Origin of the sequence: Streptomyces odontomachicola (assembly GCF_039605595.1) — a bacterium.
Classification (GTDB): domain Bacteria; phylum Actinomycetota; class Actinomycetes; order Streptomycetales; family Streptomycetaceae; genus Streptomyces.
The window spans coordinates 393,159-449,106 of sequence record NZ_JBCFOK010000006.1 but is presented as its reverse complement, the minus strand read 5'-3'; the positions used below and the strand labels follow the sequence as shown (position 1 = coordinate 449,106).

General features: G+C 73.4%; 52 protein-coding genes (1 of these 52 running past the window's edge). 22 read left to right on the top strand and 30 right to left on the bottom strand.

Features of this window, described 5'->3' with window-relative positions; genetic code table 11:
- Positions 1 to 124 precede the first annotated feature (124 nt).
- Complete coding sequence (locus tag ABEE00_RS14450; RefSeq protein WP_345745835.1) at positions 125 to 1,240, bottom strand: pyridoxal-phosphate-dependent aminotransferase family protein; 1,116 nt, start codon at positions 1,238 to 1,240, stop codon at positions 125 to 127.
- A gap of 220 nt (positions 1,241 to 1,460) precedes the next feature.
- Between ABEE00_RS14450 and ABEE00_RS14445 the strand changes: the two genes are divergently transcribed.
- Entirely contained in the window at positions 1,461 to 3,104 is a 1,644-nt protein-coding gene (locus tag ABEE00_RS14445; protein WP_345745834.1) for an adenosine deaminase family protein, read from the top strand.
- A gap of 92 nt (positions 3,105 to 3,196) precedes the next feature.
- Here ABEE00_RS14445 and ABEE00_RS14440 read toward each other — a convergent pair whose 3' ends face one another.
- Positions 3,197 to 3,571 carry a hypothetical protein gene (locus ABEE00_RS14440; protein ID WP_345745833.1) on the bottom strand — a complete coding sequence of 125 codons (375 nt, stop codon included), beginning with the start codon at positions 3,569 to 3,571 and terminating at the stop codon, positions 3,197 to 3,199.
- A 325-nt stretch (positions 3,572 to 3,896) separates the two neighbouring features.
- Between ABEE00_RS14440 and ABEE00_RS14435 the strand changes: the two genes are divergently transcribed.
- Entirely contained in the window at positions 3,897 to 4,847 is a 951-nt protein-coding gene (locus ABEE00_RS14435; protein ID WP_345745832.1) for a LysR family transcriptional regulator, read from the top strand.
- A 118-nt stretch (positions 4,848 to 4,965) separates the two neighbouring features.
- On the opposite strand, the gene ABEE00_RS14430 is transcribed toward ABEE00_RS14435, so the two are convergent.
- Positions 4,966 to 5,169 (bottom strand): cold-shock protein, encoded by a 204-nt coding sequence (locus tag ABEE00_RS14430; RefSeq protein ID WP_345745831.1) that lies wholly within the window; start codon positions 5,167 to 5,169, stop codon positions 4,966 to 4,968.
- A gap of 314 nt (positions 5,170 to 5,483) precedes the next feature.
- Between ABEE00_RS14430 and ABEE00_RS14425 the strand changes: the two genes are divergently transcribed.
- From ABEE00_RS14425 to ABEE00_RS14415, 3 genes are all read left to right on the top strand, one after another.
- A complete protein-coding gene (locus ABEE00_RS14425) occupies positions 5,484 to 7,001 on the top strand; it encodes a carboxylesterase/lipase family protein (RefSeq protein ID WP_345745830.1) in 1,518 nt (505 codons plus the stop codon).
- 357 nt (positions 7,002 to 7,358) lie between these two features.
- Positions 7,359 to 8,492, top strand: coding sequence for a dimethylsulfone monooxygenase SfnG (sfnG, locus tag ABEE00_RS14420; RefSeq protein ID WP_345745829.1), 1,134 nt, complete (start codon positions 7,359 to 7,361; stop codon positions 8,490 to 8,492).
- 43 nt (positions 8,493 to 8,535) lie between these two features.
- Positions 8,536 to 9,762, top strand: a complete 1,227-nt coding sequence (locus tag ABEE00_RS14415; protein WP_345745828.1) for an acyl-CoA dehydrogenase family protein — start codon at positions 8,536 to 8,538, stop codon at positions 9,760 to 9,762.
- Between the two features lie 9 nt (positions 9,763 to 9,771).
- On the opposite strand, the gene ABEE00_RS14410 is transcribed toward ABEE00_RS14415, so the two are convergent.
- From ABEE00_RS14410 to ABEE00_RS14395, 4 genes are all read right to left on the bottom strand, one after another.
- Positions 9,772 to 12,444: an FUSC family protein gene (locus tag ABEE00_RS14410; protein ID WP_345745827.1), complete on the bottom strand. Its 2,673-nt coding sequence runs from the start codon at positions 12,442 to 12,444 to the stop codon at positions 9,772 to 9,774.
- A 131-nt stretch (positions 12,445 to 12,575) separates the two neighbouring features.
- Positions 12,576 to 13,097 (bottom strand): MarR family winged helix-turn-helix transcriptional regulator, encoded by a 522-nt coding sequence (locus ABEE00_RS14405; protein ID WP_345745826.1) that lies wholly within the window; start codon positions 13,095 to 13,097, stop codon positions 12,576 to 12,578.
- Positions 13,098 to 13,179: 82 nt separating this feature from the next.
- Positions 13,180 to 14,409, bottom strand: coding sequence for a cytochrome P450 (locus tag ABEE00_RS14400; RefSeq protein WP_451918571.1), 1,230 nt, complete (start codon positions 14,407 to 14,409; stop codon positions 13,180 to 13,182).
- Positions 14,410 to 14,481: 72 nt separating this feature from the next.
- Complete coding sequence (locus ABEE00_RS14395; RefSeq protein ID WP_345745825.1) at positions 14,482 to 15,204, bottom strand: Pr6Pr family membrane protein; 723 nt, start codon at positions 15,202 to 15,204, stop codon at positions 14,482 to 14,484.
- A gap of 148 nt (positions 15,205 to 15,352) precedes the next feature.
- Between ABEE00_RS14395 and ABEE00_RS14390 the strand changes: the two genes are divergently transcribed.
- The 5 genes from ABEE00_RS14390 to ABEE00_RS14370 all read left to right on the top strand — a co-directional run bounded on the left by ABEE00_RS14390 (position 15,353) and on the right by ABEE00_RS14370 (position 19,527).
- Entirely contained in the window at positions 15,353 to 15,940 is a 588-nt protein-coding gene (locus ABEE00_RS14390; protein WP_345745824.1) for a TIGR03086 family metal-binding protein, read from the top strand.
- 165 nt (positions 15,941 to 16,105) lie between these two features.
- Complete coding sequence (locus ABEE00_RS14385; RefSeq protein WP_345745823.1) at positions 16,106 to 17,116, top strand: hypothetical protein; 1,011 nt, start codon at positions 16,106 to 16,108, stop codon at positions 17,114 to 17,116.
- Entirely contained in the window at positions 17,113 to 17,511 is a 399-nt protein-coding gene (locus ABEE00_RS14380) for a hypothetical protein (protein ID WP_345745822.1), read from the top strand. The genes ABEE00_RS14385 and ABEE00_RS14380 overlap by 4 nt, the downstream gene beginning before the upstream one ends.
- 292 nt (positions 17,512 to 17,803) lie before the next feature.
- Positions 17,804 to 19,087, top strand: a complete 1,284-nt coding sequence (locus tag ABEE00_RS14375) for a sialidase family protein (protein WP_345745821.1) — start codon at positions 17,804 to 17,806, stop codon at positions 19,085 to 19,087.
- Between the two features lie 89 nt (positions 19,088 to 19,176).
- Entirely contained in the window at positions 19,177 to 19,527 is a 351-nt protein-coding gene (locus tag ABEE00_RS14370) for a hypothetical protein (RefSeq protein ID WP_345745820.1), read from the top strand.
- Between the two features lie 11 nt (positions 19,528 to 19,538).
- Here the strand turns inward: ABEE00_RS14370 and ABEE00_RS14365 are convergent, their stop codons facing one another.
- Together ABEE00_RS14365 and ABEE00_RS14360 are read right to left on the bottom strand one after the other, a co-directional pair.
- Complete coding sequence (locus tag ABEE00_RS14365; RefSeq protein WP_345745819.1) at positions 19,539 to 20,303, bottom strand: Mut7-C RNAse domain-containing protein; 765 nt, start codon at positions 20,301 to 20,303, stop codon at positions 19,539 to 19,541.
- Entirely contained in the window at positions 20,300 to 20,599 is a 300-nt protein-coding gene (locus ABEE00_RS14360) for an acylphosphatase (protein WP_345745818.1), read from the bottom strand. The genes ABEE00_RS14365 and ABEE00_RS14360 overlap by 4 nt, the downstream gene beginning before the upstream one ends.
- A gap of 109 nt (positions 20,600 to 20,708) precedes the next feature.
- Between ABEE00_RS14360 and ABEE00_RS14355 the strand changes: the two genes are divergently transcribed.
- Positions 20,709 to 21,989: a GDSL-type esterase/lipase family protein gene (locus ABEE00_RS14355; RefSeq protein ID WP_345745817.1), complete on the top strand. Its 1,281-nt coding sequence runs from the start codon at positions 20,709 to 20,711 to the stop codon at positions 21,987 to 21,989.
- A gap of 149 nt (positions 21,990 to 22,138) precedes the next feature.
- Positions 22,139 to 22,882 (top strand): L,D-transpeptidase family protein, encoded by a 744-nt coding sequence (locus ABEE00_RS14350; RefSeq protein WP_345745816.1) that lies wholly within the window; start codon positions 22,139 to 22,141, stop codon positions 22,880 to 22,882.
- 136 nt (positions 22,883 to 23,018) lie between these two features.
- Here the strand turns inward: ABEE00_RS14350 and ABEE00_RS14345 are convergent, their stop codons facing one another.
- Entirely contained in the window at positions 23,019 to 23,540 is a 522-nt protein-coding gene (locus ABEE00_RS14345) for a hypothetical protein (protein WP_345745815.1), read from the bottom strand.
- A 128-nt stretch (positions 23,541 to 23,668) separates the two neighbouring features.
- Between ABEE00_RS14345 and ABEE00_RS14340 the strand changes: the two genes are divergently transcribed.
- On the top strand, positions 23,669 to 23,902 hold the full coding sequence (locus ABEE00_RS14340; protein ID WP_345745814.1) for a hypothetical protein: 234 nt from the start codon (positions 23,669 to 23,671) through the stop codon (positions 23,900 to 23,902).
- Between the two features lie 138 nt (positions 23,903 to 24,040).
- Positions 24,041 to 24,388 (top strand): hypothetical protein, encoded by a 348-nt coding sequence (locus ABEE00_RS14335; protein WP_345745813.1) that lies wholly within the window; start codon positions 24,041 to 24,043, stop codon positions 24,386 to 24,388.
- Positions 24,389 to 24,498: 110 nt separating this feature from the next.
- Here ABEE00_RS14335 and ABEE00_RS14330 read toward each other — a convergent pair whose 3' ends face one another.
- Complete coding sequence (locus ABEE00_RS14330) at positions 24,499 to 25,152, bottom strand: TetR/AcrR family transcriptional regulator (RefSeq protein WP_345745812.1); 654 nt, start codon at positions 25,150 to 25,152, stop codon at positions 24,499 to 24,501.
- 138 nt (positions 25,153 to 25,290) lie between these two features.
- On the opposite strand from ABEE00_RS14330, the gene ABEE00_RS14325 reads away from it, so the two are divergent.
- Complete coding sequence (locus ABEE00_RS14325) at positions 25,291 to 26,232, top strand: ABC transporter permease (protein WP_345745811.1); 942 nt, start codon at positions 25,291 to 25,293, stop codon at positions 26,230 to 26,232.
- Positions 26,219 to 27,040 (top strand): ABC transporter ATP-binding protein, encoded by an 822-nt coding sequence (locus ABEE00_RS14320; RefSeq protein ID WP_345745810.1) that lies wholly within the window; start codon positions 26,219 to 26,221, stop codon positions 27,038 to 27,040. Before ABEE00_RS14325 ends, ABEE00_RS14320 begins: the two co-directional genes overlap by 14 nt.
- A gap of 99 nt (positions 27,041 to 27,139) precedes the next feature.
- Here the strand turns inward: ABEE00_RS14320 and ABEE00_RS14315 are convergent, their stop codons facing one another.
- The 5 genes from ABEE00_RS14315 to ABEE00_RS14295 form a co-directional block, all read right to left on the bottom strand.
- Entirely contained in the window at positions 27,140 to 28,117 is a 978-nt protein-coding gene (locus ABEE00_RS14315) for a M28 family metallopeptidase (RefSeq protein ID WP_345745809.1), read from the bottom strand.
- Positions 28,118 to 28,136: 19 nt separating this feature from the next.
- On the bottom strand, positions 28,137 to 29,744 hold the full coding sequence (locus ABEE00_RS14310) for a M4 family metallopeptidase (protein ID WP_451918577.1): 1,608 nt from the start codon (positions 29,742 to 29,744) through the stop codon (positions 28,137 to 28,139).
- 415 nt (positions 29,745 to 30,159) lie between these two features.
- Positions 30,160 to 30,645 carry a GNAT family N-acetyltransferase gene (locus ABEE00_RS14305; RefSeq protein ID WP_345745808.1) on the bottom strand — a complete coding sequence of 162 codons (486 nt, stop codon included), beginning with the start codon at positions 30,643 to 30,645 and terminating at the stop codon, positions 30,160 to 30,162.
- A 28-nt stretch (positions 30,646 to 30,673) separates the two neighbouring features.
- The gene (locus tag ABEE00_RS14300; RefSeq protein WP_345745807.1) at positions 30,674 to 31,360 is read right to left on the bottom strand and encodes a response regulator transcription factor; all 687 of its coding nucleotides are present in this window, start codon (positions 31,358 to 31,360) and stop codon (positions 30,674 to 30,676) included.
- Positions 31,357 to 33,159, bottom strand: coding sequence for a sensor histidine kinase (locus ABEE00_RS14295; protein ID WP_345745806.1), 1,803 nt, complete (start codon positions 33,157 to 33,159; stop codon positions 31,357 to 31,359). The genes ABEE00_RS14300 and ABEE00_RS14295 overlap by 4 nt, the downstream gene beginning before the upstream one ends.
- 331 nt (positions 33,160 to 33,490) lie before the next feature.
- Between ABEE00_RS14295 and ABEE00_RS14290 the strand changes: the two genes are divergently transcribed.
- Positions 33,491 to 34,936, top strand: a complete 1,446-nt coding sequence (locus ABEE00_RS14290; RefSeq protein ID WP_345745805.1) for a GntP family permease — start codon at positions 33,491 to 33,493, stop codon at positions 34,934 to 34,936.
- Between the two features lie 154 nt (positions 34,937 to 35,090).
- Complete coding sequence (locus ABEE00_RS14285) at positions 35,091 to 36,704, top strand: helix-turn-helix domain-containing protein (RefSeq protein WP_345745804.1); 1,614 nt, start codon at positions 35,091 to 35,093, stop codon at positions 36,702 to 36,704.
- Positions 36,705 to 36,948: 244 nt separating this feature from the next.
- Here ABEE00_RS14285 and ABEE00_RS14280 read toward each other — a convergent pair whose 3' ends face one another.
- The 9 genes from ABEE00_RS14280 to ABEE00_RS14245 form a co-directional block, all read right to left on the bottom strand.
- Positions 36,949 to 37,617 (bottom strand): SAM-dependent methyltransferase, encoded by a 669-nt coding sequence (locus ABEE00_RS14280; protein ID WP_345745803.1) that lies wholly within the window; start codon positions 37,615 to 37,617, stop codon positions 36,949 to 36,951.
- Between the two features lie 136 nt (positions 37,618 to 37,753).
- A complete protein-coding gene (locus tag ABEE00_RS14275; protein WP_345745802.1) occupies positions 37,754 to 38,575 on the bottom strand; it encodes an SDR family oxidoreductase in 822 nt (273 codons plus the stop codon).
- Positions 38,572 to 40,242 (bottom strand): FAD-binding dehydrogenase, encoded by a 1,671-nt coding sequence (locus ABEE00_RS14270; protein WP_345745801.1) that lies wholly within the window; start codon positions 40,240 to 40,242, stop codon positions 38,572 to 38,574. Before ABEE00_RS14270 ends, ABEE00_RS14275 begins: the two co-directional genes overlap by 4 nt.
- Positions 40,239 to 40,976, bottom strand: a complete 738-nt coding sequence (locus tag ABEE00_RS14265; RefSeq protein ID WP_345745800.1) for a TetR/AcrR family transcriptional regulator — start codon at positions 40,974 to 40,976, stop codon at positions 40,239 to 40,241. The genes ABEE00_RS14270 and ABEE00_RS14265 overlap by 4 nt, the downstream gene beginning before the upstream one ends.
- A 114-nt stretch (positions 40,977 to 41,090) precedes the next feature.
- Complete coding sequence (locus ABEE00_RS14260; protein WP_345745799.1) at positions 41,091 to 42,059, bottom strand: PrsW family intramembrane metalloprotease; 969 nt, start codon at positions 42,057 to 42,059, stop codon at positions 41,091 to 41,093.
- Between the two features lie 137 nt (positions 42,060 to 42,196).
- Positions 42,197 to 43,624 (bottom strand): MFS transporter, encoded by a 1,428-nt coding sequence (locus tag ABEE00_RS14255; protein WP_345745798.1) that lies wholly within the window; start codon positions 43,622 to 43,624, stop codon positions 42,197 to 42,199.
- Positions 43,621 to 44,793 (bottom strand): LLM class flavin-dependent oxidoreductase, encoded by a 1,173-nt coding sequence (locus ABEE00_RS14250; RefSeq protein WP_345745797.1) that lies wholly within the window; start codon positions 44,791 to 44,793, stop codon positions 43,621 to 43,623. The genes ABEE00_RS14255 and ABEE00_RS14250 overlap by 4 nt, the downstream gene beginning before the upstream one ends.
- Before the next feature lie 280 nt (positions 44,794 to 45,073).
- The gene (locus tag ABEE00_RS35815; protein ID WP_451918576.1) at positions 45,074 to 45,154 is read right to left on the bottom strand and encodes a putative leader peptide; all 81 of its coding nucleotides are present in this window, start codon (positions 45,152 to 45,154) and stop codon (positions 45,074 to 45,076) included.
- 78 nt (positions 45,155 to 45,232) lie between these two features.
- Positions 45,233 to 45,883: a GNAT family N-acetyltransferase gene (locus ABEE00_RS14245; RefSeq protein ID WP_345745796.1), complete on the bottom strand. Its 651-nt coding sequence runs from the start codon at positions 45,881 to 45,883 to the stop codon at positions 45,233 to 45,235.
- Between the two features lie 298 nt (positions 45,884 to 46,181).
- Between ABEE00_RS14245 and ABEE00_RS14240 the strand changes: the two genes are divergently transcribed.
- Positions 46,182 to 46,958: an AfsR/SARP family transcriptional regulator gene (locus ABEE00_RS14240; protein WP_345745795.1), complete on the top strand. Its 777-nt coding sequence runs from the start codon at positions 46,182 to 46,184 to the stop codon at positions 46,956 to 46,958.
- Positions 46,959 to 47,029: 71 nt separating this feature from the next.
- The gene (locus tag ABEE00_RS14235; protein WP_345745794.1) at positions 47,030 to 47,626 is read left to right on the top strand and encodes a flavodoxin family protein; all 597 of its coding nucleotides are present in this window, start codon (positions 47,030 to 47,032) and stop codon (positions 47,624 to 47,626) included.
- A gap of 17 nt (positions 47,627 to 47,643) precedes the next feature.
- On the opposite strand, the gene ABEE00_RS14230 is transcribed toward ABEE00_RS14235, so the two are convergent.
- The 4 genes from ABEE00_RS14230 to ABEE00_RS14215 all read right to left on the bottom strand — a co-directional run bounded on the left by ABEE00_RS14230 (position 47,644) and on the right by ABEE00_RS14215 (position 51,780).
- Positions 47,644 to 48,309, bottom strand: a complete 666-nt coding sequence (locus tag ABEE00_RS14230; protein ID WP_345745793.1) for a GntR family transcriptional regulator — start codon at positions 48,307 to 48,309, stop codon at positions 47,644 to 47,646.
- 231 nt (positions 48,310 to 48,540) lie between these two features.
- Positions 48,541 to 49,413: a maleate cis-trans isomerase family protein gene (locus ABEE00_RS14225; protein WP_345745792.1), complete on the bottom strand. Its 873-nt coding sequence runs from the start codon at positions 49,411 to 49,413 to the stop codon at positions 48,541 to 48,543.
- Between the two features lie 323 nt (positions 49,414 to 49,736).
- Positions 49,737 to 50,255, bottom strand: coding sequence for a DUF3830 family protein (locus ABEE00_RS14220; RefSeq protein ID WP_345745791.1), 519 nt, complete (start codon positions 50,253 to 50,255; stop codon positions 49,737 to 49,739).
- 52 nt (positions 50,256 to 50,307) lie between these two features.
- The gene (locus ABEE00_RS14215) at positions 50,308 to 51,780 is read right to left on the bottom strand and encodes an NAD-dependent succinate-semialdehyde dehydrogenase (protein WP_345745790.1); all 1,473 of its coding nucleotides are present in this window, start codon (positions 51,778 to 51,780) and stop codon (positions 50,308 to 50,310) included.
- A 163-nt stretch (positions 51,781 to 51,943) separates the two neighbouring features.
- On the opposite strand from ABEE00_RS14215, the gene ABEE00_RS14210 reads away from it, so the two are divergent.
- Complete coding sequence (locus ABEE00_RS14210) at positions 51,944 to 53,197, top strand: aspartate aminotransferase family protein (protein WP_345745789.1); 1,254 nt, start codon at positions 51,944 to 51,946, stop codon at positions 53,195 to 53,197.
- 96 nt (positions 53,198 to 53,293) lie between these two features.
- Here the strand turns inward: ABEE00_RS14210 and ABEE00_RS14205 are convergent, their stop codons facing one another.
- Positions 53,294 to 54,148, bottom strand: coding sequence for an amidohydrolase family protein (locus ABEE00_RS14205; protein ID WP_345745788.1), 855 nt, complete (start codon positions 54,146 to 54,148; stop codon positions 53,294 to 53,296).
- 341 nt (positions 54,149 to 54,489) lie between these two features.
- Here ABEE00_RS14205 and ABEE00_RS14200 point away from each other — a divergent pair, with 341 nt between their 5' ends.
- Positions 54,490 to 55,948, top strand: the 5' portion of a protein-coding gene (locus tag ABEE00_RS14200) for a CocE/NonD family hydrolase (RefSeq protein ID WP_345745787.1). The gene runs 362 nt beyond the window's last position; the window shows 1,459 of its 1,821 coding nt (coding positions 1-1,459); the start codon lies at positions 54,490 to 54,492; the stop codon falls past the right edge of the window.

The window sequence follows — 55,948 nt, the reverse complement described above, 5'->3', positions numbered from 1 at the left end:
GCGTCAACCACCGCGCCCCGGCGAGTGCGCACGCCGCCCACGCCAACGGGCCGCGCACACCAGGCAGTTCACCCGGTGTGCGCGGCCCGTTTCGAGTCCCGCCGCGGCCTCGGCGCCGCGTCGTTCAGCCCTTGAGCGCCACGTCCCACGCCGTTTCCGCGGCCGCGCGCACCGCGTCGGCGTCCGCCGCGTACCCCAGCGAACCGAGGCTCAGCGCAAGGGCGTCGAGGGAGGCCAGCACCGTTTCGCGGGAGGCGGCGCGGCCGTAGTGGTTCACTCGGATCATCTCGGCTGCGAGGTCGCCGCCCCCGGCCTGCACCGGCACGTCACCGGCGGCGGCAGCCCCGGCCACCACCTCGCGCGCGTCCAGGTGCGCCGGGCTGCGCAGGGTGGTCGCGGCCGGCGCCGCGTCCTCGTCCCGTACGACGTACGGCTCCAGTTCGGGCAGCGCGCGTGCGCCGGCACGCAGGGCAGCGGCCGCCGCGCGGTGCCGGGCGATCGTGGCGTCCAGGCCGTCCGCCTCGACGCGGTCGAGCGCCTGCTCCAGCGCGAGCATCTCGTACTGGGCCGGGGCATGCGGGAGCGCGGTGCGGCCCGCGTCGGTCCAGCGCTTCTTCCAGTCCAGCAGCGAGAGGTACGAGCCGCGCGGCGCCTGCTCGTTGGCCTCGATGCGCTCCCACGCGCGCGGGCTCACCGCGGCCGCCGAGACCCCGGCGGGACCCGCGAGCGCCTTCTGCCCGCCGATCACGCACAGGTCCACGCCCCACTCGTCGGTGAGCAGCGGTTCGGCGCCGACCGAGGCCACGGCGTCCAGCATCAGCAGCGCGCCGTGCTCGCGGACCACGGAGGCGATCTCCGGCACCGGGTTGGTGTTGCCGGTGGCTGCCTCCGCGTGCACGAGGCTGACCAGCTCCGTCTCCGGGTGCTCGCGCAGCGCCCCGGCGACCTGCTCCGCGCTGACGGCGCCGGTGAAGGGGGCGGTCACCGTGATCACTTCGGCGCCGCTGCCGCGCAGCCAGTTGCCGAAGGTCTCGCCGTACGGGCCCGTGACGATGTTGAGCGCGGTGCTGCCGGGGCGCGCGGCCGAGCGGATGCACGCCTCCAGGGGCAGCAGCGCCTCGCCCTGCATCACGATCACGTCGTTGCCCGTCCGCAGCACGGAGGCGGCCTTGTCCTCGATGCGGGCGAAGTGCTCCGCGCTCAGCGGGGGCAGGTCCAGGGCGTCGAATTGCACGGTCACGGTGGCCTTCCAGCGGTGGCGGGCCGCGCTCTCACGGCTCCTACGGCACCTCCGACTCTACGGGTGGGACGGGGCGCGAGGGGGTACGGGGTGGCGCGCGGCACCTGGGGTGCGGGCCTCGCGGGAGGGGCGGGGTGCGTACGGAGGCCAAGTGGCCGGTATGCGGGGGCGCGAGGGTCCGGTGCTTGGCATGAGCACCGCTGTTCGGTCATGATGCGGCATGATCTACACGCGTAACCCTTCCGCCGGTACGCGCCGCGCCCTCGCGCGGGCCGGGCTCGGCGCCCTCCTCGTCCTGACCCTGCTGCCCGCCCAGTCGGCCACGGCGCAGCAGGACTCCGCCGCCGGGAAGCCGGCCTCCACCGGGGCTCCCGGAAAGGACGGAGCCCGGCCCCCGCGCACCCCGGGAGAGCTGCGCGCCGCCACGTACCTGGACTCCGTACGGCAGGACCCGGCCAAGCTGCGGAGGTTCTTCACCGCGCTGCCCAAGGGCGCCGACCTGCACAATCACCTGCCGGGAGCGGCGACGACCGAGTTGCTGATCAAGCTGGCGGGCGAGAAGGGCCTGTGCATCGACCGCACCACCACCGCGGTGGCCGGGCCGTGCGACAAGGCGAAGGGCGAGCGGCCCGCCGCCGACGCGCAGCGCGACAAGGGCTTCCGCGAGAAGGTGCTGCGCGCCTGGTCCATGCAGGACTACACGGGCGACAAGGGGCACGACCACTTCTTCGACACCTTCGGGAAGTTCGACAAGGCCACGCGGGGCGAGACCGGGACCATGCTCTCCGAGGTCGCCGACTCCCTGGCGCGGCAGAACCAGTCCTACCTGGAGACCATGGTCAGCCCCGCAGTCGACCAGGCCAACAAGCTCGCCGACTCGGTCGGTTACGACAAGGACCTGGGCTCCATGCGCCGCAAGCTGGAGGCGCACGGGCGGATGGACCGCCTGGTGCGGCAGGCGCGCACGGAGGCGGACCAGGCGGAGGAGCAGTTCCGCCGCGCCGGGAAGTGCGGCACGGGGCACCCGCACGCCGGCTGCCGCCTGCCGGTGCGGTTCATCTCGCAGGTGCTGCGCGCCAGTTCGCGCGAGCAGGTCTTCACGCAGATGGTGCTCGGGATGCGGCTGGCGCAGGAGGACCCGAGGTTCGCCGCGGTCAACCTCGTACAGCCCGAGGACGCGCCGGTCTCGCTGCGGGACTACCGGCTGCACATGCGCATGCTCGGCTACCTGCACCGCACCTACCCGCGCGCGCACATCTCGCTGCACGCGGGCGAGTTGGCGCCCGGCATGGTCAAGCCGGAGGAGCTGACGTACCACATCCGCGAGGCCGTCCGGACGGGCAAGGCCGAACGCATCGGGCACGGCGTCGACCTGCGCCACGAGGACGGCTGGCCCCGGCTCGCGCGCGCGATGGCGGCCCGCGACGTGCCGGTCGAGGTGCCCTTCACCAGCAATGAGCAGATCCTCGGCGTGAAGGGGAAGGAGCACCCCTTCGAGTCGTACCGGAAGTACGGGGTGCCGGTGGTGCTCGCCACCGACGACCCCGGGGTGTCCAGGACCGACATCAGCCACCAGTACCAGCACGCCGCGCAGACCTACGGGCTCGGCTACCCGGAGCTCAAGGACCTGGCGCGGGCCTCGCTCCAGTACGCCTTCCAGCCCGGGCGCAGCCTGTGGGAGGGCAGGCCCGCGAAGGACGGCTACCGCACGGTGCCCGCCTGCCGCTCCGAGCGGCCGGGCAAGGGCGCGCCGGGCCGCGCCTGCGCCGAGTACCTGGCGGGCAACCCCAAGGCGTCGCTCCAGTGGAAGCTGGAGGAGTCCTTCGCGGCCTTCGAGCGGGATCCGGGGCACGCGGGGCGGTAGCGACACCCCACACGGCATGAGAGTGCCCGGTCGCCTGGGTGGCGGCCGGGCACTGTGCTGCTCACGCAGCGGGACGTGTCAGCGCTGTCGGCTCAGCACTGGTTGGGCACGTTCGCGTGCGCGTCGCCCTGGAGCGCCGCGGCCGGTACGTAGCCGTTGTCCCGCGGCCACGTGCGGTCGATCTTGATCCAGATGTGGTTGGTGACGTTGCCGACGGTCACCTTCTGGCCGGGCGTCCAGCACATGGCGTCGTAGGTGCCGCCCGGGGTGACGTAGCTCAGCTTCTCGCTCCCGTTGTTGGGGTTCCTGTAGACGCCGTAGTCGGCCCACGCGGTGACCTGGGTGTTCTGCACGGCCACCGCGCCCTTGGCGGGGCCGGCTGCCGCAGGGGCCGCCGCGGCGGCGGTCATTCCGGCCGCACAGGCCAGCGCGGCCAGGACGCCGGCGAGCGCACGGTTCTTGCGCATGGTGTTCCCCCGAATCCGGCGGCGCGGGAATCGGAATTCCGGGCGGCGCCGTGTCGATGAGCAGGTACATCACAAACCTTGGGGGAATGGCACCGTGCACGGCAACGCTTTGCCGTTCGGCCTTTCCGCCGCATTGATTCGCTCCGTGGATAAGCGCCGAACGCTGCGCGGAACCCGGCATTCCCCGTCGACTCCCCGCCGATTCCCCGCCACGGTGCGCCGGAGTGCTCCGCCCACGCTCCCGTACGCCCCCGTGCGGGGCGCCGCGATGATGGATTCTGGTAGCCGACCGTTCGGCCGGAACACGGATACATCGGGGGAACGAATGCCGACGGATTACGGGCGCCACAGCGCCCCGAGCACCCATCAGCTCCATCTCTTCCTCACCCTCGCGACCGAGCTGCATTTCCGCCGCTCGGCGCGGCGCGTCTTCCTCTCGCAGGGCGCCTTCTCGCAGCAGATCAGCGCCCTGGAGCGGCGCCTCGGCCTGTCCCTCGTGGACCGCACCACCCGCCGCGTCGCGCTCACCGGCGCCGGCAGCGCCCTCGTGCCGTACGCGCGCGCCGTGCTGTCCGCCGTCGACGACCTCCAGCGGGCCGTGCGCGAGGTGCGGCGCGGCTCACCAGGCCCCATGACGCTCGGCTCCTTCGAGGCCACGGCCTCGCTGCCGCCGGTGCCCGCGATCCTCGACGCGCTGCGCTCCCGCACGCCGGGGCTGGGCATCCAGCTCACCTGCCAGGGCTTCGCGGAGTGCCCGTACGCGCTGGTCAACGGGCTGGTCGACGCCGCCTTCACCTTCCTGCCCGTGCCCGAGGGCGTGCAGACCCGCACCGTGGCGACGGGCCCGCGCTGCGCGGCGATATCCAGCGCCGACCCGCTCGCGGGGCGCGGCACCCTGACCCTGGCCGACCTCGCGGCGCGCCCCGTCATCGGCTGGGCGCCCGGGGTGCCCGGCGCCTGGCGCGAGCAGTGGTCGGCCGATCCGCGCCCGGACGGCAGCAGGGCGCGCTGCTCGGGCCACGAGGTCGCGGGGTACGAGTCGGCGCTGCCGCTCATCGCGCTCGGCGAGGGCATCCAGTTCGTGCCCTCGGTCGCGCGCGAGCTGTATCCGCGCCCCGGCGTCAGCTATGTGGAGGTCACCGACCTGCCGCCGTGCACGGCGGTGCTGGCCTGGCTCCCGGAGCGCCGCGACGATCCGCGCGTGGCGGCGCTGCGGCATGCGGCGGACGCGGTGCTGGCGCGGGCGGACATGGCGCTGCTCGCCGAGCATTCCTGATCCGTGCGCGAAGCCCGGACACGGAAGAGGCCCCGGACACAGAGGCCCCGGACACAACAGAAGCCGGGGCCCGCACCACGAAGGTGCGGGCCCCGGCCGCGGGTCATGCGCCGAGCGTTCAGCTCTGGACGATGTTCTCCGCCTGCAGGCCCTTCTGGCCCTGGGTGACGTCGAAGGTCACCTTCTGGCCCTCGACGAGCTCACGGAAGCCCGTCGCCGCGATGTTCGAGTAGTGGGCGAAGACGTCGGCGCCGCCGCCGTCCTGCTCGATGAAGCCGAAGCCCTTTTCCGAGTTGAACCACTTCACGGTTCCGGTGGCCATACTGATCTCCTCTATGGGGCAGAACGAGGCCCGCACCTTGCGCACCTCTCTTCGCTGCGTTGAGCCCCACACTCCGGAGTGGCCGGAAAACAATAAAGCGCCTGAAGGAGCATTCCGTCAGGCGCGCATAAAGTTCATGGGTACCAAAACTGCAACTCCGGAAACCGTAACACGCCTCCCGCGCTCCCGCCGCCCCTTCGTGTGCGGGCGCCGCGCGGGAACCTCCGGACGTGCCCGCGAGTTGGTCTCCGGGAGCCCGGGGCGCAGCCCCTCGGCGCCCGGCTCTGCAGGACCCCCAGGACAAGGAGCCCGTCATGGCCACCGACGACGCACCCGAGGTCCGCATCGCCGCGGGGCGGCTGCGGGGCAGGTCCGAGGAGGGCGTCGCCGTCTTCCGCGGCATCCCCTTCGCCGAGCCGCCGGTCGGCGCGCTGCGCTTCGCCGCACCGCGCCCCGCACGCGGCTGGGACGGCGTGCGGGAGGCGCGGGACTTCGGGCCGCCACCGCCGCAGGCCGCCTCGATGGCCGAGGTGCCCGCCGTGCAGCCCGAGAGCGACGACTGGCTGACGGTGAACGTCTGGAGCCCCGACCCCGCGCCCGGCGCCGGCCTCCCGGTCATGGTGTGGATCTACGGCGGCGCGTATCAGAACGGCTCGTCCTCCTCCCCGGGGTACGACGGCGCGCTGCTCGCGCGCGAGGGGCCCGCCGTGGTGGTCACCCTCAACTACCGCGTGGGCGTCGAGGGATTCGCACATCTGGAGGACGCCCCGGCCAATCGGGGGCTGCTCGACCAGATAGCGGCGCTGGAGTGGGTGCGGGACAACGTGCGGGCCTTCGGCGGCGATCCCGCGCGGGTCACGGTCTTCGGCGAGTCGGCGGGCGCCGGGTCGATCGCCGCGCTGCTCGCGACGGAGCGCGCGGCGGGGCTCTTCCGGCGCGCCGTGCTGCAGAGCGTGCCCGGCACGTATTTCTCCGCCGGGCTGGCCGCCGACATCGGCGCCGCGATCGCGGGGGAGCTGGGGCTGCGGCCCACGGCCGCCGACCTGTCCACGGTGCCGCCCGGCCGGCTGCCGGCCGCCGGCGACGCGATCGCCGCGAAGATGCGGCAGCACGAGGCGCGGTGGGGCGCAGTGGCCCACACGCCGACGCCCTTCTCGCCCGTGGTGGACGGCGAGCTGCTGAGCCGTACGCCGTGGGAGGCGGTCGCCGACGGCGCCGCGCGGGACGTCGCGCTGCTGACCGGGCACACCCGCGACGAGTATCGGCTGTTCCTCGCCTGGGAGGGGCTGCCGGTCACGGTGAGCGAGGAGCGCGCCGACACCGCGCTGCGGGTCTTCGCTCCGGGACCCGACGGGCCGCGCCGCTATCGCGAGGGCTTCCCGGGGGCAGGGCCCGCCGAGCTGTGCGAAGTCGTCCAGTCCGACTGGCTGTTCCGCATGCCCACGCTCGCCCTGGCCCGCGCACAGTCCGAGGCCGGCGGCAGCGCCCATCTGTACGAGCTGACGTGGCCCGCGCCCGCGTACGACGGCGCCTTCGGCGCCTGCCACGCGCTGGACGTGCCGCTCACCTTCGGCACCCTGGACGCCGACATCGCCCTGCTCCTGCTCGGCGACGCGTCGAACGCCGGCGCCCGGGAGCTCTCCGCGTACATCCGCCGCGCCTGGACCCGCTTCGCCACCGAGGGCACCCCGGGCTGGCCCGCCTACGACACGACCGACCACCACACCCAACTCCTCGACACCCCGCCGACTTTGGCTCCGTACCCGGAGACGACCTCCCGCGCTCTGTGGGAGCACCACGCCTTCGGGCCTCTTCCGCTGCTCGCCGAATAGCGCTCCGCGCACTCCCCGTACTTCGCGGCACTTCGCGCCGAATCATCAACTCGCAATAGAGAGTTCATGAATTCGGGCTTCCGGAAGGGCTGGAATTCGCCCTAGGGTGAGGGCATGAGGCAGCAGCGGAACGGGCTTTCTGCGCCCGTGCTCACGCGACGGCGCCACGTGGATCTGGCGCTCGTGTGCAGTGCTGCCTGTCGCGGCGTGGGCTGAGCCGCTCGGCGGCTCGGCCGTCCTTCCTTTTCCCGGTTCCCGCCGGACCTTTTCGGCTGCCCGACTGTTCGGCTGCCCGAAATAGGAGCCGTTTCCCAGGGGCCGGGCTCTCCTTTTCCCTCACCCTCACGGGAGTTCAGCATGTCCGACCCCCTGCGTTTTGCCTATTGGGTTCCCAATGTCAGCGGCGGGCTGGTCACCAGCACCGTCGAGCAGCGGACCGACTGGGGCTACGAATACAACCGCGAACTCGCGCGGCTGGCCGAGCAGAACGGCTTCGAGTACGCACTCAGCCAGGTCCGCTACATGGCCAGCTACGGCGCCGAGTACCAGCACGAGTCGGTCTCCTTCAGTCTCGCGCTGCTCCTCGCCACCGAGCGGCTCAAGGTGATCGCCGCCGTGCACCCGGGCCTCTGGCACCCCGGCGTGCTGGCCAAACTGGGCGCGACGGCCGACCACCTGTCGGACGGGCGCTTCGCGGTGAACGTGGTCAGCGGCTGGTTCAAGGGCGAGTTCACGGCGCTGGGCGAGCCGTGGCTGGAGCACGACGAGCGGTACCGGCGCGCGGAGGAGTTCATCACCGCGCTGCGCTCCATCTGGACCGAGGACCACGCCGAACTGGCCGGCGACTTCTACCGGATCAGGGATTTCTCGCTCAAGCCGAAGCCGCGGTCCACCCCGTATCGCCCGCACCCGGAGATCTTCCAGGGCGGCAACTCGACCGCGGCGCGCGGCATGGCGGGCCGCGTGTCCGACTGGTACTTCTCCAACGGCAAGGACTTCGCCGGAGTGGAGGAGCAGCTCCGCGACGTACGGGCCTCGGCAGAGAAGGCGGGGCGCGCCGCACCGCCAGGCTTCGCGCTCAACGGTTTCCTCATCGCCCGCGACACCGAGGCCGAGGCCCGCGAGACCCTGCGCGAGATCGTCGCGAAGGCGGACACCCGCGCCGTGGACGGCTTCCAGCAGGCCGTACAGCAGGCGGGGCGGTCCACGTCGGACGGCAAGGGGATGTGGCAGGACTCCTCGTACGAGGACCTGGTCCAGTACAACGACGGCTTCCGCACCGGCCTCATCGGCACGCCCGAGCAGATCGCCGAACGCATCGTGGCCTACAAGCAGTTGGGCGTCGACCTGCTGCTTCTCGGCTTCCTGCACTACCACGAGGAGGTCGAGTACTTCGGCCGCCGCGTGCTGCCCCTCGTACGCGAACTGGAGGCGCAGCTCCCCGACGACGACCGGCGGCCGCAGTCGCTGACCACCGCCGCCCGCGCCTGACCCCGTACGCGCCCCGCACCCCGCCCCCGTAAAGGAGAAGCACATGAGCACCGTCGCCCCCGCCGACTGGCAGTCCCTCCCCACCCCCGAAGGACCCGAGGAGTGGCTCGCGCGCGCCTCGGAGGTCTCCGCCGTGCTGGCCACCGATGCCGCGGCCCGCGACAAGGCGGGCAAGACCCCGTACGCGGAAGTGCAGTTGCTCAAGGACTCGGGGCTGGTCACCCTGCTCGGCCCGGTGGAGCACGGGGGCGGCGGGCAGGACTGGCCGACCGCGTACCGGGTGGTCCGCGAGGTGTCCAAGGCGGACGGCTCGATCGGCCAGCTCCTCGGCTACCACTACCTGTGGAACTGGGCGGCCCGCCTGGTCGGCACCCGCGAACAGTGGGAGGAGGTGGAGAAGCAGGCGGCCCAGAACCAGTGGTTCTTCGGCGGCGCGGTCAACCCGCGCGACGCGGACGTCGTGGTGCGCGACGAGGGCGAGACGATCGCCTTCACCGGCCGCAAGTCCTTCTCCACGGGCAGCAAGGTCTCCGATGTGACCGTGCTGGAGGGCGTGTTCGAGGGCAGCGAGGAGGGCGCGGGGCACGTCTTCGCGATCGTCCCCTCGGACAGCGAGGGCCTGACCTTCCACGACGACTGGGACAACATCGGCCAGCGCCTCACCGAGAGCGGCGGGGTGAGCCTGGACGCGGTGCGGGTGCCCTGGTCGGGGGCGGCGGGCTACGTGGACAAGACCTTCCAGCCGCGCGTCTACAACACCCTCAACGTGCCCACGATCCAGCTCGTGTTCGCCAACCTCTACCTGGGCGTCGCCGCCGGCGCCCTGGAGACCGCGCGCGCCTACACCACCAACAGGTCGCGGCCCTGGCTGCACGGCGGGTACGAGCGCGCCGTGGACGAGCCGTACGTGATCGACACCTACGGCGACCTGACGGCGAAGCTGTGGGCCGCCGAGGCGCTCACCGACCAGGTGGCCCAGGAGGGGCAGGCGCTGCACGAGGACCCGGACGCGGTGACCGAGCAGGCGCGCGGCGAGTTCGAGGTGCGGGTGGCCGCGGCCAAGGCCCGCACCACGGACGTCGCGCTGGAGGTGACCAGCCGCGTCTTCGAGGTGACCGGCGCGCGGGCCACCGCCTCGTCGGAGGGCCTGGACCGCTTCTGGCGCAACGTGCGCACCCACACCCTGCACGACCCGGTGGCCTACAAGCGCCGCGAGGTGGGCCGCCACGTGCTCACTGGGGAGCTGCCGCAGCCCACGTGGTACTCGTAACCGCGCTGGTCACCCGGCGTGCAGCGTGACGTCGTGGTGAACCGTTCCCCCAATGCCTCCGAGCAGGACGAAGGACGCCTCGGGGGTGTGACCGGGTACGGAGGCGATCACCGTGTAGCTGCCCGGTTCGAGGCCGGCGATGCGGTAGGCGCCGCGCACCGTGCGCACGCCGCCGCGTCGCTGCCCGCCTGAGCTGACCACCGTGATCCAGGCGGTGTGCCCGGCGGGGTGATCGGCGCAGCGGACGGTGCCGGCGACGGCGCAGGTGCCGGAAGCGGAGTCGCCCGTTGCTGCGGTCTTCGTGGCGGTGGGCGCGGCCGTACGGGTTGAGGCGGCCGGCGCCGGGGCCGGAGCCGGGGCCGGGGTCCGCGTCGCGAACTCCCCCGCAGGCGGCGGCACTTGATCGCCCGCCACCGCCCCGTACGAGGGCGCGCTCACACCCCCGTACGCGGGCAGCGGTCCCGTCGGCAGGCCGCGTTCGGCGCTGAGCGCGGCCAGGCACTCGTCGAGCGCGGCCAGTTCGCCGAGCGCGGCGTACAGGGCCGGGCTGCGCGGTCCGGCGGGCGCCCGCAGCGCGGCCTGGACGTCGCGGATCAGCGGGGTGACCCGGGTCCACTCGGCGGGGCCTTCGCCTTCGCCCCGTACGGGCGCGCCCGCGGCCCCCGCCGCCGTGTGCCGGATCAGCGCGTCCAGCGAACCGCTGAACGTGGCGAGGATGTCCCCGAGGTCGGCCCGCAACCGGGGCGCCATGTCGATGTCGGTGTCCGCGGTACGGGCCAGCCGGCGCGCGTGGCTGGTGGCGTTGTCGAAGAGGGCGAGCAGGTTGTCGCCTCCGCGCCGTACGCCGCGCGGCAGCCGCACCAGCGGGCGCACCGCGCTCTGCACCTGGAAGTGCGCGGCGTCCACGGCGCGGGCCGCGCCGCGCAGCCGCACCGGGCTGTCCTGCGCGCTCCAGCGCTCCCGCGTGAGGTCCAGCAACTCCCGTACCGATTCGAGGTATCCGCGCTCGGTCTCGCGCAGGATGCGGCCCGTGGAGAGCGGCAGGATCAGCGCGGCAGCGAGCGTGGCGAGACCCATCCCGACACCGTTGTCGACGAAGCGCTGCGCCAACAGCACGTCCAGGCTGCCGGGCGTGGTGAAGCCGTAGAGCTGGACCAGCGCGGTCACCAGGCCCGCGACCCAGATCGCGTACTGGCGCTGCATCCCCCAGGCGCCCACCGACACCGCGACCACGATCACCGCGAGGCTCCACAGCACGTGGGTGGGCCCGATCAGGTCGTGCAGCGCGATGCCGAGGACGGCGCCGACGACGGTTCCGACCAGGCGGCGCGCGGTCTTGCGCAGGCGCTCGTGGGTGGTGCTGGTGCCCGTGAGGGCGATCATCACGCCGATGATGCCCCAGTAGAACTTCTGGCTGTTGATCTCCTCGGCCACCGGCAGCACGGCCGCACCGGCGACCGCCGCCTGCAGCGCGGCGCGGAACGCCGGACTGAGCCGCGGCCCCTTTCCGCCCTCGGCGACCCGCTGCGCCGCGGCTCCCGCGCCCGCCGGGCGGCCGCCCTCCAGCGCGACGCCGGTGCGGAAGGGCACCTCGCCCGCCGAGGTGGGGGTCGCGTCGCCCAGTTCCAGCCAGTGCGCGAGCGAGGCGGCGAGGGAGTCCAGGAGGTCGGCGATCCGCCGTGCCTGCGCGCCCAGTTGAGGGCCGTCAGCCCCCGTGCCTGCGGCTTCGGCCCGTACGGCCTCTGCCTGCTCGCGTATCCGGTCGGCCGCGGGGCGCAGCGCGTCGGCGCGGCCCAGCGGGGTGTCCCGGGTGAGGACCAGCGCGACGACCAGGGCCTCGCGCAGCGCGGGCGGGAGCGCGGCGCGGTCCATCTCCTGCACGGCGCGCCCGATCCCGTGCAGCGCGAGCTCCGCGTCGAAGAGGTGCTGGTGCAGTTGCTCGGCGGCGGACGGGTCGGCGGCCGACTCGGGCTGCGCGAGCCTGCCGTCCACGGTGAGGGTGACCACGTTCATGCGGGACAGGGCGCGGCGCATGCGCTTCACGGAGCGCTCGGGGTCCGCGTTGCCGTCCAGCGCGGAGGCGGCGGCGTCCGCGAAGCGCCGGGCCTCGACCACGAACGCGCGCTGCGTGCGGATCAGGTCCTCGCGCGGCGTCGGCCTGCACAGCACGAGCCGGGCCGCCACCAGCGCGAGCACCACCGTGACGGCGATGATCACGAGCCCGCCGAGGGCGCTCGGCGGGATGCCGATGATCACGCCGCTGAGGTAAGCGGAGAAGAACACGGCGGCGGAGTACAGCCCGATCTTGCCGAGCCGCGTCACGTAGAGCTGGGCCGCCAGGACCACGACCAGGACGCCGAGTTCCACGGTGTGGTGTGCGTGCAGCGCGGCGCTGAGCGCGAGCCCGCCGCTGAACGGGATTACCGTCCACAGCAGCCACTTCGCGAGCCCGCCCGGGGTGTTCTCGCCGACGGTGATGCTGGTGATCATGCCCTGCATGCCGCCGACCATGAGCCCGAACAGGACGGGGGCGCCCAGCAGTACGGCCATCCCGTAGCCGGCGGCGAGCCCGGCCACCATCGACACGGCGGTGCGCCAGCCGGTCTGCAGCCGCCCCAGCCCGGGGTCGGCGGCGAGGACCACGTCGCCCCAGCTCCGGCCGGCGCCGACGCGGTCTGGCACGAAGGGACGGCGGGACGTACGGGATGTGGCGGGTCGTGCGGGGGCGGGCGCGTGCACGCTCAAGTGGGCTCCGGTTCTCGGGTGCGGCGGTTCGGCTACTGCCGTTCTCGGCTGCGTACGAGCGCGCGCCGCTAATCGGGAGCCGCGGGCTCCTCCGGAACCGACCGCGCGTCCCGCGCACCGGACTCCTCCGGCGCCTCCAGCGCGTCCAGCAGCGTCGCGACCGCCTCGGTCGCCGCCGCCACCACCGCCTCGGGGTCCTCGACGCGGCTGCGCAGCCGCTCCAGCAGGAAGGCGGCGGTGCGCCGCCGCCCCTCCTCCAGGACCCGGGCGCCGTCGTCGGTGAGCGCGACGTTCACCACCCGCATGTCGCGGGCGTCCCGTGTGCGCTCGACCATGCCGCGCTCCTCCAGCTCCCGTACGGCGACGGTGATGCGCGGCTGGGTCAGGCCGTGCCGTACGGCGAGTCCGGTGATCCGCTGCGGGCCCTCCTCCAGGGAGGCGAGCAGCGTGGCGTGGGTCCGGGACATCCCGAACTCACCGGCCGCGAAGAGGTCGCGGGTGAGCTTTCCGAGGCCCACCTGCAGGCCCTGGGCGGCCTGGGCGATGCGCCGCTCGTCGTCCGGAGGACCGTGCGACGAGGATAGATGCATAGCTCAACTATATGTTCCGGGAGGCGCCTGCCCCAAATCCGCTGGGCAGGCCGCCCCCGGTGTACGTGCCCGGACCGCGCGCTCAGTCGCCGCCGCGCGCCCCGTCGAGCGCCACGGTCAGCCCGCGCAGCTCGTACCCGCCGATGCCCTCCTGGAAGGACACCCGGGGCTCGCTCGCCATCCGCACGCCGGGCAGCGCGAACAGCCGGGTCAGGAACGCGTCGGTCTCCAGCACCGCGATCGTCGCTCCGGGGCACTTGTGCGGGCCGTCGCCGAAGGAGAGGCCGGGGGCCGCGCCGCCGTCCGCCATCTCGCGTGCGGGGCACAGCCGCTCGGGGTCGGCGCCGACCACCCGCTCGTCGATGTTGGAGCGGTCGAGACGCACCTCGACGATCTCGCCGGCCGGCACGGTCACCGCTCCCCCGCCCTCGCCGTCCTCGGGGAGCTCCAGCGGCTCGGTCGTACGCCGCCGAAGGCTGCCGAGCACCGGCTCCAGGCGCAGCATCTCGTGCAGCACCGCCAGCCGCTCGGGCTCCTCCGCCTTCCGGTAGCGCTCCCGCAGCGCGGGGTCGGTGAAGAGGTGCCAGGCCGCGAGGTTCACGAACTCCCGCGTGGTGACCATGCCGGCCGCGGCCACCGTCAGGCACTCGCCCAGCACCTCGCCCGCCGAGCAGCCCTCGTCCAGCAGGTGCGAGATCAGGTCGTCGCGGCGGCGTGTGCGGCGCGCGCGGACGGCCGGGCGCACGTCGGCGAAGTAGAAGCGCGCCCAGTTCACGTTCTGCCTGACCATCCAGTACAGGCCGTGCGCGCTGGTCAGCCCCGGCTTCCCGAAGCGCTCGGGGAAGAAGCTCTCCAGGCGGGCGCGGATGCCGGGGCGGCTCTCGGTGAGGCCGATCACCGCCGAGGCCACCTCGATGGCCAACTGGAAGCTGAGCCCGGACAGTTCGGCCCTGCCCTCGCGGCGCAGCACGTCCATCTGCCGCTCGGCCACCTCGCCCATCAGGCCGCGGTACTCCTCGTCCACCCGGCGCGGGGTGAAGAAGCGCGCGGTCTGGCGCCGGTGTTCGCGGTGCTCGGGCCCGTCCCGGTAGAGCACGGGGCGCCGCAGCGTGGAGGGCATCTTCTCCATCGTCTCCACGCCGAGCCCGGCCTGCACGGTGCCGGTGCTGCGCAGCACGGCGCGCGACGCGCGATACCCGTGCACCTGCCAGACCCCGCCGGGCCCCCGCCGGACCGGGCACTCGCCCGGCGCCGCGAGCTCACCCGCCGCCGTCCGCTCGATCTTCCGTGCGCCCGGCTCCTCGCGGCCCACCCGTGGTTCCTCCCCTCGACCGGCGCTCCCCGGCGCCGTCACGTCAACTCCCCACCCGCGCGCGGGCGTTGCTCAGCCGCCTTGCGGGGTGCGCTCGCACCGTACGCCGTACGCCCCCGGAAGGAAACGGTCCACCCAACGGAACAGCAGGGCCAGCGCTATGGCGAAGACCAGCACCAGCGAGGTGTTGGTGAGCGCGGTGGCGTAGCCGCGCGCCGCGACGTCCAGGAAGGGGTACGGGTACCAGCCGGTGACCGCGCCGTGCAGCAGCGTGTAGGCGAGCCACGCGAGCGGCCAGACGAAGGCGCGCACCAGGGTCGCCGCGTCCATGCGCCCGCGCGGCCCGAACAGCAGCCAGCCCAGCAGCGCGGCGGGCGGCGCGACGTAGTGGAAGCCGGAGGTGACCCACAGGCCGATGCCGCTCACCTCGATGTCCGGCGCCAGGACCAGCGCGAACACCAGCCCCGTGATCACGATCCCGATCAGCGCGTCGGCGCGCAGCACCCGGCGCAGCGGCCCGTCGCGGCCGGGGAAGAGCAGCAGGTCGGCGCAGCTCAGCGCGACCAGCACGTTGCTCTGCACGGTGAAGTAGCTGAACATCTGCACCAGTCGGGCGCCGGCGCCGGTGTGCGGGCCCGTCGAACCGGAGTTGACGTCCTCGCCGCCCTGTACCACCAGCACGACCTGGGTGAGCAGCGCGGCGAGGACGACGGCGAGCAGCGCGCCGTGCCACAGCCGCGCGGCGCCCTCGTACGCCGTGCGCTTCCGCACCGGCTCGACAGTCGGACCGCTCATCGGTTCCCCGCTTCCCTCGCACCCGCGCCCCGCCAGGTCACGGCGGGGCGCTCTTGATCGTTCCCACGGTATGCGATGAGTTGGGACGCCCTGCCGGGTCGGTACGGGGTGAGGAACGGGGAGACGGCGTACGGGAGGAGCGGGGCCCATGGACGAGGCGGTCGACTTCACGGGGCAGACGCGGCTGGTGGCGGCACTGGCGGAACGGGTGCCCGACGCGCGGCTGGAGGACCCCACCCCGTGCGGGGAGATGGCCGTGCGCCATCTGCTGGGGCATCTGACCGTCCTGGCCGGTGCGTTCGCCGCCGCCGGGCGCAAGGACTTCGGCCCGCAGACCGACACCCCTCCCGACACCGGCCGTCCCGACCTGGACGCGCGCTGGCGCGAGGAACTGCCCGAGCGACTGGCCGCGCTCGCCCAGGCGTGGCGCGACCCGAAGGCGTGGGAGGGCGAGACGCGGGCGGGCGGCTTCGACATGCCCGCGCCGGTCGCGGGCCGGGTGGCCGTGAACGAACTGGTGCTGCACGGCTGGGACCTGGCCCGCGCCACGGGGCAGCCCTACGCGCCGGATGAGGCGGCGCTGCGGCTGTCGTACGAGCTGGTCGCCGCGACGCCCGAAGGGCCGGAGCGCGCGGGGATGTTCGGGCCCGTCGTGCCGGTGCCGGAGGACGCGCCGCTCCTCGACCGCGTACTCGGGCTGAGCGGCCGGCACCCGGACTGGACGGCGCCCCGCTAGGAGCGCGGACGGCAGTACGCGGAGGAGCGCGGGGAGGAAACGGCGCGCTCGCGCGCGGCTACGCCGTACGCGGCCGACGGCCCTCAGGTATCGGGCCCAAGTTGGGCCCAGTGGCGGGCCGTCGGGCGCCCGGTTCCCTTGGAGGGCACCTGCGGCTGCGCGACGATGCGGAGCACCGAGGCCCTGCCGTACGGGCCGGGGCCGCACCGCATCGCAGATCGGGGGATCGTGATGCTCATCGTGACGGTCGACCAGTATTCGGGGCTGCCGAACCCCTCCTGGCACGTGGACGAGGAGACCGCGCGTGACGTGCTGCGCAAGGTGGCCAGGAACCGCGATGTCACGGCCACCGAGGAGTCGGGCCACCAGGGCCTGGGCTTCCGCGGGTTCGAGCTCCAGCTCACCGACGACGTGCACGCCGCCAAGTACGGCCTGCCCGACCGCTTCCGCATCGCCAACGGCGGCTCGGGCGACGAGGAGAAGGGCACGGAGATCGCGCAGCAGCTCGTGGACTCCATGCCGGCCGGCGAGACCTCGCTGACCGGCGACCTCGAACTGGACGACACCGTGCGCCGGCACATCCTCGACAACCTCTCGCGCGGCACCGACTACGACCCCAGCGCGACGGACGCGCCGCCCGGCGCGCCCGAGCCGCCGATGCCCACCGAGGAGGGGCGCCGGGTCGAGCCGGGCGGCGAGGAGTCGGGCACCAACGGGCGCGCGGCCTGCCAGTACTGGGCGACCGCGTTCAACCCCGCCTTCTGGAACAACGACCCCAACGTGCGGGTCAACAACAACTGCTACAACTACGCGGTCAACCGGCGCACCAACACCTTCGCGCAGCCAGGGCGCGCGCACGGGGTCGCCATCTCGCCGATCCAGTGCGACAAGGTCATCGCGGGCGTGCTCGCCGACGGCGCCCGCCAGTGGGGCAACTGCTTCCCCGCGGGCACCGGCGGGATCTGGCTGATGGCGCTGGTGGTGGCGCCGAACTACGACTACCACTGGTACCGCTACAGCGCCGAGGGCTTCTGGGGCCACAAGCCCGGGCAGACCGCGGCACGCAACACCGACAACGACGGCAAGATCGTCTACAGCCCGTACTACGCCTCGCGGGCGCCGTACACGAACTTCTGCGGCTACTTCCAGTGCGCCTACACGATGACGATCCGTTGAGCGCAGGCCCAGGACCCGCCCCCGCGACGGTCGTGCTGCATCTGTACAGCGGCCGCCGCGACCCGGAGTTCGCCCTCACCGGCGCCGAGGCGTCCGAGCTGCGCGCGCTGCTCGGGCGCCTCACCGCGCCGGGCCACGGCACGGCCCTGCCGGCCGCGCCCGCGCTGGGCTACCGCGGCATCACCGTGCGCCTGCCGGACGGAGGGCTGAGCGTGTACCGGGAGACCGTTGAGGTCTCCGGTGAGCTGGAACGCGACGCCGGCTCGCCCCAACTGCACGATCCGGCACACGCGGTGGAGACCACGCTGGTCACCTGGGCCCGCGCGCACCTGGGCGCCGACCTGCCCTATGCGTGGATCCCGGAGCCGCGGGACGAGGAGGAGGGGCCGGGCTAGGGAGCGGCGGTACGGGGGCGGCACTGGAGCGGGCCGTGCGCGGCGAGTGCGGGTGTCCGCCGCGGCGGGGCGCGGGTGTTCGTCGCAGCTGAGCGCCGTTGTTCGTCGCGTACATGCAACCGATGGGCGGGTGCGCCGCGTCCCTGGGGGCAGCAGTCGATCAAGCTCCGGGTGGTGAGCCGCCGGGGAGTGCGCGCACGGGTGCGACGGGAAGCGACCGGCTCGTCGGCCGCGCACGGGGCGCCGCGTGATCACTGCCCCGGCCAACGAGACGCCTACGCCTGGAGTTTGCATGTCACCCGCACGCGAGACGTCCGGCCCGCGCGGCCGGCGCCGCACCGCGCTCGGAATCCTCTTGTTCGCCCTCGTCGCCGCGCTGGTGGCGGGGGTATCGGGGTGTTCGCCCTCAGGCGCGGACAAGGGCTCGGGCACGAGCAAGCAGTCCGCCGCGGGCGACGACCCGGCCGGAGTCGCCGGGGGCAAGGCGGCCGCCGGCCGACAACTGCTCCAGAAGGGCGGCGGCGGCAGCGGCCTGTACCCGCGCGCGATCCGGCTCCAGCACAGCGGCAAGGACAACGGCCGCGTGCTCGCCTCGACCGTCACCTTCGACGGGGACAACGGGCTCGGCGCCATCCACGAGAGCACCGACGGGGGCCGCAGCTTCCAGCAGGTCGGCAAGATCGCCGACCCCGCCGCGTCCAAGGGCAAGGGCCAGTGCTGCGGCACGCTCTACGAACTGCCGCGCCAGATCGGCGACATGAAGGCCGGCACCCTGCTGTGGGCCGCCTCGCCCGGGCAGGACGAGAAGGGCCGGCGGATGAGCGTCCGCGTCTTCAAGAGCACGGACACCGGCCGCAACTGGTCCTACCTGTCCACGGTCGCCAAGGCGGACAACGACAAGGGGCTGTGGGAGCCGGAGTTCTCCGTCGACGCGCAGGGCCGGCTCGTCGCCCACTACTCCGACGAGACCGACCCGGCGCACAGTCAGAAGCTCATGGCGGCGCGCAGCACCGACGGCAAGAAGTGGACCGGGCACCACGCCACCGTCTCCTCGACGAACAAGCCCGACCGTCCCGGCATGGCCGGGGTGCGCCGCCTGCCCGACGGCACGTACTTCATGGTGTACGAGATCTGCGCGCCCTCCGGGAAGTTCGCCTGCGTGGTGCACTACCGCACCTCGAAGGACGGCTGGGACTGGGGCGACCCGAAAGACCTGGGCACCCGGCCTGAAACCGCCGACGGCCACTACTTCGCGCACGCGCCGACGGTCTCCTGGGCCCCCGAGCCCGGCAACCCCAAGGGCAAACTGATGCTGATCGGCCAGGTCGAGTACGCCAAGGACGGGCAGCGCACTCCCGGTGCCCGCTCGGCGATGTGGACCAACAGCGACAACGGCAAGGGCGCGTGGAAGCCCGCCAAGGCGCCGGTGTCGATCACCTCCGACAAGATCGACTTCTGCCCCAACTACAGCTCCACGCTGCTGCCCGGCAAGGACGGCAAGAACGTGACGGAGATCGCCACGGACTACGAGGGCAAGACCTGCAAGCCGTACGCCGCGACGGGGCCGGCGCACTGAGCGCCTGACGCCTGACCGGTAAGGGGCCCTGGGTTGATCCGGGGCCCCTTACGCGTATCCGCTTGCGCGCGTCCGCCTAGGGTGAGCGCATGCCGCTTGTCGAGGTCACCCACGCCCCTGACGTCCCGGAACCCGTTCTCCGCGAACTCGCCGCCGTACTCCCGCACTTGGTGTCGCTCGCCGTGGAGTGCCCCGAGGAGCCGTACGACGGCGAGCTGAGGCCGGGCGACGTGGAGGTCCGCTTCCGCGCGCTCGGGCCGCTGGACCGCAGCGGCCCGAACGCCGTGGTCGAGGTGCGGTCGAAGTGGACCGAGAGCCGGGCCGCCGACCGGCAGCAGCGGGTGGACCTGCTGCACGCGCGCATCGCGGAGGCCACGGGGCTGCGCGACTTCGGCGTCTACCTCGCGCTGCCGGTCGCCGCCTGGGCGCAGGACGACTGAGCGCGGCGACCTCAGGCGCCCTGCGTTCCCGCCGCCTCGCGGGCCTCCTCCACCAGCGCAGCGAGGCGGGCGTGGTGGGCGCCCGGCCAGTAGAGGCGGTCACATGAGGTGCAGCGCGTAAAGCTGTCGTAGGTGCGCCGGGTGCCGGCGGGGAGCCGGTGGGCGATCTCCGCCTTGGCGACCGGGACCAGTTCACCGTTGCAGGACGGGCAGCGCGTCCACGGCGCGAGCGGCACCGCGAAGCGGGTGAGCACGTCCGTGAGCTGCGCGTCCGGGCGGCTCCCTCGCACGTACGCGCCGAGCCACAGCGCCCGGCGCCGCAGCAGCCCGCGGTCCTGGGTGAGCAGGATGCGGCGCCGCTCGTTGGCCTCGGCGACCAGCGCGGCGTCCTCCGCGTCGTTGCGGTACGCGGTGTCCACGCCGACCAGCCGCAGCCGCCGGGCCAGCGCGCCGAGGTGCACGTCCAGCAGGAAGCGCGGCACCGAGGGCGCGCCTCCGGGCAACGGCTGGGGCCGCTGCACCCCCACGACCTCGACCACCTCGCCGGGCCGCGGCCGGTGCGCCGCCGTCACCTCGCCCTCGCCCCCGTACGGCGCCCCGACCACGTACAGCGCCCCCACCTCGGTCAGCGGGACGCCGGCGGACTGGACGAGGTGGCCGAGCGAGGAGGTGCCGTCGGGCGGGCGGCCGACCTCGCCGTCCCTGTCCCGGGCAGGCAGGAAGAAGCGCAGGTCGGGCGGTATGCGCAGGCGTACGTCTGGGGCGGGGGCGGTCACGCCGGGGCCCGCGGCGTGGACCGCACCTCGAATCCGCTCAGCCCCTCGGGCGCGGCGTCGGCGGTCCGCACTTCGTCCACCCGCGCGGCGGGCGGCCCCTGGCGCGCCCAGTCCACCAGCCGGTCGACGGCCTCGGGTTCGCCCTCGAAGTGGGCCTCGACGCTGCCGTCCGGCAGATTGCGCACCCAGCCGCGCACGCCCTGCTCCTCGGCGACGGTGCGGCAGGTGTCGCGGAAGTAGACGCCCTGCACGCGGCCGGTGGCGGTCACGCGCTTGCACGCCGTACTGGAGGTCATCGCGGTACTCCCTCTCGCCTTCGCTTCCTCCCGCCTCTCTCTCACGCCGCGCCCCGACGCGCCAACCGACGGCCTCCCGAGCCGCCCGCTCCGCGGGTAGGAAGAGCGCATGACGGACACACCGCGCCCCACAGACCCCGGTGACCCCGCGGGCCCCGCCGGCCTGCCGCACCGCGTCCGCTTCCCGAGCCCGCTCGTCCGCGTCGACGGCTCGCTGGAGCTGGAGGACACCGGGCGCGGAATCCGCCCACGCCGGCTGCCCGCCTGGACGAGACCCCAACTCCCCGACCCCTTCTTCGACTTGGGCGTCCAGACGGCGGCGGGCGTGCGCCTCGTCGTCCGTACGGAGGCGAAGGCGCTGGCCCTGACCGTGCACACCACCCGTCTCCAGGTGGCGGGCGAAGAGGCGGTGCCGGCAGCGCTGGATCTCGTGGCGGACGGCGGTTTCGCGGACGGGGACTTCGCGGACGGTGGCTCCGCGGACGACGAGGCCGCGGATGGCGACTTCGCAGGCGGCGAGCTCACGGACCGCGGTGCCGTACGCCGCGTGCCGCTCACCGGCGGCGACCTGGCCCAGCTCGCCTCCCCGCACGAGGCGCCCGGGTTCCTCGCGGGGGAAGCCGAGACGGCGCTCTTCACGGGGCTCCCCTCCGGCGAGAAGGAGGTGCGGATCTGGCTGCCCCACACGGCCGCCTGCGATCTGGTCGCGCTGGCTGCCGACGCCGAGCTGCTGCCCCCTGGCCCGCCCTCGGGGCCGCGCTGGGTCCATTACGGCTCGTCGATCAGCCACTGCCTGGAGGCCGAGGGGCCCACCGGCACCTGGCCCGCCGTCGCCGCCGCGGCGGCGGGCCTGCACGGCACGAACCTAGGCTTCGCGGGCAACGCCATGCTCGACCCCTTCGTCGCCCGCACCCTCCGCGATCTGCCGGCCGACCTGATCACCCTCAAGGCGGGCATCAACATCGCGGCGGGCGCCACGATGCGGCTGCGCACGTTCCTGCCCGCGGTGCACGGGTTCCTGGACACCGTGCGCGAGGGCCATCCCCGCACACCGCTCGTGGTGATCTCGCCGCTGCCGTGCCCCGCACTGGAGGAGCGCCCCGGTCCCGCCGAGCCCGATCCGGAGACGGGGGCGCCGCGCGCGACCGGTGACCCCGAGGACGTGGCGCTGGGCGCGCTGACCCTCGCCGTGATCCGTACGGAGCTGGAGCGCCTCGTCGCCGAGCGGCGCGGGTCCGATCCCGAACTCCACTACCTGGACGGAAGAAAGCTACTCAAACCGAACGAAACCGACGAACTACCCGACGGGTTGCACCCCAGCGCCACCGCGTACCGCACCATCGGCCTGCGCTTCGCCGACCTCATCTCCCCCTGCTTGAACGGACGTTGACACCCGGAACACCCGTCACCGGAACGATCATGACATGAGAGGCAACCGCCCCAGGGACACCACACGTCCTCTCCTGGTGGGCGGAGATCCGCCCGCGTTCAGCACCCGCCGGAGGGAGACCGGCACGGGGGAGAGAAGGAGAGCACACCATGCGAGCACGACCGGTCATACGCCGCCGCACCCTGGGGACCGTGGGGACGGCGGCCGGCCTCGCGGGCCTGGCGGCGCCGGTGGCACTCGGCCTCGGCGCCGCGCCGGCGCAGGCGGCGGCCCCCGCTTCCGCCGCGAAGGCGGCAGCGCCCGCTTCCTGCACGGCCGAGGCCGGTCCGTACCAGAAGCAGGCCGAGAAGTACCTGGGCCTGCGGGCCGACGGAAAGCAGTCGGCCAAGGACTGCGCGAAGATCCGCGACTTCCAGACCACCCACGGCATAGCGCCCAACGCGGGCTACGCGGGCCCGGTCACCTGGAAGGCCATGAAGGCCGAGAAGGCGGACCGTGCGCGCGGCGCCGCGTCGAGCTGCCCCACCGACAAGGGCCGCATCGCCTGCGTGGACCTCACCCGGCAGGTGAGCTGGATCCAGGACGGCAAGAAGCGGGTGTACGCGCCGCCGGTGCCGGTGCGCACGGGCCGGGACGGCAACGAGACCCGCACCGGGCTGCACAAGATCTACCTGCGCAACAAGGACCAGGTGTCCTCGCTCTACCACCAGCCCATGCCGTACAGCCAGTTCTTCGACGGCGGCATAGCGTTCCACTCCATCCCGGGGAACATCTACGGCCCGCCCGGATCGCACGGCTGCGTCAACATGCGCCCCGCCGACGCCAAGGCGTACTGGAAGCTCCTGCACAAGGGCGACGCGGTCTTCGTCTACGGCAACAAGCCGGGCACCTGACGCGGCACACCGCGCGCCCGGACAGCGCACGGAGAAGGGGCGGCCCCCAGGGGCCGCCCCTTTCTGCGCCTCCGGATTCCCGTGCCCTCCGCTCTGCCGTGCCTCCGGCTGGTGCGCCGGTGCGGTCGCCCGCCGCTCAGTGGCGGGCCGCGGTCTCGTAGTGCGCCAAGCCGGAGGCGCTGTCCTGGATCTCCGTCGCCAGGCGGTGCACGGCGACCAGATCGTGCAGCAGGACGCGGGTGTCCTCCTCCTCGAAGCCCGCCGCCTGCGCCACCTCGGGCAGCGGCACCGCCTGCCCGTCGTGCTCCCCCTCGGCCTGCGCGAGGGCGCGGAAGACCTGCTCGTGCTGCGTGCTGTACGACGGGCTGCCCCGCCCGGTGAAGTCGCGCGACGGCTCGGCGGCCGCCGTGTCCACCAGCCCCTCCTCGGCCAGATCGCCGGTACGCCACTCCTGCTTGCCGCGGTGCTGCGAGGCCACCCGCTCCTCGTGGGTGTGCGGGCCGCCGGCGCCGACGTGCCGCCGCTGCTTGGACGCGCCCGTCGTCACACCGCGTGCGCTGGGCGCCTCGCGGTCGGCCGCCGCCTTGTGCGCCTCGGCGCGCCGCGCGTCCTCGTCGCCCTCGACCTTCTTGCGCACCATGGTCTCGCTTCCCTTCACCTCGAGTCTCCAGGGATGCCGCGCCGCCGCCCGGGTGCCCCGCCGCACACCCTGAACACCCCTCGCCCCGCTGCGTTTCCGCCGCCCGCTCCGGGTACCCGCGAGGGCCCGAGGCACGGGAGGTAGTCATGACCAGGCCGCAGGGCACCCGCTCCGAGGAGGAGCGGGACACGGCCCCGCCGCCTCTCGGAAAGGGCGGCACCCAGAACGTGGCGGGCAGCGGGCCGCAGCAACCCGAGATCGCCGAGGGCCCCGTGGAGGGTCTGGAGCCGGGCGAGCGCACCGAGCGCGGCCCGTGGCACCCGCCCGTCGAGTCCGACCCGCCGCCCGCGCCGGGCACGGCGCCGGGCGAGGGCGCGTAGGTCGAGGAAGCGCAGGCAGCGCAGGACCCGGAGGACGGCCCGAGCGACCCGGGCGGCTCCCCGGAGGACGAGGGCATCCCCGACCTCCAGGAGGGCACGCCCGAACAGCAGCGGGCCGAGGATCCGCAGCAGGAGCCGGTGCCGGGCGACGCCCCGACGGCGGCCACCCGGCAGGCGCCGACGCCCGCCGAGATGCGGGAGGGCCAGCCGCTGGACGAGCGGCTGGCCGAGGAGGAGCCGGAGGACGCCCCGGCCCCCGGCGGCCTCGACTCCGGCTCCGGAGAGCCCGCCGGCCCCGAACGGACCGACCCCGAACGGACCGGCCCAGCGGGCGAGTTGTACGAGGGCCCCGAGGCCGCTCCCCCGCGCAGGCAGGACGTACACGCCGAGGCGGAGGGCGGCTCGGCGGGCCTCTCCGCCGAGGAGGAAGCGGTCCGCACGAGGACAGAGGCGGACGCGGAGGAGGCGGACGAGTCCCAGCCGTGAGGCGACGGCACGCGGTCTCGTCCGCACCGCCCGGCGAAGCCCGCGGAGGCGCGGACACCCCCGGAGGCGTAGACACCCCCCGGAGGCGCGGACCCCCCCGGAGGCGCGGCCTACGCGACGCGCGCCTCCTTGAGCGCAGCCGCCGTCGAGCGCGCGAGGGCGGTCAAGTAGCCCTCGTTCAGCGGTGAGCCGACCATGATCAGGCGCCAGTACAGAGGGCCGCAGGCCAGGTCGAGGGCCAGGTCGAGGTCGGTCCCCGGGGGGAGTTCGCCGCGGGACTCCGCGTTGCCGACCACGGTGCGCGCGATGTGGCGCTGCGAGTCCCGCACTGCGCCCCGTACCGCCTCGGCGATCTCCGGGTTGCGGGACGCCTCGGCCAGCAGGTCGGGCAGGATGCGGGCCACCGTGGGGTGCGCCAGCACGCCCGAGGTCGCCTCCAGCAGCGCGGTCAGGTCGCCCAGCAGCGAGCCGGTGTCAGGCGTCGGCATGCCCTCGGCCGCGAGGTCGGCCATCACGTCCAGCACGATCGGCAGCTTGGAGCGCCAGCGGCGGTAGACGGCGGCCTTGCCCACGCCGGCGCTGCGGGCGATGCGCTCGATCGACATCCGCCCGTAGCCCACCGTGGCCAGCTCCTGGATCACGGCCGCGCGGATCGCCTCGGTGACGTCGTCGCGCAGGACCGCGGCCCCCGCGGGCGCCCTCCGCCCGCCCCGTTCGGCCGTCTCCCCGTCCACGTCCGTGCGCCGCGCTCTGCCGTCAGTCATGACCTGCACTTTACCTGACGACGGAACGCTTGTGTTCCGACGTCGCCTGTCGTACGGTTTCGTCGCGACGGAACGCGCCCGTTCCAACGCAATCGTTCCATCCGCCGCACCTCGCGTGCGTACCGGAAAGGCGACCGGATGACCCCGTACACCACCGCTTCTCCGCCGGAGGCCGCGCAGCCCGCCGCCCCCGGCGCTCCCCCGTGCAGCCCGGCGCAGCTCGCCGCCCTGCACGGGCTGAGCCAGAGCGGCGCCAGACCCGCGCTGCCGGCGTACGTGCGGCAGTTGTGGCAGCGGCGGCACTTCATCACCGCGTTCGCCACGGCGCGGCTGACCGCGCAGTACAGCCAGGCGAAGCTGGGCCAGCTCTGGCAGGTGACCACCCCGCTGCTCAACGCCGCTGTCTACTTCCTGGTCTTCGGCATGATCATGAACGCCAAGCGCGGCATGGGCACGGACGTCTACATCCCGTTCCTGGTGACCGGCGTCTTCGTGTTCACCTTCACGCAGAGCTCGGCCCAGGCGGGCGTGCGGGCGATCGCCGGCAACCTCGGCCTCGTACGGGCGCTGCACTTCCCCCGCGCGGCGCTGCCCGTCTCCTTCGCTCTGCAACAGCTCCAGCAGCTCCTGTTCTCGATGGTCGTGCTGGTGGCCCTGCTGCTGGGATTCGGCAACTACCCCAGTACGTCGTGGCTGCTGGTGATCCCGGCGCTGGTGCTCCAGTTCGCGTTCAACACGGGGCTGGCGCTGATGCTGGCGCGGATGGGCGCGGGGACGCCCGACCTGGCGCAGCTCCTGCCGTTCCTGCTGCGCACGTGGATGTACGTGTCCGGCGTGATGTACAGCATGAGCCAGACGCTCACGCACGCCCACGCGGCGCCCTGGGTGCGGGACCTGGCCGGGGTGAACCCGGTGGCCGTCTACATCGACCTGGTCCGCTTCGCGCTCATCACCGATTTCAAGAAGGCCGACCACCTCCCGCAGCACATCTGGGCCCTGGCCCTGGGCTGGGCGGTGCTGAGCCTGGTGGGCGGCTTCGTGTACTTCTGGAAGGCGGAGGAACGCTATGGACGCGGCTGAGGCGACCCGTACGGGACCGGCGCCCGCACCCCTGGTGGACTGGCAGCGCCCCACCGTCATCGCCGACGACGTGCACGTCGTCTACCGCCCCCAGGGCGGCGCTCAGGGCAGGGGCAGCGCGACCGCGGCACTCGGCCGCATGGTCAGGCGGCGCGGCCGCGGCGAGGACACCGGGATGCGCGAGGTGCACGCGGTGCGCGGGGTGAGCTTCACGGCGTACCGCGGCGAGGCCATCGGGCTCATCGGCACCAACGGCTCGGGCAAGTCCACGCTGCTCAAGGCCGTCGCCGGGCTGCTGCCCACGGAGCGCGGCTCGGTCTACACCTGCGGCCAGCCCTCGCTGCTGGGCGTCAACGCGGCGCTGATGAACGACCTGACCGGCGAGAAGAACGTGCTGCTCGGCGGCCTGGCGATGGGGATGACCCGGGACAGCGTGCGCGAGCGCTACCAGGACATCGTCGACTTCTCCGGGGTCAACGAGAAGGGCGACTTCATCTCGCTGCCCATGCGCACGTACTCCTCCGGCATGGGCGCCCGGCTGCGCTTCTCCATCGCCGCGGCCAAGGAGCACGACGTGCTGATGATCGACGAGGCGCTGGCCACCGGCGACCGCGCCTTCCAGGAGCGCTCGCAGGAGCGGGTGCGGGAGCTGCGCGAGCGGGCCGGCACGGTGTTCCTGGTCAGCCACAACAACGCGTCGATCAGGGAGACCTGCGGCCGGGTGCTGTGGCTGGAGCACGGCGAGCTGCGCATGGACGGCCCCACGGAGGAGGTCGTCGAGGCGTACGAGAAGGAGACGAGCCGCTAGCGGCGTGCGGGCCGCGAGCGCGCGACGGAAGGCGGCCTCCCCGCACACACGGGGAGGCCGCCTCCTCATGGCCTCACGAGAACTCGCCCTCGGGCGGGCTTACTTGGACAGCTCCCACACGCTCTTGGCGATCGCCTGGGCCTGGATGTCCAGCGACTTCTCGTCGATGTTCTTCGTGGTGTCGCACTTGGAGTGGTAGCACGGGTCGAAGGCCTCGCCCGCCTTGCCGCCCCACTTCTTCGCCTGCTCCTCGGACTTGATCTCCTCGGCGCCGGAGAAGGTGCCGCCGTTGGGTATCCCCGCCTCGGAGAACGCGGCGTGGTCGGAGCGGCCGTTGATGTCCAGCGGCTCGGCCTCCTGCTTGCCCTCCTTGAGCGAGGCGGTCAGCTCCTTCTGGATGGCGGCGGAGCCCTCGGGCTCCTTGGAGCTGTCGTAGACGAAGTAGCCCGGGTTCGGCGACCCGGTCATGTCGAAGTTCAGATACCCGCTGATCTTCGACTTCTCGTCGTCCTTCAGCGACTTGACGTAGGCGCTGCTGCCCAGCAGGCCCAGCTCCTCGCCGCCCCACCACGCGAACCGCAGGTGCTTGGTGGGCTTGTACTTGCTCTGGGACACCGCGAGCGCGGTCTCCAGCAGCGTGGACGAGCCACTGCCGTTGTCGTTGATGCCCGGGCCCTCGGGAACGCTGTCGAGGTGGCCGCCGACCATCAGTGTCTTGCCCTCGTCGCCGCCCTTCCAGTCGGCGATGAGGTTGTAGCCCTTCTTGCCCTGGCCGTCGAACTCCTCGACCTTGGTGGTGAATCCGGCCGCGTCCAGCTTCTTCTTGATGTAGTCGACGGACGCCTTGTAGCCGGCCTCGCCGTGCGCGCGGTTCCCGCCGTTCTTCTCGGCGATCTTCTGCAGCTCGGCCAGGTGCCCCTGGACCTTCTCCACCGGGATCTTCGGCGCCTCGGCCTGGGCCGGGGCCGGGGCCGGGGTGGCGGTGGCCTGCGCGAGGCCGATGCCGCTCGCGGTCAGCGCGAGGGCGCCGGCCGCGGCGATCACTCTGCCGCGGCGCGCGGAGATGCGCGTCTTCATCTGAGCAACTCCCCTGTGACTACTTGACGTTGACGCCGGACCAGGCGGCTGCGATGCCCTTGGCCTCGGTGCTGTCCTTGCCGTACAGGTCGTTCGCTGCCTTGAGGGTGGCCTCGCGCGCGGCCTTGTAGTCGGTGGTGGAGGTCATGTACGCGGTCAGGGCCTTGTACCAGATCTTGATGACCTTGTCCCTGCCGATGCCCTCGACCTTGGAGCCGTCCTTGGTCGGGCTGTCGTACTCGACGTTCCCGATCTTCTTCTTCCCGCTGCCCTCGGACGCGAGGTAGAAGAAGTGGTTGGCGATGCCCGAGGAGTGGTGGACGTCCGCGTTGCCCGCGTCGGCCGACCAGTTGTCCAGGGACTTGCCGTCCTTGCTCGGCTTGTCCATGTAGCGCAGCGGCTTGCCGTCGCCGTTGATGTCGATGTTCTCGCCGATGAGGTAGTCGCCCGGGTCCTTCTTGTTCTTGGCGGAGAACTCGACGTCGGTGGCCATGATGTCCGAGGTCGCCTCGTTGAGACCGCCGGACTCCCCCTCGTAGTTGAGGTTCGCGGTGGCCGAGGTGACGCCGTGCGACATCTCGTGCGCGGCCACGTCCAGCGCGGTCAGCGGCTTCTTGTCGCCCTCGCCGTCGCCGTACGTCATGCAGAAGCAGGAGTCGTCCCAGAAGGCGTTCACGAAGCTCTTGCCGTAGTGGACGCGGGAGAGCGCGCCCTTGCCGTCGCCCTTGATGCCGTCCCTGTTGTGGACCTTCTTGTAGTAGTCCCAGGTGGTGGCGGCGCCGTAGTGGGCGTCGACGGCGGCGGTCTGGCGGCCGCCGCCCCACTTGTTGTCCTCGTCGGTGAACTTCTCGCCCTTGCCGGCGTCGTCCTGCTGGTTCTTCAGGTCGGTCGTGCTGCCCTCGCCGCGCTTGTCGTCGGTCAGGGTGTAGCCGTTGCCGTCCTTGGTGGTGTCCAGCGGCACCGTGCCGCTGTACTGGCTCTCGCCCGTGCCCTGTTCGGCAGCCGCACCCGGCGCCTTCGCCGCCTTCTGCTGCGCGGCCTTGGCGACGTCGGAGGGCACAACGCCGCGGCTCTCCTCCATCGCGGCGAGCTTCTTGCCGGACGTGGCGTCCGTGATGACGTGCAGCTCGCTGGGCGTGCCGTCCTCCTGCGTGCCGCGCACCACGGTCTGCAGCGCGGCCTGCGGCTTGCCGTCGCCCGCCGCCCAGATGACGCGCTGCGACTTGCCCGCCTTGGCGCCGGTGACCTTCTCCTGCTTGGCGGCCTTCAGCGCGGTGCCGTCCGCGTTGTCGGAGGCGGTCGCCGCGGCAGTCGTGGAGGCCACCGCGATGCGGTGCCGGGTGGCCTTGGTGACCGAGGTCGCGCCGGAGGGCGAGCGGTGCACGATCAGGTCGCCGCCCAGGACGGGCAGTCCGTCGTACGTGCGGTCGTAACGGGTGTGCGTGGTGCCGTCCGCGTCCTTGACGGTGTCGCGGTGCACCAGCTTCTCCTTGGCACCCAGGTGGAGCGCCTTCGCGGTGGCCTCGGTGCCGTTCGCGGGCTTCTCCTCGCCGGCGAGCGCCGGGCCCGCCTCCACAGCGGCGACGACCATCGCGGCCGTCGCGAGCAGCGCGCCGCCGCGCACCATGCGCTTGCGGTTCCTCCGCGCGCGGTGGTCGGCGCGGGACTCTTCGGGGGTGCCGGATATGCGGGGGTTCCCTCGCACTGGGTCTCCTCAGCAGCTTGGGCCGCCGGTGGGCGGCTCTGTTCGTGGGGGGTTTGGCCGGGCCGATGAGCCCGGTGTTGCGCTGAGTCGGCGGTACCGCGAGTGAAGAAAACGAACGCGAGTACGCGCCTGAGCCAGATGGTGCCAGCAGCGACCCTGCCGATGGCCATGATTTTCCGCAGAGTGTTACCGCGTCTTTACCAAGAGCCGTACGGAATAGGGCCGTTGCCGGTCAAGAAGGAACATCACCGGACCAAACGGTGTGCAGAGGGCGTCAGTTGGAGGGATTCCGGGTGGTCACTTCCGGGTCATCGATTCCGGGTGGCCGCGGCGCCGCCTACAGCCGCTTGGTCAGCAGGTGGTCCGTGCATCCTGGCGGGTAGTCCTCGACCGTGCTGACCAGGGTGTAGCCCGCCTTCTGATAGAAGCCCGGCGCCTGGAAGTCCCAGGTGGCCACGCGCGCGTGGGTGCACCCGTGCTCCTCGCGGGCCAGCTCCTCGGCGCGGGTCACCAGCCGCGAGCCGAGGCCGCTGCCGCGGTGCCGCTCGTCCACCCACAGCAGGTCGAGGTGCAGCCAGTGCCACCAGGCGTACGCCACGAGACCCCCCACGGGTTCGCCGCGCCCACCCGGCCCCACACCTGCTCCCGCCCCCGGCCCGGGCTCGGACTCGTACGCGTAGACCTCCACCGGGACCTGCGCGTCGGCGCCGGTGCCGCGCAGTCCGGCGACCACCGGCGAGAGCCGGTTGTTGGTCTCCCGCAGCCGTTTCCGGATCAGTTGGCGTCGCTCTTCGTCCGCCTGTGCCTCGATATGGAACATCATCCGGCCGAGCGTAGCCGTGCGCCGCCGCTCATTCCTGGGCATATTCCTGCTCGGGGCGACCGGTCGCCCCGTACCGCAGCCGCATGCGCAGCAGGCCGCCGTCGACCAGCCCGGCCAGGTAGCGCTGGGCCGTCGCGCGCGAGACGCCGGTGCGCTCGGCGACCTCCCCCGAGGACAGCGGTCCCGCCGCCTCGCGCACGGCGGCGAGCACCAACTCCCGTGTCGCGGAGCCCGCCGCGGCCTGGCGCGCGCGCCGCGGCGCGCCGCGCAGCGCCGCCAACGCCTCGTCCAGCGCCTCCTGGTCGAGGGTCGCGGCGCCGGTCAGCCGCCGGTAGCGGGCGTAGCCGCGCAGCATGCCGGTCAGCCGCTCCGGCGCGAACGGCTTGATCAGATAGCCCAGCGCACCGGCGGACAGCGCGCGGCGCACCGTCTCCCCCTCGGCAGCCGCGCTCACCACCACGGCGTCGCACGGGAGTTGCCGCACCAGCTCGGTGCCGGGACCGTCCGGCAGATACAGGTCGACCAGCGCCAGGTCGACGGGCTCGGCGGCCGCGGCCTCCAGCGCCTCGGCGGCGCTGCGCGCCGTGGCCGCCGTGCGGAAGCCCGGCGTCTCGTCCACCCGCGCCGCGTGCAGCCCGGCCACCCGGAAGTCGTCGTCCACGACCAGCACGGTGAGCGGTTCCGGCGGCACGGTGAGGGGTTCCCGCGCGCTCATGCGCCACCCGCCGGGACACCGCGTACGGCCAGCACGCCGGGCAGCCGCGCCACGAACACCGCGCCGCCGGAGACCCGTTGGGGATCCCGTACGCCGTCCTGATCCGTCTCATCGCGCCCGCCCGGATCGGCCAGGCGCAGGTCGCCGCCGTGTACGCGGGCGATCTGGCGTGCCAGGGCGAGGCCGATGCCGCGGCCGCCCGGCGCCGTCGCGTGGTCCTTGGTGGACACGCCCTCGCGGAACACCTCGTCCGCCAGCCGCGCCGGTACGCCGTCCCCCGTGTCGGCCACGGTGATCAGCAAGGTGCCTCCGTCGGTGATCAGTTCGGCCTCCACGGCGGGACCGCCGGGAGTGCGCCGGGAGCCCTCGGCCGCCGCCTCCACCGCGTTGGCGACGAGGTTGCCCAGCACGGTGGTCACATCGGCGGGCGCGGTCACCTCGGCGTCGACCCAGGTGGCGCCGCCGATCCGCAGGCTCACGCCGCGCTCGGCCGCCTGCGCCGAACGCGCGGTCAGAAAGGCCCGCAGATACGGGTCGCGCACCGCCTCCACCCCCTCGGGGGCCGCGCCCAGCGGGCCCGACTCCAGCAGCGTGTCCAGATATCCGGTCAGCTCCTCGGTCCGCCCTCCGTGCGCGAGCCCGGAGAGCACGTGCAGCCGGTTCGCGAACTCGTGCCGCTGCGCGCGCAGCGAATCGCTCAGCGCCTCGACCGCGTCGAGGCGCCGGGTCAGCGCCTCCACGTCGGTGCGGTCCCGCACAGTCAGCAGGGTCCCCAGGTCGTGCCCGGCCCTGCGCACCGTGCGCGCCGAGAGCACCAGCACCCGGTCGCCGGCCACCGCCGTCACCGGGTGCCCCGAGGGGTGCTCCAGTTCGGCCAGCACGCGCGGGGTCAGGCCCAGCGCCGCGACGTGCGTTCCGGGCGCGGCCTCCGTGTCCAGCAGCCGCCGGGCCTCGTCGTTGGCCACGGTCACCCGGCCCGCGGCGTCCAGCGCCAGGACCCCGTCGGCGATCCCGTGCAGCACGGCCTCCTGCTCCTGTACGAGACCGGCCAGCTCCTCCGGTTCCAGGCCCAGCGTGAGCCGCTTCCAGCGCCGGGCCAGGAGCGCCGAGGCACCGATGCCGAGCAGCAGGGCGGCCGCCGCCCAGCCGAGGCCGCCGAGCAGCACCCGCAGCGCCTGTTCCCGTACGTCGGAGGCGGCCACGCCCACGTTGGCCTCCCCCACGACGCGGGTCGCCGGGCCGGGCGCGTACACCGGGACCTTGGCGACGACCTCGTTGCCCAAGTGGGCGCGGTGGTACGCCAGTTCCTCATGTCCCGACAGGGCGCGCGAGGGGTCGGTGCTGACCTTGCGGCCCAGTTCGCCGGGGTCGGGGTGGGCGAGCCGTACGCCGTGGTCGTCGGTCACGACCACGAAGAGCGTGCCGGTCCGCTTGCGTACCCTTTCGGCCAGGTCGTGCGCGCGCGTCCCGGCCAGCTCCGAGCGCGGGGCGTACGCGGCACCGCGCCCCTCCCTGTCGTTCGCCTCCGAGAACCGCGCGGCGTCCTCCCGCACCCCGGGCTGCTCCGCGACGGCGCGGGCCACCGCGAGGGCGCGCTGCTGGTGCTCCCTGATGAGCCTGCGGTGATTCACGTACGCGAAGGCTCCACAGGCGACCGCGAGCGCGACGGCCACCACGGCGCACTGGAGCAGCAGCACCTGACTGCGCAGCCGCGGCCTGGGCAGCCTGAGCAGCCGGGCGCGGGGCGGCGCGGGGGTGCCCTCCGGCGGGGTGCCCGCTGGGGTCGGGAAGCGCTTCACCCGGTCAAGGTATCCGGCCGTTCCGGGCCGCCGGCGGGCCAGCCCCCTCCCGTGCGCACAATGCGCACAACTCTCGGAACAGGGCTTTCGCGGGTTGCGCGCAGATCCTGGAGCGGCCGCGGCGTGGCCGGATAGCTTCGCCCGCCGAGGCCGCGCGGCGCGGGCCCGGTGCGGTCGCGTACCCCGGGCGCAGGGCCGCAGCGCGCCGAAGAGCCGCTGTGATCGAGGGAGTTCTCATGCCGAGGCCATGCGCCGTGCCCTGTGCGGTGTGCCACCGTGCGCCCTGTGCCGGTCCGACCGACCTGGCCCCGCGCCGGAGAGGGGGCGGGCTGTGACGCCGCACACCTGGACGCTGCTGGCGATCCTCGCCGCGGCGATCGCGCTGCTGATCGTCCTGATCAACTCCCGGCTGCGGTTCCATCCGTTCGTCGCGCTGATGGCCGTCTCGGTCGGCACCGCGCTGGCCGCCGGGCTGTCCACCGAGGAGATCGCCGAGTCGGTGGAGAAGGGCGCGGGCGGCATCCTCGGCGACGTGGGCGTCACCCTCGCCTTCGGGGCGATGCTCGGGCGGCTGCTCTCCGCCTCCGGCGCGACCGACCGCATCGCGCGGCTGGTCGTCGACCGCGCGGGCGAGCGCTCGCTGCCCTGGTACATGGCGGGCGCGGCCTTCCTCATCGGCATCCCGATGTTCTTCGAGATCGGCCTGATCGTGCTGCTGCCGCTGATCTTCAGCGTGGCCAGGCGGCTGGAGCGCGAGGGCCGCGGCACCGGTTCGCCCTACGTGTATCTGGCCACCCCCACCATCGCCGCGCTGGCCACCCTGCACGGCATGACCCCGCCGCACCCGGGGCCGCTCATCGCGGTGCAGGGCCTGCACGCCGACCTCGGCACCACGGTGCTGGTCGGGCTCGTGTGCGCGGTGCCGACGGTGATCCTCTCGGGCCCGGTGTACGGGCGCTGGCTCGCCCCGCGCCTGGCGGTGCGTCCTGACCCGGAGCTGGCGGCGCAGTTCGCCGGGGCGGAGAACTCCTCGGGCGCGCACGGCACTTCGGAGGCCGAAGGGGCCACGGAAGGCGCACCGGAACACGCCGCCGTCCCCGGACCTCCGCGCCAGGTGCGTACCGGCTGGGCGGTGACGGCCGTGCTCGTGCCCGTCGCGCTGATGCTCCTGCGCACGCTCGCCGAGCTGCTGGTCGCGGAGGGCAGCCCCGTACGGCATGTGCTGACATTCACGGGCGAACCCGTCATCGCCATGTTCGCCGGGTTCCTCTTCGCGCTGTTCGTGCTGGGCTACCGGAGCGGGATGCCGTCAGAGGAGATCCGCGGCGCGCTCGGCGACAGCATCAAGTCGGTCGCGGGCATCCTGCTGATCATCGCGGGCGGCGGCGCGTTCAACCAGGTGCTGGAGGACTCCGGCATCGGCAAGGCCATCTCCTCGGCCGCCTCCGGCGCGCACCTCAACCTGCTCGTGCTGGGCTGGCTCGTCGCCCTCGTCCTCTCCTTCTCCACCGGCTCGGCCACCGTGGGCATCGTCTCCGCGACCGGCATCCTCGCGCCCATGGCCGCGTCCGGGGACAGCGTGCACACGGCGCTGCTCGTGGTCGCCATCGGCGCCGGGTCGATCGGCCTCAACTACGTGAACCACGCCGGTTTCTGGCTGGTCAAGGAGTCCTTCGGGATGACGCTTGGCCAGGCGACCCGCTCGCACACGGTGATCCAGACCCTGGTCAGCGTGTGCGGCCTGCTGATGGCGCTGCTGCTGTCGGCCTTCGTGTGACCGGTGCCGGTGCGCGTCCGACCGGTGCCGGTGTGCGTCCGACCGGCCGGCGTCCGAACGTCCGAGGTTCCCCTCAAGCCGCCGCGCTCCGTCTGAGAAGCTGACGCCGGGGGCCGCCGGAGCGCGGCGCCCGGCGGGCGGAAGGACGGAGAGCGTGGAGTACGCGGGCACGGGTGCGAGCACCGGTACGCGGGAGCAGTCGCCCCCACCGGACGGAGCGGACGCACCGGACGGGCCGGCCGGTCTGGACGGGCTGCTGCGCGAGGTGCGGCGGCAGGCCGCCGGCGCGGACGAACCCGAGGCCGACCGGCTCCTGGGCTGGCTGCGCCGGCGGACCGGCGTGCACGCGGCGGTCGTCGCCGACGGCTCGGCCAGGGTGGAGTCCGCGACGGACGGCTTCCCGCACGAGGCGCTGGGGCCGCTCGCCCCGCTCCTGGCGCGGCTGTCCGGCGGGGAGCTGGCCGCCGCCGCGACCGAGGCGGAGGGCGCGTCCGGCACGCTGCACATCCGCTGCGAGGCGCTCGGTCCGTACGGCAGGCGCCCGGTCCTGGTGGTGGCCTCCGCCGACGAGCCGGGCCCCGGCACCGGCGCGCTGATCTCGCACACCGGCAGCCTGCTCGCGCTGCTGCACCGCGCGGCGGACGGCGACCGCACCCGGCGCGGCTACCACCACAAGGCGCACCAGGTGCGGTTCGCCGTGCTGCACGCGCTGCTCGTCGGCGATCCGCTGCTGGCGCGCCGGATGACGACCGGCGCGGTGCCGCCGCTGCTGGACGGCGAACGCATGCGCCTGCACCTCCTGCGCTGCCCGCCGTCCGACCGCGACCGCATCTGCGAGGCGCTCCAGGACCCCTCCGGGTACCACGGCGCCTCGCTGATGGTGCAGTGCCCGGTCTTCAAGGAGCACCTGATCTGCCTGGTCGCCGAGGAGGAGGTGGAGGGCGGCGGTCCGGACGGCGGTCCGGACCGCCGGCCTGACGGAGTTTCCGGCGGTGGCCCGGGCGGCGGTCCGGCGCGTGGGCTCGGCGCGTCCCTGCGCCGCCTCGTGCGCGAGAACCCCACGTACGCGATGGGCGTCAGCGGTACGCATCCGCTCGGCGGCGCCACCGAGGCGTACGGGCAGGCCGCGCACGCCCTGGTCGCGGCCCGTACGGCACCGGACCGCATCGCCCACTTCCACGGCAGGACCTCGCTCGAAGGCGTACTCCCCCACCAGCAGGCGCTCGCCTGGGCGCACGCGCTGCTGCGGCCGCTGGAGTCGGTGCCGCGCACCAGCGCCGACATCACGCACATGGCGCTGACCATGCCCAGATCGGCGGTGGCCCGGCTGCTCGGGCTCAGCCGCAACACCGTCGCGGCGCACCTCCGCCGGGCCGAGCGGGCGCTCGGCCACGACCTCGCCGACGTGCGCTCGCGCGCCGACGTCCACCTGGCCGTCGCGCTCAGCGGCTCGTGTACGGGGTCGGGGCCCGAGAACCACCAACCGCCCGCCTCCCTGGACGAGTTGCTGCGCAACGAGGCGCCCGCCGCGTGGGCCCGCGCCGTCCTCCGCCCCCTGGAGGAGCGGCACCTGCGCACGCTCAGGGCGTGGGTCGACGCCAACACCGACGCGCAGCGCGCGGCCCGGCGCATGGACATCAGCCGCAACACCGTACGGGCCCATCTGCGGACCGCCGAGTCCCAGTTGGGCCTGGACCTGCTGACGACCGGGACCGGCGTGCACGACCTCGTCCTCGCCCTGCGGATCAGCGGCGCGGACTCCGCCTGAGCGGTCCGGCCGGAGAGTCCGGCCGGGCGGCCCGGCTGAACGGCCCCGCCGGGCGGTCCGGCTGAGCGCCGTGCACAAACCCGCGCCGGAGTTGAGCAGCGTGCACGTTGGCACAGCGCACGGCCCCTTCTAGCTTCTTCGGTGTCGGCCGCGGCGCAGCGCCGCGAGCCTCGCGGCGGCCGGAAGCCCGGCATACGCACGGGGGTCGTATGCCGGGCCCACGCTCCTTCTCCGCTGAGGCGGGTTACGGGAGCCTGCGCAGCTTGAGGGTGTTGTCGGTGCGGGTCTTCTCCTCGCCGTCGGGTCCTGTCTGCACGCGCTGGTGCTCGTCGCGGTGCAGCACCTCCCATGCGCCCTCGGGGAGCCGCAGCGACTCCAGCACCTCGTCGGGGGTGGGCAGGTGGACGTCCGGGTGCGGGTTCTCCTCCCAGGGCGCGGGGCCCGCGTGGCCGACGATCAGCAGGACGCCGCCCGGCGCGACGGCGGAGGCCGCCGCGCGCAGGATCCGCTCCCTGGGCATCTCGCCCGGCGAGTGCAGGAAGCAGGCCGAGACCAGCCCGAACTCCCCCTCGGGGAAGGACTCCCCCAGGTCGTGCCGCTGCCAGTCGACGCGCTCCGCGAGGCCCTCGTCCCGCGCGTGGCCCTCGGCGCGCTCCAGCGCGACACGGGAGATGTCCACGGCCGTCACGCGCCAGCCGCGCCGCGCGAGCCAGAGCGCGTCGGCGCCCTCGCCGCAGCCGAGGTCGAGCGCGCTGTCCGGGGTGCGGCCCTCCCCCGGCGCGAGCTCCGAGGTCTCGCGGACCAGCGCGGCGTTGGGCCGCCCGCTCCACATGCGGTCGCTCTCGCCGTACCGGCCGTCCCAGTACTCCGCCTCGGAGAGCGGCGCTGCGGCGGCGTTCGCGTTCGTGGTCATGTGCGGCTCCCTAGGTCATCAGGTCATCCGTTCCCTGTGCCCACGAGAGTCCGCCCCCGCACCCCCACACGGCAAAGCCCGTTGCCACAACGGCAACCAGCGGCCGGGCCTCCGCTTCAGAGTGCCCGCGCGCCGCTCAGCGCAACCCGTGCCGCCGCCCCACCATCCGCTCCACGGCCGACCTCGGCAGCGCACGGCGCAGGGCGAAGACCACGGGGGCGTTGCTGCCCACCGCGTACAACGGCCTGGGGCGGCGGGATTCCACGGCGCGCACCACCGTGGCCGCCACCTTGGACGGGCTGATGCCGTTGGCCTCGTTCGCGTTCAGCGCCGTGAGCATGGTGCGGTACTCGTCCGCGTACGGGGAGTCCTCGGCGATCAGATGCGTGCGGCGCTCGCTGATGCCGGTGTTGACCGCACCCGGCTCGACGGTGCACATCCGCACGCCGTACGGGGCCAGTTCGCGCCGCGAGGCACTGGCGAAGCCGCGGAGGGCCGCCTTGGAGGCGACGTACGAGGAGCGGTACGCGAGCGGGAAGCTGGCCAGCATCGAACCGATCATGACCACCCGGCCGTACCCGCGTGCGCGCATGCCGGGCAGCACGAGCCGTGTCAGGCGCACGGCCCCGAACACGTTGAGCTGGAAGAGCCGTTGGAGCGCCTCGGCCGGCAGCTCCTCCAGCGGGCCGCTCTGGCTCTCGCCCGCGTTGTTGACCAGCACGTCGACCGGCCCGGCCGCCTCGGCGCACTCCGCGATGGAATCCTCGTGCGCGAGGTCGAGCGCCAGATACTCCACCCCCGGCACCGGGTCGGCGATCTTCTCCGGCGCGCGGCTCGTGCCCAGCACCCGGTAGCCGCGCCCGGCGAGCGAGGCCGCGACCGCCGCGCCGATCCCGGAGGACGCGCCCGTGACCAGCGCGGTGCGCCCGCCTCCCGCCACCGGCCCCGGCCCGCTCACGCCAGGCTCCGCGCCAGCGCGCGCCCCGCAGCGCGGCCCGAGAAGATGCAGCCGCCGAGGAAGGTGCCCTCCAGCGCGTTGTACCCGTGCACTCCGCCGCCGCCGAAGCCGGCGACCTCGCCCGCCGCGTACAGCCCCTCGAAGGGCGTGCCGTCCGGGCGCACCACCTGCGAGTCGAGGGTGGTCTCCAGGCCGCCGAGGGTCTTGCGGGTCAGCACGTGCAGCCGCACCGCGATCAGCGGCCCGTGCGCGGGGTCGAGGAAGCGGTGCGGCTTCGCCACCCGCGTGATCCTGTCCGCGCGGTAGCCGCGCGCGTTGTTGACGGTCATGAGCTGGAGGTCCTTGGAGTAGGGGTTGCCCACCTCCCGGTCGTGCGCGGTCACTTCGCGCTCGACCTGCTCGTAGTCCAGCGCGGGCCCCGGGGCGATCTCGTTCATGCCGTCCACCAGCCGGCGCAGCGAGCGGCGCACCACGAAGTCCTCGCCGTGGTCGAGGAACGCCTGCACGGGACCGGGTGCGCCCTTCTTGACGCGGGACAGCGCGAGCTTGAGGTCCTTGCCGGTGATGTCCGGATTCTGCTCGGACCCGGAGAGCGCGAACTCCTTCTCCACGATGGAGCGGGTGAGCACGAACCACGTGTAGTCGTGCCCCGTCCCGAGGATGTGCTGGAGCGTGCCCAGCGTGTCGTGCCCCGGGAACAGCGGCGCGGGCAGCCGCCGCCCCGTCGCGTCCAGCCACAGCGAGGAGGGCCCGGGGATGATGCGGATGGCGTGGTCGGGCCAGACGGGGTCCCAGTTCTTGATGCCCTCGGTGTAGTGCCACATCCGGTCGCGATTGACCAGCGAGGCCCCCGCGCCCTCGGCCACCTCCAGCATCCGCCCGTCCACGTACGCCGGAACTCCGGTGATCATCGACTGCGGGGCCGGGCCCAGGCGTTGGGCCGGCCAGTTCTTGCGGACCAGCTCGTGGTTGCCGCCGATGCCGCCCGAGGTGACCACCACGGCCTGCGCGCGCAGCTCGAACTCGCCCGCCGTCTCCCGCGAGGACTTCTCGCCGCGCGGGCGGTCGTCGGGCTGGAGGACCGTGCCGCGTACGCCGGTCACCACGCCGTTCTCCACGACGAGTTCGTCCGCGCGGTGCCGGTGGCGGAAGGTGACCAGCCCGCGTTCGGCCGCTGCCTGCACCGGCTCGCGGAAGATCCGTACGACCTCCGGTCCGGTCCCCCAGGTCAGATGGAAGCGGGGTACGGAGTTGCCGTGCCCGGTCGCGGTGCCTGCCCCTCGCTCCGCCCAGCCGACGGTCGGGGTGAGGCGCAGGCCGAGACCGTGCAGGTAGCGGCGCTTCTCGCCGGCCGCGAAGTCCACGTAGGCGTGGGCCCATTGGCGCGGCCAGTGGTCCTCGCGCTCCCGGTCGAAGCCGGCCGAGCCGAGCCAGTCGGCGAGCGCCAGCTCGTAGGAGTCCTTGATCCCCATGCGGCGCTGTTCGGGGCTGTCCACCAGGAACAGGCCGCCCAGCGACCAGTGCGCCTGGCCGCCCAGATTGGCCTCGCTCTCCTGGTCGATCACGAGCACCCGCTTGCCCGCGCGGGTGAGTTCGTAGGTGGCGACGAGACCGGCCAGTCCAGCCCCTACGACGATGACGTCGGCGTCCTCACGGCCTGCGCTCACTGCGGCTCCTCGGTGGTGGGGGCTTCATACGGGGCGTGCTCGGCATGCTGGGCTTGCCGGGTGTGCTCGGCGTGCGGGGTGCTGTAGGCGTGCAGCACGTTCAGGAACAGGTCCTCGCGGCGGCGGCGCACCGCCTCGTCGTCCGGTTCGAGCAGGACCTGCACGGAGGTGCCGTCGTGCACCGCGACCAGCGCGCGGCCCAGCGCCGCCTCGTCGGGCACCCGGCGTCCCGCCCTGCCCAGCGCGGCGACCACCACGGGCAGCACGGTGTCCTGGATGGCCTCCTCGCGGGCCGCCATCACGCGCCGCAGCGAGGGGTTGCGCAGGGCGTGCGCGGTGAACTCGGCGGACACCCGGTACCACGCGTCGTCCACCGGGATCGCCGCGAGCGCGGCCCGCAGCCCCTCCTCGGGCCCGCAGCCGGGGCCGCCGTCCGGGCCGCCTTCGGGTACGGAGTCGAGCGCGGCGCGCAGATCGTCCAGCATCCGCGCGGAACGCTGCTCCCACATCGCGAGGAACAGCTCGTCGAGCGAGGAGAAGTTGGAGTAGAAGGCGCCGCGCGTATACCCCGCGCGCTCGCAGACCTGCTCCACGGTGGAGCGCCCGAAGCCCTCCTCGGCGAAGACCTCCAGCGCGGCGTCCAGCAGCCGCTCCCGGGTCCTCGCGCGGCGCGCGCTCAGCGGTGCCGCGCCCTCAACTCCCGCCTGCCGTCCGGCAGTTGCGGAGACCGTCATCGCGCATCACCCCTCGGATACGCGAACGTATCCGATACATTTTCGTATCCGCAAGGGTCGGGACGCCCCGCAACGGGCCCGTCCGCACGCGTTCAGCCCCGCCGGAGCACCCGCTCAGGCACCCCAGCCGCCGGGCGCCACGCGCCTGTCCGTACGGGGTGCGCGCGCTCGCACCAGGGCCCCCAGCCAGGCCAGCGCGACGGCGGTGATCACGACCCATCCTGCGATCTGGAGGGCGAGCACGAGATTGGCCTGTTCCTGGGTGGGGCGGGGCAGATAGCCGCGCTCCAGCATTCCGGCCTGGTACGGGGAGGCGGTCCAGCGCGCCGTGAGCGCGACGGCGATGCCGTGCATGGCGTCCCACAGCGCGTGCAGCCCCGCGACTCCCACGTACGCGCAGATCAGCGGCCAGGTCAGGCGCAGCCTGCCCTCGCGCGCTGAACCTCCGTAGGCCGCGCCGGCGAACAGCACGCCGCCGAGGATCGCGGTCCACAGTCCGTGCCCGAAGGGTGCGAGCAGTCCGCGCAGGATCTCGGTCTGCACCAGGGCGTCCAGCGACAGGCCCTTCACCGTGAACAGCGCGGTCAGCGCGTACCCGCTCGACTCCAGCGCGGCGAAGCCGAAGCCGACGGCCGCGCCCAGCACCAGCCCGTCCCGTACGCCGTAGCGCGGCAGCCCGCGTGCCACCAGCCACAGCGCCACGAGCTTCACGCCCTCCTCGATGAGGCCCACGCCCGCGAACATCCCCGCCGAGGGGTGCAGGAAGTAGTCCTCCAGCACCGAGGCGCCCAGCACGCCCAGCGTGCCGCCGACCAGGAACGCCGCGAGCAGCCTGCGCGGGGTGATCGCCGTGCCGCGCGTGGTGTGGTCGAAGGCCCAGGTCACAAAGGTGACCGGGACCAGGAAGCTGCCCAGGAAGACCAGCGTGGGCAGCAGGTTCGCGTTCCCCGTGGCGAAGGTGACGACCACGGTGAGCACCCACAGCGCCAGCCCGGTCAGGAAGACCGTCAGCCACGCGCGGTGGCGCGGAGGGTGCGGCTCCTGCGCGGGGCGGGTGTCGCCGAGGGTGTGCTGAGCTGCCACGGACGCCTCCTGCCGGGGTAGGGGGACAGACTCCAGCAAAAGGGAAGCCGGCAGGTGGCGCGAGCCGGAAACCCGGCCGACCCACCGACTCAGCGACCCGCGGCGCCCCAAGCTCAGCGACGCACGGCGCCCCGGGCTCAGCGGCTCACGGTCTCCGCGTGCTCGGCCTCCGTACGCTCGGCCCCCGCGGGCTCCTCGACGCCCTGCGCGGAAACCCCCGCACGCCTCCCCGTCGCCACATGCAGGTCCTCCTCCCGCAGCCGCGAGGTCGCCCAGGCGCTGATCACACCCGTCAGCGCGAGGTAGCCGCAGGCCCACCACGGGGATCCCGAGGCGACGGCGAGCAGCGCGGTCATGATCAGCGGGGTGACGCCCGAGGCGAAGATCCCGGACATCTGGTAGACGAACGACATCCCCGTATAGCGGATGCGGGTGGTGAACAGCGCGGCGAAGAGCGTGCCCTGCGCCCCGTAGAAGGAGGCGTGCACCACCCCGAGGGTGAGCAGCAGCGTCACCGCGAACACCGCGGGACCGCCCGCGCCGAACAGCCCGAACGCGGGGAAGACCGAGACCGCGAAGGCCACCATGCCGACCCCGTACACGCGCCGCGCCCCGTACCGGTCGGTGAGCCTGCCGGATACCGGGATCAGCACTGCCATGACCAGCGCGGCCAGGGTCACGCCGAGCAGGACGGGGGTGCGCGGCAGCTCGAGCGTGCCGGTGGCGTACGTGAGCGCGAAGACGCCCCAGGTGTTGAAGGCCGCGCCCTCGCCCCAGCGCGCGAGCATGCCGAGCACGGTGTGCCGGCGCGGGGCGCGGTCCCGGAGCAGCTCCACCAGCGGTGCGCTGCGCGCCTGGTGGCCGAGCTCCTGCACCGCGCGGAAGGCCGGCGTCTCGTCGATCTTGAGCCGCACGGTCAGTCCTATGACCACCAGCGCCAGGCTGAGCAGGAACGCGGCGCGCCAGCCCCAGCCGAGGAAGGCGGCGTCCGACAGCGCCGTGCTGAGCAGCGCGAACACCCCCGTACCGAGGGCCAGTCCGAGGGCGAGGCCGATCTGCGGATAGCTGCCGAACCTCCCCTTGCGGCCCTCGGGCCCGTGCTCGACCGCGAGCAGCACGGCGCCCGCCCACTCGCCGCCGAGCGCCACGCCCTGCGCGACCCGCAGCACCAGGAGCAGCGCCGGGGCGAACAGCCCCACCTGCTGGTACGTGGGCAGCAGGCCGATCAGCGCGGTCGAGGCGCCCATCAGGCCCATGGTGAAGGCGAGGGTCCGCTTGCGTCCGATGCGGTCGCCGATGTGCCCGAACAGCAGGCCGCCCAGCGGCCGGACGAGGAAGCCCACGGCGAAGGTGGCGAAGGACAGCATCGTGCCGACCGTGCCGTTGCCTGTGGGGAAGAACAGCTTGCCGAAGACGAGGCTCGCGGCCGTGCTGTAGAGGAAGAAGTCGTACCACTCGACGGTCGTGCCGAGCAGGGAGGAGAGGACGACCGTGCGCAATTTGCGCGCGGACGGCGCCTGTCGGTCCTGTGCCGCAGCCGGGGCGGCCTCCTGCGCCGCGCTCACCGGCCCGCGAACGGGACGGTGCCCGCCTCCACCGTGCGCGGCCCGGCCGGGTGGCTCCACAGGCCGCGGCGCTCCAGCAGGGGCAGGACACCCTCGCCGAACCAGTACGCCTCCTCCAGGTGCGGCACCCCGGAGAGCACGAACTCCTCGATGCCCAGCCGGTGGTACTCCTCGATCAGGTCGGCGACCTCGGTGTGGCTGCCCACCAGCGCGGTTCCGGCGCCGCCGCGTACGAGGCCGACACCGGCCCACAGGTTGGGGTAGATCTCCAGCTTGTCGCTGGTGCCGCTGTCGTGCAGCTCGCGCATGCGGCGCTGGCCCTCGGACTCGCTGGTGGCCAGGCCCTGCTGGACCGCCTTGATCCGCTCGGGGTCCATTCCGGCGAGCAGCCGCTCGGCCTCGGCCCAGGCCGCCGCCGAGGTGTCCCGGCTGATGGTGTGCAGCCGGATGCCGAAGCGCACCTCGCGCCCCTCCGCGGCGGCGAGCGAGCGCACCCACTCGATCTTCTGCTTGACCTGCTGCGGAGGCTCGCCCCAGGTCAGGTACACATCGGTGTACTTGGCCGCCACCTCGCCCGCTGCCGGTGAGGAGCCGCCGAAGTAGACCTGGGGCACGGGGTCCGGCAGCCGGTTGAGGCGGGCGCCCTCCACATGCAGGTGCTCGCCGCGGTGGTCGACGGTCTGCCCGTCCCAGAGCTTGCGCACGATGTCGAGGAACTCGCCTGTGCGCGCGTACCGTTCGTCCTTGCCGAGGAAGTCCCCATACGCCTTCTGCTCGGCCGACTCGCCGCCGGTCACGACGTTGAGCAGCAGCCGCCCGTGCGACTGACGCTGGTAGGTGGCGGCCATCTGCGCGGAGAGCGTGGGGCTGATCTGCCCGGGGCGGAAGGCCACCAGGAACTTCAGCCGCTCGGTGACCTGGGTCAGCATCGCGGTGGTCAGCCAGGCGTCCTCGCACCACGCGCCGGTCGGGGTGAGCGCGCCCACGAAGCCGAGCTGCTCGGCGGTGCGCGCGATCTGGCCCAGGTACTCGACGGAGGCCGGACGGTCGCCGCCCGCCGTGCCCGGGTCCGAGCCGTGGCCCCCGCCGACGATGTGCCGGCTGTCGCCTGTGGTCGGCAGGAACCAGTGGAAGGTGAGCGGTGATGCGGGCGGTGTCTGCTCTGACATGGGAACTCCGGGTGGGAGGCGGGCGGTTCGGGGGAGGAGCACGGCCCGTCGGGACGGCACGACACCGGAGCGCGCCACCTTCCCCGTACGCCCGGGACGCCCGGATGCGCCCCGTACACCGCGTACGCCGTCTGCCGCCCGGCACCGGGAGCGCGGCCGGCGGCCCGGTGCGGGGATGCGGATATGCGGGTACGAGGTGGGGCGCCCGTTCAGGGGCGGGGAGAAGCGTGAACGCGCGGAGAAAGCGGGAGGTCGCGGCGCGGCCCGAGGGGGCGAGAGGTCAGCCGCGACAGGCTGCGCTGGCCTGACGGCGCAGGTCGACGTGGAGGCGCTCCACGAGCAAGCAGGCAGCAGCGAACATGCGTGGCATTCTCCGCGCTCCCCCGCCGGGTGTTCAAGTGCGGCGGGAAAAGGTTCCAGCAGGTGAGACGGCGCGGCCTCACGAGGAGCCGCCCGGCTGCGCACGCCGGGTGCAGCCCGTCAGGCCCGCGTGCGCCTTCCAGCCCAGCGTCTCGTACAGCGCGCGCCCCGCGTCCGTCGCGCCGAGGATGCCGAGCACCGCGCCCTCGGCGACGGCGCGGTCGGCGAGGGTCCGCATCACGAACGCGCCCAGACCGCGGCGTCTGTGCGCCTCCTCGGTCACCACCTGGTCGACGATCGCGGCCTCGCCCACCACCGCCGCCTGGCCTCTGGCCGCCCGCTCCCCCGCCGCGTCCCTGACCACCACGAAGGTGACCCCGTCACACACCTCCACCGAAGCCGCGTACCCCTCGGGCGCCGCCGGGCCCGTCTCGCACAGATCGGCCGCCATCAGATGCCCGGGGTCCTCCTCGACCACCACCCACCCCGGGGGCAGGAAGGGCCACACCTCCCGGGGTTCCGCCGGGATCTTGAGCCAGGCGTCGGGCCCCGGGGCCGCCTCGGCCGCGGCGCGTATCGCGTCCCCTTCGGCAGAAGGCACCACATGACGCAGCATGTGCCCCTCCGCGCCCACCTCGATCGACAGCCCCCAGGGCCGCTCGACGGGCGGCGGGGTGCGCCGCGAGACGGTCCAGCCGTGCGTCCAGGTCCTGGTGAGTTCCGAAATCATGCTCGCCTCCGGTGAGATGCGGCGGTACGGGTGCCAAGTAAGGCTCTCTCGCCGGTAGTGAACATTACGCCCCGGGGAGCCGCACGGCACCCGAATTCCCTTACCGTGTACGGGAGTCGGGGCCGCTACAGCAGATGCCGCGGGTGCCGTACAGAGCGTGCGGGAGTTCGCCGACGGCTCCCCGTGGCCTCCTCGCCGGGTGGCCGGGCCGCTGCTACACCTGCCATAGAGCGCCCGACGGCCGGTCCCGGGGGTCCGCCGTACCGCTCAACGGGGGGCGCCCAGGGGGTGCGTGGACATGCCGGATTTCCCGCAGGGACTCGTCGAGCGGCTGCTCACGGCGGAACGGCGCGGTCCGCCGCCGGTGCTCCACCTCTTCGGCGAACCCTTCGTCAGCGTCGACGCGAGCCGCGTGGACCTCCCCCGGAGCTGCACCCGCCTGCTCGTGTTCGTCGCGCTGCGCAGCGGCCGGGTGGAACGGCTGTACGCAGCGGGCTCGTTGTGGCCAGAGCACGACGAGGCACGCGCCGGCGGCAATCTGCGCTCGGCGCTGTGGCGGCTGAACCGCACCCGCGTACCGCTGATGACCAGCGACAAGCACGGGCTGTCCGTGCGGGACGAGGTGATCATCGACGTGCACGCGGTCAGCGCGTGGGCCACCCAGGTCATCGAGGGCGCGGCCGGCGCGGCCGAACTCCGCATGATGCCGCACAGCCTGGGCGCCCTCGACCTGCTGCCCGGCTGGTACGAGGACTGGGCGCTGATCGAACGCGAACGCCTGCGGCAGCGGCTCCTGCACGCGCTGGAGGCGCAGAGCCGCGCCCTCGCCCACCGGGGACTGCACGCGGAGGCGGTGGAGGCGGCCATGGTCGCGGTGCACGCCGAGCCCTTGCGGGAGAGCGCCCAACGCGCCCTGCTGGAGGCACACTTGGCCGAGGGCAACTGGGTGGAGGCACGCCGCGCCCTCGCGCTCTACGCCCGGCTGCTCCGCCGCGAACTGGGCGTGCGCCCCGCGCCCGAGCTGGTCGGACTCCTGCGGCGGCCGGCGGTGCGGGAGACGGCGCGGCACGGGTAGCGGCGAGCCCTTTGCGGGGCGGGAATCCGGCCTTGACCCTCTCACCGGTGTGAGGCTCTAGCGTCACGGCCATGAGCGAAAACGACGTAGCGCCCGACCGGTCCTTCCTGTTCGTGCTCGGCAGTGCGCGTGCCGAGAGCAACTCCGAGATACTGGCGCGCGCCGCGGCGGAGCAGCTTCCCGCCTCCGTACGGCAGCGCTGGCTCGACCTGGACGACTATCCGCTGCCCGACTTCGAGGACGGGGTGCACGAGAGCGAGGACCGGAAGCCCCATGCCAACGAGGAGGCGCTGCGGCAGGCCACCCTCGGGGCCACCGACCTCGTGCTGGTCTCGCCGCTGTACTGGTACACCCTCTCCGCGCAGACCAAGCGCTACCTCGACTACTGGTCGGGCTGGCTGTCCGTGCCGGACTCCGACTTCCACGCGCGGATGGCGGGCCGCACCCTGTGGGCCGTGACCGCGATGGCGCACCGACACCACGAGGTCGCCGACGGCCTGTCGACCACGCTGAACCTCTCGGCCGCTTACATGCACATGCGCTTCGGCGGCGTACTGCTCGGCAGCGGCGTCAAGCCAGGGGAGGTGCGGGAGGACGAGCGCGCGACGCGCGAGGCCAAGACGTTCTTCCAGCGCGAGGCGCCGCTCGCCCGCTTCCCGCACAAGTAGCGTCTACGGGCGGGGAGTTACGCGCCGGCCCCCGTCAGCCTGTCCACCGCGTCCTGCATGTGCTCCTCCAGCAGGGACAGCAGCCGTTCCTCGTCCTCCTCGCGCAGCGCGGCGATCAGCGCGGCGTGCTCCTCGACCATCGCGTCCGGGTCGGGGTGCCGCCCGGTCAGCGCCGAGAGGCACATGCGGGTCTCGGCGAACAGGGTGGCCGCGATCCGCTGGAGCCGCGGGCTGCCGGACTCCTCCACCAGCACCTGGTGGAGTTCCATGTCGGCGGCGCTCAGCGCCTTGCGGTTCCTGCGCCGGGCCGCCGAGGCCATCGAGCGGTGCACCTTGGCCAGCCGGTCGGCCGTGGCCTGCGGGTCGCGGCGCAGCACCAGGCGGCAGGCGGCGGCCTCCATCGCGGTGCGCGCCATGTAGATGTCCCGCACGTCCTGCTCGTCCAGCTCCACCACGAACACCCCGCGGTGCGGCTCGCTCACCGCGAGGCCCTGCTGCACCAGCCGCTGCAGCGCCTCGCGGAGCGGGCCGCGGCTGACGCCGAGCTGCGCGGCGAGTTCGGCCTCGCCCATCTGGCTGCCGGGCGCGAGGGTGCCGTCCACGATGGCCTCGGTCAGCCTGTCGGCGATGACGACGGCGGCCGGCTGCCGCTTGACCGGGCCCAGACTGCGCGCTTCCGCCATGGTGAGCTGTTGTCCTTCGTCGGGCCGCCGTACGGCCTGCGCACGGCGGCGGTGTCGGAGGCCGGCGCTCCCCCGCGCCGGGCCCGCCGGGCCGCTGTGGCGTCGGCGTCCTTCCGGCCGGGCAGTATAGCCGCAGCCGGAAGATTGTTGACATTCAGCGGATCACACCGGTCCCCCACCGTTCACAACATGCGCCGGGTCGTACGGAGTCGAGCCCGTCCGGCACTCGGCTCACACCGCCTCAGGACCGCTCCCCGGTTCCTCCACCGCGCACGGGCGCTCCTCCACCGCGCACGGCGGCTCCTCTCCGGGGTGCCCGGAGTGCGGCTCCGACCCCGTGGCGCGGCCGGGCAGCAGCGCGGCGCGCGCCAGGGGATCGGTCAGCGACTGGTGCGCCCCCACGGCCCGCACGCCGATGCGGCGGAGCGCGGACCAGACGGTGATCTGGTTCGCGGAGACCACGGGGATCCCCAGCTCGGCCTCCAGCCGCGGGATCAGGTCGTAGGTGCGCAGGTTGGTGCAGCTCACGAACAGGGCCTCGGCCTCGCCGAGTTCGGCGCGGTGCGCCATGGCCTCGACCTCCGCGTACGGCACCTTCCAGATCTCGCCGGTCAGCCCCAGGTACTCGCGCCCGGTGACCTGCACCCCGCCCTCGGCGAGATACTGCTCCAGCGAGTCGGTCACCGAGCGCGTGTACGGGGTGATCACCGCGACCCTGTTCACCCCGAGCTCGGCCAGCGCCTCCAGGAGCGCGCCCGAGGTGGTGACGGCGGGCAGCCCGTCGGCCGCGGCGCTCATCGCGCCGCACATGGCCCGCTCCTGCGCGATGCCGCCCACGAAGCTGCCCGAGGTGCACGCGTAGGCGAGGGAGAGCGGGCCCACCGCGTGCAGCGCCGACACCGCCTCGCGCAGCGACTGGTGCTCGCTGATCAGCCGCGCCATGTCGAGGCTCACCTCGACCGGCACGAACGGCGTACGGGTGAGGTGCAGCGACACCTCGTCCGGGACCCAGCGCCACAGCTCGCGGTCGAGGGCGAAGTCGAACGGCGCCACGACGCCGATGCCCCTCTGCGGCGGCGGCACGCGCGGGTTGCTGATGTCCAATGCAGGACCCCTTCTGACTGCATGCGAGCGGGCACGCGAAGAGGCCCGCAGGCGACGGTGGACATGGAGAGACGGGAGAGACCCGGCGCCTGCTGGGAGGGGGACTGGGGCATGCCCCTCATATCGCGGGCTGCGGGGAGAATCCGCCGCCCGGCCTCCCGCACTGCGGACCCGGCCAAGAAGATTGTCGACAACCTAGGGGCCGCCGGAAGGACGCGTCAATCCCCTTCCGCAAGGGCCCTGTTCGCCCGCGCGCCGCCACGCGCGCGGGCCCCCGTACACGCTCGTACGGGGGCCCGTCAGGGGTCAGTGCGCCGCCGGCGTCACGCCCTGCGGAAGCTCAGGGTCTCGCCCAGCGCGCCGGCGCGCCACAGGTCCTGGCACGCCTCGGCCATCTCGTCCAGGCCCTCCACGATCGAGCCCCACACGATGCCGGGAACCCAGCCCTGGTCGCCGTTGATGAGCAGGTTGTTGCGCTCGTAGAAGAGGGCGAGGTCCACGACCGTCTTCCGCTCGGCGTGCGCGGCCTGCGTGCCCTGCTGCTCGGCGGCCGCCTCGTAGCCGTACGAGGCCGTGGCCAACTGGGTCTGGCTGAAGGTGAAGTAGCACAGGTCCCCGGGGATCGGGGTGATCGTGGGGTTCTCCAGCGGGGGCTCCTCCGGGGCGAAGGGCGGGACGAGGGCGTAGATCTCGTTGCGCGCGTACTTGGCGTGGTAGACGTCGCCGCCCAGCGGCAGCGCGTTCCACACGGCGGCGCAGGTGACCGGCGCCTTGTCGTCCAGGAGCCGGGCGGTGCAGGAGACGCCGCGCTTGTCGAGCGAGACGGTGATGAAGCGGTCCATCTGCTGTGCTTCTCCAGTCTGTCCGGGGCGGGAGGGTACGGGCGGGCGCCGCTCAGGGCAGCGGCATGGCCAGGTAGCGGGTCTCCAGGAACTCGTCGATGCCGACCCGCCCGCCCTCGCGGCCCAGCCCGGAGTGCTTGATGCCGCCGAAGGGCGCGGCGGGGTTGGAGACCACGCCCTTGTTGAGCCCGACCATGCCGGTCTCCAGGCGCTCGGAGAGCCGGAAGGCGCGCTCCAGGTTCTCCGTGAACAGGTAGGAGACCAGGCCGTACTCGGTGTCGTTGGCCGCGGCGACCGCCTCGTCCTCGTCCTCGTACGTGATCACCGGGGCGACCGGGCCGAAGATCTCCTGGTGCAGCATCCCGGCGTCGGCGGGGACGCCGGTGAGCACGGTGGGGGCGTAGAAGTAGCCGTCGCCGGGGGCGTGTTCGCCGCCGGTGAGCGCCTTGGCGCCGCGGCCCAGGGCCTCGCCGACCAGCTCGTCGACCTTGCCGCGGCCGTCGGCGTCGATGAGCGGGCCGACGTCCACGCCGGGCTCGGTGCCGCGGCCCACCCGCAGCGCGCCCATCCGCGCCGCCAGCCGCTCGGAGAACTCCTGCGCCACGCTGGAGTGCGCGTAGATGCGGTTGGCCGCGGTGCACGCCTCGCCCATGTTGCGCATCTTGGCCGCGAAGGCGCCCTCGACGGCCTTGTCCAGGTCGGCGTCCTGGCACACCAGCAGGGGCGCGTTGCCGCCCAGTTCGAGCGAGACGCGCAGAACCTGCTCGGCGCTCTGCTCCAGCAGCAGCCTGCCGACCTGGGTGGACCCGGTGAAGGAGAGCTTGCGGATGCGGCCGTCCCGCAGCAGCGGCTCCACGACCTGCCCGGGGTCACTGGTGGTGAGCACGTTCAGCACTCCGGCGGGCAGTCCCGCGTCGGTGAGGACGCGGGCCAGCGCCAGCATGGAGAGCGGAGTCTGCTCGGCGGGCTTGACGACCATGGTGCAGCCGGCCGCGACGGCCGGGCCGATCTTGCGGGTGCCCATGGCGAGCGGGAAGTTCCAGGGCGTGATGAGCAGGACGGGTCCTACGGGCCTGCGCATCACGACGAAGCGGTCCTTGCCGTCGGGCGAGGTCTCGTACCCGCCCTCGATGCGCACCGCCTCCTCGGCGAACCAGCGGAAGAACTCGGCCGCATACGCCACCTCGCCGCGCGCCTCGGCCAGCGGCTTTCCCATCTCCAGGGTCATCAGCAGCGCGAGCTCTTCCTTGCGCGCGTGCAGCAACTCGTAGGCGCGGCGCAGGATTTCGCTCCGCTCGCGCGGCGGGGTGGCGGCCCACTCCTCCTGCGCGGAGGCCGCGGCGTCGGCGGCGGCGCGCGCGTCGGCCGCGCCGGCGTCGGCGACCGTACGCAGCGTGCGCGCCAGCGAGGGGTCCTCCACGGGGAACTCGGCGCCCGAGGCCGCGGGCTGCCAACTGCCGCCGATGAACAGCCCGTCGGGCACCGCGCCGACCACCGACCGCTCGTCTTCCGTCCCTGCGCTCACATGCACTCCCTGCTCGGTCGTTCACGGGCCCGCGGCGCTGCCGCCGGGACCTCCGCGGGTGATGGACAGCGTCCGCCTCGCATGCTTGCATGAGCGCAGGTTGTTGACAATCCTACGACGCGCCGACCCGCCCCGTATGGCGGGAAAGACGAGGAGCCCGTTCATGAGCGCACTCTCCCCCGTCCTCAAGCAGGCGACCCCGCTGCTGGCCGAGCGCGGCGAGGGGGTGTATCTGTACGACGAATCAGGCCGCGCGCACCTCGACTTCACCGCCGGCATCGGGGTCACCAGCACAGGGCACTGCCACCCGAAAGTGGTGGCCGCCGCGCAGGAGCAGGTCGGCAAGCTGGTCCACGGGCAGTACACGACGGTGATGCACCGCCCGCTCCTGGAGCTGAGCGAGCGCCTGGGCACGGTGCTGCCGCAGGGCCTGGACTCGCTGTTCTACGTCAACTCCGGCAGCGAGGCCGTCGAGGCGGCGATGCGGCTGGCCAAGCAGGCGACCGCGCGGCCCAACGTGGTGGTCTTCCAGGGCTCGTTCCACGGCCGGACCATGGCGGCGGCCTCCATGACCACCTCGGCCACCAAGTTCCGCTCCGGGTACGGCCCGCTGATGCCGGGCGTGGCCATCGCGCCGTTCCCGAACGCTTTCCACTACGGCTGGGACGAGGAGACCGCCACCCGCTTCGCGCTGCGCGAGCTGGACCAGCTCCTGGCGACCGTGTCGGCTCCGGCCGACACCGCGGCCTTCATCGTGGAGCCGGTGCTCGGCGAGGGCGGCTATGTGCCCGCCAGCACCGCCTTCTTCCAGGGGCTGCGGGAGCGCGCCGACAAGCACGGGATCCTGCTCATCGTGGACGAGGTGCAGACCGGCTTCGGCCGCACCGGCGCCTTCTGGGGCCACGACCACTTCGCAGGGCGGCCCGACATCGTGGTCACCGCCAAGGGCCTGGCCAGCGGTTTCCCGCTGTCGGCCATCGCGGCGTCCAGTGCGCTGATGGAGAAGGCCTGGCCCGGCTCGCAGGGCGGGACCTACGGCGGCAACGCGGTCGCGTGCGCCGCGGCCCTCGCCACCCTGGAGGTCATCCAGGAGGAGAAGCTCGTGCAGAACAGCGCCGAGCGCGGCGCCCAGCTCCTCGCGGGCCTGCGCGAGGCGGCCTCCTCGTACGGGCAGATCGGCGACGTGCGCGGGCTGGGCCTCATGGCGGGCACCGAGTTCACCGACGCGGACGGCATGCCGGACGGCGCCACGGCGGCGAAGGTCCAGCAGGCCGCCGCCGCACACGGCCTGCTGCTCCTCACCTGCGGCGCGCAGGGCCAGGTCGTCCGCATGATCCCGCCGCTGGTCGTCAACGAGCAGCAGGTGCGCGACGCGCTCGGCGTGTGGGACGAGGTGCTGGCGGAGACGCTGGCCTGACGGCGCGTCACCCCGCGTACCACGGAGGGGGCGGCGTCCGCGCCGCCCCCTTTCGCATGCCCCGAGGGGTTCGCATGCTGCGCGGGACCCGGTCCGCTACAGCCCGAAGACCCGCCGCGCGTTCCCCGACAGGAACAGCCCACTCGCCTCCTCGTCCAGCCCCAGCTCCCCGAGGTGCTCCAGCGCGCGGCCCGGAGTGATCATCGGGAAGTTGCTGCCGAAGAGCACCTTCCGCCGCCCGCGCCCGCGCAGGTACTCCACCAGCTCGGGCGGATAGCGGCGCGCGGTGTAGGCGCTGGTGTCGATGAACACGTTCGGGTGCTTGTCCGCGACGGCGATCATCTCCGTGGTCCACGGGTAGCCGATGTGCCCGCACACGATGGCCAGTTCGGGGAAGTCCAGCGCGACCTGGTCGATGTACGGGATGGGGCGGCCGGTCTCCGAGGGCCGGAGCGGCCCCGTGTGCCCCACCTGGGTGCAGAAGGGCACCCCGAGCTCCACGCACTCCGCGTACAGCGGGTAGTAGCGCCGGTCCGTTGGCGGCAGCTCCCACAGCCAGGGCACCAGCCGGAGGGCGACGAAGCCCAAGTCGCGCACGGCGCGCCGCAGTTCGCGCACGGCCTCCATGGGGCTGCGCAGGTCGGCGCCCGCCACGCCGCGCAGCCGTCCGCCGGACTCCGCGGCGAAGCCCGCCACCTCGTCGTTGCTGATCAGCGCACCCTCGGGGCCGTACCACGCGGCGCACAGCCCGGTACCCACCCCGCCCTCGTCCAGCGCCGCCAGAGTGGCCGCGACGGGCAGCGGCTCATCCAGCGGCGCCGTGCCCGTCCAGCGCCGCAGCGAGGCGAACATCTCGTGCCGCGAGTGCCGGACCGTGGGGTGCTGCATCCACGCGTCGACGACCTGACCGACGCCGGGGCCGCCGGGACCGCCGGCCGGGGTGACCGTCATGCCGCCTGCCTTCCGCGCCGCCGCGGGAACGGCGCCTGTGGGGTGGGGACTTGGGTGCGGATTTGGGTGGTGTCCCGGGCCGCGGGGCGAGGGGGCACGCCCTGGTTGCCGCCGGTCGGCAGCGTACGGAGTGCCCCGGCGTACGTACACGGGGCTGCCGGACCGGGGTTGCCGTGCGGGCCGGACGACCCGCGCCCGCCCGGGTGAACGAGCCCTACCTCACGCCTCCGCCCGGGTGCCGACGTGCATCCGAACGTCACCCCATATGACGGTGGGGCTTCGGTCCAGGGCGGCGGCTGCCGATAAGACTCCCGTACCGGACGGAGGATTGGGAGATCGAATTGCGACGACACCGCGAAGCCGCCCTGGCGCTGACCACAGCAGCGGCCCTGCTGGCGCCCCTCACCTTCGCGAGCACCGCCGGGGCGGGAGAGGAGAAGGGCGCGTCGTACGACGTGTCCAAGCTGAGCTTCACCGTCCGCGCGGGCGGCCGCAGTTGCACGGTCGACGCCGATCTGTACCGCCCCAAGAGCGTGACCGCGCGCCGCCCCGCGCCCGCCGTGATGACCACGAACGGCTTCGGCGGCAGCAAGACGGACGGCGCGACCGGCGGCATGGCCAAGGCGTTCGCCGAGCGCGGCTATGTGGCGCTGGCCTATTCGGGCCTCGGGTTCGCCGGTTCCGGCTGCCCCATCTCGCTGGACGACCCCGAGGTGGACGGCAAGGTGGCGAGCCGGCTGATCAGCTTCCTGGGCGGCTCGGTCAAGGCGGACGACGGCACCCGCGTCCGCTATGTCACCTCCGACGGCCCCGGCGATCCCCGGGTGGGCATGGCGGGCGGGTCCTACGGCGGCGCCATCCAGCTCGCCACGGCATCCCGCGACCGCCGCGTCGACGCGCTGGTCCCCTTCATCACCTGGAACGACCTCTCGTACTCCCTCGCGCCCAACGGCGCGGAGCAGGGCGGACCGCGCGGCGCCGCGCCAGCCCCGGCCGTCCCCGGCGTCTTCAAGCACCAGTGGGCCAACGGGTTCTTCATGATGGGCGAGGCGCAGGGACTGCTGAATCTCAATCTCGACCCCTCGCGCTCCGGCAGCGGCGGCTGCCAGCACTTCACCGCGCGCGCGTGCCGCGCGCTGAATCTGCTCAACTCCGAGCGCTGGCCCCAGGACCGCGCCCGCCGCACCGTGGAGTATCTGCGCAGCGTCTCCCCCGTCTCGTATCTGGACAAGGTCAAGGCGCCCACCCTGCTCATCCAGGGCCAGGCCGACACCCTCTTCACGCTCAACGAGGCGGCGGACACCTACCAGACCCTCCGCAGCCACGGCACCGAGGCCAAGATGATCTGGCAGTCCTGGGGCCACAGCGGAGGGCTGCGCTATCCGGCCAAGGGCGAACTCAGCGTCGCGCACGGCAATGTGGGCACCAGCTATGTGGGGCGCCGCATCCTCGCCTGGTTCGACCACCACCTGCGCGGACACGAGAACACGGCGACCGGTCCCGACTTCGCGTACTACCGGGACTGGGCGGGCCGGGGCGGACCGCGGTACGCCTCCTCCTCCCGCTTCCCTGTGGGCGCGCCGCAGCGGCTGCACCTGTCCGGGGACGGCCGGCTGGTCGGCGACGCGGCGAAGGTGCGCCCCGGCACCCGCGGCTACCGCAACCAGGACCGCCCCACCAGCCACTCCGAGAGCTCGGTCGTGCGCGCCGTGGGCCTGCCCGAGGAGGACCCGCACGACGGCAAGGGCAGCTATCTGGCCTGGACTTCATCGCCGCTGGGCGGGCCCGTGGACGTGGTGG

Excerpts from the sequence above, each read along its gene's own strand:
- ABEE00_RS14445 (WP_345745834.1), top strand. The coding sequence starts at position 1,461 with ATGATCTACACGCGTAACCCTTCCGCCGGTACGCGCCGCGCCCTCGCG.
- ABEE00_RS14440 (WP_345745833.1), bottom strand. The coding sequence starts at position 3,571 with ATGCGCAAGAACCGTGCGCTCGCCGGCGTCCTGGCCGCGCTGGCCTGT.
- ABEE00_RS14435 (WP_345745832.1), top strand. The coding sequence starts at position 3,897 with ATGCCGACGGATTACGGGCGCCACAGCGCCCCGAGCACCCATCAGCTC.
- ABEE00_RS14430 (WP_345745831.1), bottom strand. The coding sequence starts at position 5,169 with ATGGCCACCGGAACCGTGAAGTGGTTCAACTCGGAAAAGGGCTTCGGC.
- ABEE00_RS14425 (WP_345745830.1), top strand. The coding sequence starts at position 5,484 with ATGGCCACCGACGACGCACCCGAGGTCCGCATCGCCGCGGGGCGGCTG.
- sfnG (WP_345745829.1), top strand. The coding sequence starts at position 7,359 with ATGTCCGACCCCCTGCGTTTTGCCTATTGGGTTCCCAATGTCAGCGGC.
- ABEE00_RS14415 (WP_345745828.1), top strand. The coding sequence starts at position 8,536 with ATGAGCACCGTCGCCCCCGCCGACTGGCAGTCCCTCCCCACCCCCGAA.
- ABEE00_RS14405 (WP_345745826.1), bottom strand. The coding sequence starts at position 13,097 with ATGCATCTATCCTCGTCGCACGGTCCTCCGGACGACGAGCGGCGCATC.
- ABEE00_RS14395 (WP_345745825.1), bottom strand. The coding sequence starts at position 15,204 with ATGAGCGGTCCGACTGTCGAGCCGGTGCGGAAGCGCACGGCGTACGAG.
- ABEE00_RS14390 (WP_345745824.1), top strand. The coding sequence starts at position 15,353 with ATGGACGAGGCGGTCGACTTCACGGGGCAGACGCGGCTGGTGGCGGCA.
- ABEE00_RS14385 (WP_345745823.1), top strand. The coding sequence starts at position 16,106 with ATGCGGAGCACCGAGGCCCTGCCGTACGGGCCGGGGCCGCACCGCATC.
- ABEE00_RS14375 (WP_345745821.1), top strand. The coding sequence starts at position 17,804 with ATGTCACCCGCACGCGAGACGTCCGGCCCGCGCGGCCGGCGCCGCACC.
- ABEE00_RS14370 (WP_345745820.1), top strand. The coding sequence starts at position 19,177 with ATGCCGCTTGTCGAGGTCACCCACGCCCCTGACGTCCCGGAACCCGTT.
- ABEE00_RS14360 (WP_345745818.1), bottom strand. The coding sequence starts at position 20,599 with ATGACCTCCAGTACGGCGTGCAAGCGCGTGACCGCCACCGGCCGCGTG.
- ABEE00_RS14355 (WP_345745817.1), top strand. The coding sequence starts at position 20,709 with ATGACGGACACACCGCGCCCCACAGACCCCGGTGACCCCGCGGGCCCC.
- ABEE00_RS14350 (WP_345745816.1), top strand. The coding sequence starts at position 22,139 with ATGCGAGCACGACCGGTCATACGCCGCCGCACCCTGGGGACCGTGGGG.
- ABEE00_RS14340 (WP_345745814.1), top strand. The coding sequence starts at position 23,669 with ATGACCAGGCCGCAGGGCACCCGCTCCGAGGAGGAGCGGGACACGGCC.
- ABEE00_RS14330 (WP_345745812.1), bottom strand. The coding sequence starts at position 25,152 with ATGACTGACGGCAGAGCGCGGCGCACGGACGTGGACGGGGAGACGGCC.
- ABEE00_RS14325 (WP_345745811.1), top strand. The coding sequence starts at position 25,291 with ATGACCCCGTACACCACCGCTTCTCCGCCGGAGGCCGCGCAGCCCGCC.
- ABEE00_RS14320 (WP_345745810.1), top strand. The coding sequence starts at position 26,219 with ATGGACGCGGCTGAGGCGACCCGTACGGGACCGGCGCCCGCACCCCTG.
- ABEE00_RS14315 (WP_345745809.1), bottom strand. The coding sequence starts at position 28,117 with ATGAAGACGCGCATCTCCGCGCGCCGCGGCAGAGTGATCGCCGCGGCC.
- ABEE00_RS14310 (WP_451918577.1), bottom strand. The coding sequence starts at position 29,744 with ATGGTGCGCGGCGGCGCGCTGCTCGCGACGGCCGCGATGGTCGTCGCC.
- ABEE00_RS14305 (WP_345745808.1), bottom strand. The coding sequence starts at position 30,645 with ATGATGTTCCATATCGAGGCACAGGCGGACGAAGAGCGACGCCAACTG.
- ABEE00_RS14300 (WP_345745807.1), bottom strand. The coding sequence starts at position 31,360 with ATGAGCGCGCGGGAACCCCTCACCGTGCCGCCGGAACCGCTCACCGTG.
- ABEE00_RS14280 (WP_345745803.1), bottom strand. The coding sequence starts at position 37,617 with ATGACCACGAACGCGAACGCCGCCGCAGCGCCGCTCTCCGAGGCGGAG.
- ABEE00_RS14265 (WP_345745800.1), bottom strand. The coding sequence starts at position 40,976 with ATGACGGTCTCCGCAACTGCCGGACGGCAGGCGGGAGTTGAGGGCGCG.
- ABEE00_RS14250 (WP_345745797.1), bottom strand. The coding sequence starts at position 44,793 with ATGTCAGAGCAGACACCGCCCGCATCACCGCTCACCTTCCACTGGTTC.
- ABEE00_RS35815 (WP_451918576.1), bottom strand. The coding sequence starts at position 45,154 with ATGTTCGCTGCTGCCTGCTTGCTCGTGGAGCGCCTCCACGTCGACCTG.
- ABEE00_RS14245 (WP_345745796.1), bottom strand. The coding sequence starts at position 45,883 with ATGATTTCGGAACTCACCAGGACCTGGACGCACGGCTGGACCGTCTCG.
- ABEE00_RS14240 (WP_345745795.1), top strand. The coding sequence starts at position 46,182 with ATGCCGGATTTCCCGCAGGGACTCGTCGAGCGGCTGCTCACGGCGGAA.
- ABEE00_RS14235 (WP_345745794.1), top strand. The coding sequence starts at position 47,030 with ATGAGCGAAAACGACGTAGCGCCCGACCGGTCCTTCCTGTTCGTGCTC.
- ABEE00_RS14230 (WP_345745793.1), bottom strand. The coding sequence starts at position 48,309 with ATGGCGGAAGCGCGCAGTCTGGGCCCGGTCAAGCGGCAGCCGGCCGCC.
- ABEE00_RS14220 (WP_345745791.1), bottom strand. The coding sequence starts at position 50,255 with ATGGACCGCTTCATCACCGTCTCGCTCGACAAGCGCGGCGTCTCCTGC.
- ABEE00_RS14210 (WP_345745789.1), top strand. The coding sequence starts at position 51,944 with ATGAGCGCACTCTCCCCCGTCCTCAAGCAGGCGACCCCGCTGCTGGCC.
- ABEE00_RS14205 (WP_345745788.1), bottom strand. The coding sequence starts at position 54,148 with ATGACGGTCACCCCGGCCGGCGGTCCCGGCGGCCCCGGCGTCGGTCAG.